The organism is Roseomonas sp. CAU 1739, from assembly GCF_039839775.1.
Lineage (GTDB): Bacteria > Pseudomonadota > Alphaproteobacteria > Acetobacterales > Acetobacteraceae > Neoroseomonas.
In genome coordinates this window covers 1-54,939 of record NZ_JBDOQQ010000015.1, presented here as the reverse complement: position 1 = coordinate 54,939, position 54,939 = coordinate 1, and the positions used below count along the sequence as shown (strand labels likewise).

At 69.3% G+C, this 54,939-nt stretch carries 57 protein-coding genes (1 of these 57 only partly in view); 32 read left to right on the top strand and 25 right to left on the bottom strand.

Annotated features, from left to right (window positions below; genetic code table 11):
• The 17 genes from AAFN86_RS21610 to AAFN86_RS21530 all read left to right on the top strand — a co-directional run.
• A protein-coding gene (locus AAFN86_RS21610) for a hypothetical protein (RefSeq protein ID WP_347545629.1) crosses the window boundary here: on the top strand, positions 1–732 show its 3' portion. The gene continues 363 nt to the left of window position 1, outside the view; the window shows 732 of its 1,095 coding nt (coding positions 364–1,095); its start codon lies beyond the left edge, outside the window; it ends in the stop codon at positions 730–732.
• 52 nt (positions 733–784) lie between these two features.
• Complete coding sequence (locus tag AAFN86_RS21605; RefSeq protein ID WP_347545628.1) at positions 785–1,312, top strand: hypothetical protein; 528 nt, start codon at positions 785–787, stop codon at positions 1,310–1,312.
• Complete coding sequence (locus tag AAFN86_RS21600) at positions 1,309–1,824, top strand: permease (RefSeq protein ID WP_347545627.1); 516 nt, start codon at positions 1,309–1,311, stop codon at positions 1,822–1,824. Before AAFN86_RS21605 ends, AAFN86_RS21600 begins: the two co-directional genes overlap by 4 nt.
• A 221-nt stretch (positions 1,825–2,045) precedes the next feature.
• On the top strand, positions 2,046–2,528 hold the full coding sequence (locus tag AAFN86_RS21595) for a GNAT family N-acetyltransferase (protein WP_347545626.1): 483 nt from the start codon (positions 2,046–2,048) through the stop codon (positions 2,526–2,528).
• Positions 2,529–2,574: 46 nt separating this feature from the next.
• Positions 2,575–3,351 (top strand): RibD family protein, encoded by a 777-nt coding sequence (locus tag AAFN86_RS21590; protein WP_347545625.1) that lies wholly within the window; start codon positions 2,575–2,577, stop codon positions 3,349–3,351.
• Positions 3,348–4,325: a zinc-binding alcohol dehydrogenase gene (locus AAFN86_RS21585; protein ID WP_347545624.1), complete on the top strand. Its 978-nt coding sequence runs from the start codon at positions 3,348–3,350 to the stop codon at positions 4,323–4,325. Before AAFN86_RS21590 ends, AAFN86_RS21585 begins: the two co-directional genes overlap by 4 nt.
• Before the next feature lie 70 nt (positions 4,326–4,395).
• Positions 4,396–4,554 (top strand): hypothetical protein, encoded by a 159-nt coding sequence (locus AAFN86_RS21580; protein WP_347545623.1) that lies wholly within the window; start codon positions 4,396–4,398, stop codon positions 4,552–4,554.
• A 45-nt stretch (positions 4,555–4,599) separates the two neighbouring features.
• Positions 4,600–5,004: a 6-carboxytetrahydropterin synthase gene (locus AAFN86_RS21575; protein ID WP_347545622.1), complete on the top strand. Its 405-nt coding sequence runs from the start codon at positions 4,600–4,602 to the stop codon at positions 5,002–5,004.
• The gene (locus AAFN86_RS21570; protein WP_347545621.1) at positions 5,001–6,047 is read left to right on the top strand and encodes a glycosyltransferase family 4 protein; all 1,047 of its coding nucleotides are present in this window, start codon (positions 5,001–5,003) and stop codon (positions 6,045–6,047) included. Before AAFN86_RS21575 ends, AAFN86_RS21570 begins: the two co-directional genes overlap by 4 nt.
• Positions 6,047–6,919: a class I SAM-dependent methyltransferase gene (locus AAFN86_RS21565; RefSeq protein ID WP_347545620.1), complete on the top strand. Its 873-nt coding sequence runs from the start codon at positions 6,047–6,049 to the stop codon at positions 6,917–6,919. Before AAFN86_RS21570 ends, AAFN86_RS21565 begins: the two co-directional genes overlap by 1 nt.
• 14 nt (positions 6,920–6,933) lie before the next feature.
• Positions 6,934–7,419, top strand: coding sequence for a cupin domain-containing protein (locus AAFN86_RS21560; RefSeq protein WP_347545619.1), 486 nt, complete (start codon positions 6,934–6,936; stop codon positions 7,417–7,419).
• 12 nt (positions 7,420–7,431) lie between these two features.
• A complete protein-coding gene (otnK, locus tag AAFN86_RS21555; RefSeq protein ID WP_347545618.1) occupies positions 7,432–8,691 on the top strand; it encodes a 3-oxo-tetronate kinase in 1,260 nt (419 codons plus the stop codon).
• Positions 8,684–9,316, top strand: a complete 633-nt coding sequence (locus tag AAFN86_RS21550; protein ID WP_347545617.1) for an aldolase — start codon at positions 8,684–8,686, stop codon at positions 9,314–9,316. The genes otnK and AAFN86_RS21550 overlap by 8 nt, the downstream gene beginning before the upstream one ends.
• A gap of 374 nt (positions 9,317–9,690) precedes the next feature.
• Positions 9,691–10,359 (top strand): glutathione S-transferase family protein, encoded by a 669-nt coding sequence (locus tag AAFN86_RS21545; RefSeq protein WP_347545616.1) that lies wholly within the window; start codon positions 9,691–9,693, stop codon positions 10,357–10,359.
• Positions 10,359–10,865: a VOC family protein gene (locus AAFN86_RS21540; RefSeq protein ID WP_347545615.1), complete on the top strand. Its 507-nt coding sequence runs from the start codon at positions 10,359–10,361 to the stop codon at positions 10,863–10,865. The genes AAFN86_RS21545 and AAFN86_RS21540 overlap by 1 nt, the downstream gene beginning before the upstream one ends.
• Before the next feature lie 73 nt (positions 10,866–10,938).
• On the top strand, positions 10,939–11,274 hold the full coding sequence (locus AAFN86_RS21535) for a DUF1937 family protein (RefSeq protein WP_347545614.1): 336 nt from the start codon (positions 10,939–10,941) through the stop codon (positions 11,272–11,274).
• 22 nt (positions 11,275–11,296) lie between these two features.
• On the top strand, positions 11,297–11,680 hold the full coding sequence (locus tag AAFN86_RS21530) for a methylglyoxal synthase (RefSeq protein WP_347545613.1): 384 nt from the start codon (positions 11,297–11,299) through the stop codon (positions 11,678–11,680).
• Positions 11,681–11,684: 4 nt separating this feature from the next.
• On the opposite strand, the gene AAFN86_RS21525 is transcribed toward AAFN86_RS21530, so the two are convergent.
• Positions 11,685–12,386, bottom strand: coding sequence for an MgtC/SapB family protein (locus tag AAFN86_RS21525; RefSeq protein ID WP_347545612.1), 702 nt, complete (start codon positions 12,384–12,386; stop codon positions 11,685–11,687).
• A gap of 12 nt (positions 12,387–12,398) precedes the next feature.
• Entirely contained in the window at positions 12,399–13,805 is a 1,407-nt protein-coding gene (locus AAFN86_RS21520; RefSeq protein WP_347545611.1) for an FAD-binding oxidoreductase, read from the bottom strand.
• A 228-nt stretch (positions 13,806–14,033) separates the two neighbouring features.
• On the opposite strand from AAFN86_RS21520, the gene AAFN86_RS21515 reads away from it, so the two are divergent.
• Positions 14,034–14,936, top strand: a complete 903-nt coding sequence (locus AAFN86_RS21515; RefSeq protein WP_347545610.1) for an ornithine cyclodeaminase family protein — start codon at positions 14,034–14,036, stop codon at positions 14,934–14,936.
• Positions 14,937–14,967: 31 nt separating this feature from the next.
• Here AAFN86_RS21515 and mtnA read toward each other — a convergent pair whose 3' ends face one another.
• Positions 14,968–16,068: an S-methyl-5-thioribose-1-phosphate isomerase gene (gene mtnA, locus AAFN86_RS21510; RefSeq protein WP_347545609.1), complete on the bottom strand. Its 1,101-nt coding sequence runs from the start codon at positions 16,066–16,068 to the stop codon at positions 14,968–14,970.
• 92 nt (positions 16,069–16,160) lie between these two features.
• Here mtnA and AAFN86_RS21505 point away from each other — a divergent pair, with 92 nt between their 5' ends.
• Positions 16,161–16,391 (top strand): hypothetical protein, encoded by a 231-nt coding sequence (locus AAFN86_RS21505; protein WP_347545608.1) that lies wholly within the window; start codon positions 16,161–16,163, stop codon positions 16,389–16,391.
• Positions 16,392–16,561: 170 nt separating this feature from the next.
• On the opposite strand, the gene AAFN86_RS21500 is transcribed toward AAFN86_RS21505, so the two are convergent.
• Both AAFN86_RS21500 and AAFN86_RS21495 read right to left on the bottom strand, forming a co-directional pair.
• Complete coding sequence (locus tag AAFN86_RS21500) at positions 16,562–17,032, bottom strand: UPF0262 family protein (protein WP_347545607.1); 471 nt, start codon at positions 17,030–17,032, stop codon at positions 16,562–16,564.
• Complete coding sequence (locus AAFN86_RS21495; RefSeq protein WP_347545606.1) at positions 17,025–17,474, bottom strand: DUF983 domain-containing protein; 450 nt, start codon at positions 17,472–17,474, stop codon at positions 17,025–17,027. The genes AAFN86_RS21500 and AAFN86_RS21495 overlap by 8 nt, the downstream gene beginning before the upstream one ends.
• Positions 17,475–17,608: 134 nt before the next feature.
• Between AAFN86_RS21495 and AAFN86_RS21490 the strand changes: the two genes are divergently transcribed.
• Both AAFN86_RS21490 and AAFN86_RS21485 read left to right on the top strand, forming a co-directional pair.
• Complete coding sequence (locus tag AAFN86_RS21490; protein WP_347545605.1) at positions 17,609–18,286, top strand: aspartate/glutamate racemase family protein; 678 nt, start codon at positions 17,609–17,611, stop codon at positions 18,284–18,286.
• A gap of 364 nt (positions 18,287–18,650) precedes the next feature.
• A complete protein-coding gene (locus AAFN86_RS21485) occupies positions 18,651–20,441 on the top strand; it encodes an ABC transporter ATP-binding protein (RefSeq protein ID WP_347545604.1) in 1,791 nt (596 codons plus the stop codon).
• A gap of 148 nt (positions 20,442–20,589) precedes the next feature.
• On the opposite strand, the gene AAFN86_RS21480 is transcribed toward AAFN86_RS21485, so the two are convergent.
• A complete protein-coding gene (locus tag AAFN86_RS21480; RefSeq protein ID WP_347545603.1) occupies positions 20,590–20,892 on the bottom strand; it encodes a hypothetical protein in 303 nt (100 codons plus the stop codon).
• Between the two features lie 65 nt (positions 20,893–20,957).
• Positions 20,958–21,920, bottom strand: a complete 963-nt coding sequence (locus AAFN86_RS21475; RefSeq protein WP_347545602.1) for an N-carbamoyl-D-amino-acid hydrolase — start codon at positions 21,918–21,920, stop codon at positions 20,958–20,960.
• A gap of 188 nt (positions 21,921–22,108) precedes the next feature.
• On the opposite strand from AAFN86_RS21475, the gene AAFN86_RS21470 reads away from it, so the two are divergent.
• Positions 22,109–22,564: a GFA family protein gene (locus AAFN86_RS21470; protein ID WP_347545601.1), complete on the top strand. Its 456-nt coding sequence runs from the start codon at positions 22,109–22,111 to the stop codon at positions 22,562–22,564.
• A gap of 31 nt (positions 22,565–22,595) precedes the next feature.
• Here the strand turns inward: AAFN86_RS21470 and AAFN86_RS21465 are convergent, their stop codons facing one another.
• The 5 genes from AAFN86_RS21465 to AAFN86_RS21445 form a co-directional block, all read right to left on the bottom strand.
• On the bottom strand, positions 22,596–22,796 hold the full coding sequence (locus AAFN86_RS21465; protein WP_347545600.1) for a hypothetical protein: 201 nt from the start codon (positions 22,794–22,796) through the stop codon (positions 22,596–22,598).
• On the bottom strand, positions 22,793–24,550 hold the full coding sequence (locus AAFN86_RS21460; protein ID WP_347545599.1) for an NAD(P)/FAD-dependent oxidoreductase: 1,758 nt from the start codon (positions 24,548–24,550) through the stop codon (positions 22,793–22,795). Before AAFN86_RS21460 ends, AAFN86_RS21465 begins: the two co-directional genes overlap by 4 nt.
• A 106-nt stretch (positions 24,551–24,656) precedes the next feature.
• Complete coding sequence (locus AAFN86_RS21455; protein ID WP_347545736.1) at positions 24,657–25,568, bottom strand: N-carbamoyl-D-amino-acid hydrolase; 912 nt, start codon at positions 25,566–25,568, stop codon at positions 24,657–24,659.
• Between the two features lie 320 nt (positions 25,569–25,888).
• Positions 25,889–26,173 (bottom strand): hypothetical protein, encoded by a 285-nt coding sequence (locus tag AAFN86_RS21450; RefSeq protein ID WP_347545598.1) that lies wholly within the window; start codon positions 26,171–26,173, stop codon positions 25,889–25,891.
• Positions 26,166–27,557, bottom strand: coding sequence for an amidohydrolase family protein (locus AAFN86_RS21445; RefSeq protein WP_347545597.1), 1,392 nt, complete (start codon positions 27,555–27,557; stop codon positions 26,166–26,168). The genes AAFN86_RS21450 and AAFN86_RS21445 overlap by 8 nt, the downstream gene beginning before the upstream one ends.
• A gap of 116 nt (positions 27,558–27,673) precedes the next feature.
• Here AAFN86_RS21445 and AAFN86_RS21440 point away from each other — a divergent pair, with 116 nt between their 5' ends.
• Positions 27,674–28,540, top strand: coding sequence for a phosphonopyruvate hydrolase (locus AAFN86_RS21440; RefSeq protein WP_347545596.1), 867 nt, complete (start codon positions 27,674–27,676; stop codon positions 28,538–28,540).
• Between the two features lie 16 nt (positions 28,541–28,556).
• Here the strand turns inward: AAFN86_RS21440 and AAFN86_RS21435 are convergent, their stop codons facing one another.
• Positions 28,557–28,925 (bottom strand): hypothetical protein, encoded by a 369-nt coding sequence (locus tag AAFN86_RS21435; RefSeq protein ID WP_347545595.1) that lies wholly within the window; start codon positions 28,923–28,925, stop codon positions 28,557–28,559.
• Positions 28,926–29,157: 232 nt separating this feature from the next.
• On the opposite strand from AAFN86_RS21435, the gene AAFN86_RS21430 reads away from it, so the two are divergent.
• From AAFN86_RS21430 to AAFN86_RS21405, 6 genes are all read left to right on the top strand, one after another.
• On the top strand, positions 29,158–30,684 hold the full coding sequence (locus tag AAFN86_RS21430) for an MmgE/PrpD family protein (RefSeq protein ID WP_347545594.1): 1,527 nt from the start codon (positions 29,158–29,160) through the stop codon (positions 30,682–30,684).
• 2 nt (positions 30,685–30,686) lie between these two features.
• Complete coding sequence (locus AAFN86_RS21425; protein ID WP_347545593.1) at positions 30,687–31,196, top strand: GNAT family N-acetyltransferase; 510 nt, start codon at positions 30,687–30,689, stop codon at positions 31,194–31,196.
• On the top strand, positions 31,193–32,326 hold the full coding sequence (locus AAFN86_RS21420) for a bifunctional 2-methylcitrate synthase/citrate synthase (protein ID WP_347545592.1): 1,134 nt from the start codon (positions 31,193–31,195) through the stop codon (positions 32,324–32,326). Before AAFN86_RS21425 ends, AAFN86_RS21420 begins: the two co-directional genes overlap by 4 nt.
• 640 nt (positions 32,327–32,966) lie before the next feature.
• Positions 32,967–33,554, top strand: a complete 588-nt coding sequence (locus AAFN86_RS21415; protein WP_347545591.1) for a histone H1-like repetitive region-containing protein — start codon at positions 32,967–32,969, stop codon at positions 33,552–33,554.
• 146 nt (positions 33,555–33,700) lie between these two features.
• On the top strand, positions 33,701–34,171 hold the full coding sequence (locus tag AAFN86_RS21410; protein ID WP_347545590.1) for a GNAT family N-acetyltransferase: 471 nt from the start codon (positions 33,701–33,703) through the stop codon (positions 34,169–34,171).
• A 162-nt stretch (positions 34,172–34,333) separates the two neighbouring features.
• Complete coding sequence (locus tag AAFN86_RS21405) at positions 34,334–36,004, top strand: DEAD/DEAH box helicase (RefSeq protein ID WP_347545589.1); 1,671 nt, start codon at positions 34,334–34,336, stop codon at positions 36,002–36,004.
• A 120-nt stretch (positions 36,005–36,124) separates the two neighbouring features.
• On the opposite strand, the gene AAFN86_RS21400 is transcribed toward AAFN86_RS21405, so the two are convergent.
• The 10 genes from AAFN86_RS21400 to AAFN86_RS21355 are packed head-to-tail and all read right to left on the bottom strand — an operon-like array spanning position 36,125 to position 49,781.
• Positions 36,125–37,771, bottom strand: a complete 1,647-nt coding sequence (locus tag AAFN86_RS21400) for a long-chain-fatty-acid--CoA ligase (protein ID WP_347545588.1) — start codon at positions 37,769–37,771, stop codon at positions 36,125–36,127.
• Positions 37,768–38,151 carry a nuclear transport factor 2 family protein gene (locus AAFN86_RS21395; RefSeq protein WP_347545587.1) on the bottom strand — a complete coding sequence of 128 codons (384 nt, stop codon included), beginning with the start codon at positions 38,149–38,151 and terminating at the stop codon, positions 37,768–37,770. The genes AAFN86_RS21400 and AAFN86_RS21395 overlap by 4 nt, the downstream gene beginning before the upstream one ends.
• Positions 38,148–39,461 (bottom strand): aminotransferase class III-fold pyridoxal phosphate-dependent enzyme, encoded by a 1,314-nt coding sequence (locus AAFN86_RS21390; RefSeq protein WP_347545586.1) that lies wholly within the window; start codon positions 39,459–39,461, stop codon positions 38,148–38,150. Before AAFN86_RS21390 ends, AAFN86_RS21395 begins: the two co-directional genes overlap by 4 nt.
• 27 nt (positions 39,462–39,488) lie before the next feature.
• Positions 39,489–40,979 (bottom strand): PLP-dependent aminotransferase family protein, encoded by a 1,491-nt coding sequence (locus AAFN86_RS21385; RefSeq protein WP_347545585.1) that lies wholly within the window; start codon positions 40,977–40,979, stop codon positions 39,489–39,491.
• Between the two features lie 37 nt (positions 40,980–41,016).
• A complete protein-coding gene (locus AAFN86_RS21380; RefSeq protein WP_347545584.1) occupies positions 41,017–42,600 on the bottom strand; it encodes a hydantoinase B/oxoprolinase family protein in 1,584 nt (527 codons plus the stop codon).
• Positions 42,597–44,600, bottom strand: coding sequence for a hydantoinase/oxoprolinase family protein (locus AAFN86_RS21375; RefSeq protein WP_347545583.1), 2,004 nt, complete (start codon positions 44,598–44,600; stop codon positions 42,597–42,599). The genes AAFN86_RS21380 and AAFN86_RS21375 overlap by 4 nt, the downstream gene beginning before the upstream one ends.
• Positions 44,601–44,645: 45 nt before the next feature.
• Positions 44,646–46,289, bottom strand: coding sequence for an ABC transporter ATP-binding protein (locus AAFN86_RS21370; protein WP_347545582.1), 1,644 nt, complete (start codon positions 46,287–46,289; stop codon positions 44,646–44,648).
• Positions 46,286–47,131 (bottom strand): ABC transporter permease, encoded by an 846-nt coding sequence (locus AAFN86_RS21365; RefSeq protein ID WP_347545581.1) that lies wholly within the window; start codon positions 47,129–47,131, stop codon positions 46,286–46,288. The genes AAFN86_RS21370 and AAFN86_RS21365 overlap by 4 nt, the downstream gene beginning before the upstream one ends.
• Positions 47,128–48,159 carry an ABC transporter permease gene (locus AAFN86_RS21360; RefSeq protein WP_347545580.1) on the bottom strand — a complete coding sequence of 344 codons (1,032 nt, stop codon included), beginning with the start codon at positions 48,157–48,159 and terminating at the stop codon, positions 47,128–47,130. The genes AAFN86_RS21365 and AAFN86_RS21360 overlap by 4 nt, the downstream gene beginning before the upstream one ends.
• Positions 48,160–48,161: 2 nt before the next feature.
• Complete coding sequence (locus AAFN86_RS21355; RefSeq protein WP_347545579.1) at positions 48,162–49,781, bottom strand: ABC transporter substrate-binding protein; 1,620 nt, start codon at positions 49,779–49,781, stop codon at positions 48,162–48,164.
• Positions 49,782–50,719: 938 nt separating this feature from the next.
• Here AAFN86_RS21355 and AAFN86_RS21350 point away from each other — a divergent pair.
• Positions 50,720–51,079 (top strand): hypothetical protein, encoded by a 360-nt coding sequence (locus AAFN86_RS21350; RefSeq protein WP_347545578.1) that lies wholly within the window; start codon positions 50,720–50,722, stop codon positions 51,077–51,079.
• A gap of 68 nt (positions 51,080–51,147) precedes the next feature.
• Here AAFN86_RS21350 and AAFN86_RS21345 read toward each other — a convergent pair whose 3' ends face one another.
• Together AAFN86_RS21345 and AAFN86_RS21340 are read right to left on the bottom strand one after the other, a co-directional pair.
• A complete protein-coding gene (locus AAFN86_RS21345) occupies positions 51,148–51,537 on the bottom strand; it encodes a cupin domain-containing protein (protein WP_347545577.1) in 390 nt (129 codons plus the stop codon).
• Between the two features lie 487 nt (positions 51,538–52,024).
• Positions 52,025–52,231, bottom strand: coding sequence for a hypothetical protein (locus AAFN86_RS21340; protein WP_347545576.1), 207 nt, complete (start codon positions 52,229–52,231; stop codon positions 52,025–52,027).
• A gap of 745 nt (positions 52,232–52,976) precedes the next feature.
• On the opposite strand from AAFN86_RS21340, the gene AAFN86_RS21335 reads away from it, so the two are divergent.
• On the top strand, positions 52,977–53,201 hold the full coding sequence (locus AAFN86_RS21335) for a hypothetical protein (RefSeq protein WP_347545575.1): 225 nt from the start codon (positions 52,977–52,979) through the stop codon (positions 53,199–53,201).
• A 34-nt stretch (positions 53,202–53,235) separates the two neighbouring features.
• Positions 53,236–53,610, top strand: coding sequence for a hypothetical protein (locus AAFN86_RS21330; protein WP_347545574.1), 375 nt, complete (start codon positions 53,236–53,238; stop codon positions 53,608–53,610).
• The last annotated feature ends 1,329 nt before the right edge of the window (positions 53,611–54,939 follow it).

The window sequence follows — 54,939 nt, the reverse complement described above, 5'->3', positions numbered from 1 at the left end:
CCGTCCTTCCTGGGGCTGACCGCGGCGCTGGCGGGACGCTCCGGAACGATCGGCAGCCCATGCTTCGTGGCGGTGTCGGATCCGGCGTGGCTCGATGCGTGGTGCGACGAGATTGCCGCCTTCGACCACGACCCCGGCGCCACCGAGGCACGGCTGCACCGGTCCGGTTCGGCCATCCCCGGGCGTATCGGCAGCGATCAGCAATTGCTCAGCGCCCTGCTGCGCGCGCGTGCCCTGACGCGCGGCGATCTCGGGTCGCTGCTCAACGACTACGCCGCCTTCGACAATCCGCTCAGGCCGCGCATCCGCGGCGGGGCGATGCCGATCGTCCCCGGCCGGGTCGATGGCATTGACCATTTCGGCGGCCGCCCCGTGCTGTTCTGGCACATGCAGAACAACTTCGCGCAGTTCGCGGGCCAGTACCTGATGGTCGAATCGCAGCTGCGCGATCGCCCGGACTGCCCCTTCCCGCGGCTGGAGAATTCGCTCGCCCGGCCATGGCCGACGGCGCAGGGCATCGCCTTCGCCGCCCTGCGCGGCGCCATCCGGCGTGAACACCGCCAGCAGATCACCGCCGGGGCGCTCACCCTCGATCGCATCCTGCGACTTGTCGCACGCACGCCGACCGACTTCATGTCGCGCGCCGTGGCGACGCGCCATTTCGTGCTGCGAGGCGAAGGGCGCGCGATGTTCAGCGCGGAGCGCTGGTGGGAGCCGGGGGTCTTCGCCTGATCGTGCCCGGGGCGGGCTTGCCGGTCTGGGCGGCCCGGCGCAGGTTGCGCGCGTGATCAATTTCCTGCGCCGACAAGCCAGCCTGATGGTGATCGCGACCATCGCAGTCCTGGCCGGGGCGGCGCTGTGGCGCCGCGACGGCGTTGGCGCGCTCGGCGGCGCGCTCCATCATGCCTGGGACCTGTTCCTGTTCATCGTGCCGTCGCTGCTCGCCGGGCTGCTGCTGGCCGCGGCACTTCGGCAACTGATGGCGCCTGGCACCCTGGCCCGCTGGATGGGGGCCGACAGCGGCTGGTTCGGCCTGCTGGTCGCAACCGCCGCCGGCACGTTGACGCCAGGCGGGCCGATGGCGGCCTTCCCGCTGGTGCTGGTGCTGGCGGGTGCCGGGGCCGATCGCGGCGCGCTGATCGCCTATATCCTCGGCTGGTCGCTGAACGGATTCCAGAAGCTGCTGGTCTATGAGGTGCCGCTGCTGGGACCCGAATTCGCGATCATGCGCACGCTCATCACCCTGCCGATGCCGATGGTCGCCGGCTGGATCGCGCGCAAGCTGCCCATCGCCTGGGAACCACCGAAGTGACCGGCGGTCAGGCCTTCCTGTGGGTGGTCGCGCTGGTCGCCCTTGGCTTCTGCCTGCGGCGCGGGCCGGGCACGCTGCGACGCGTGGGCGTCGAGACCGGGCAGAGCCTGGTGAAGATCCTGCCGCTGTTCGCCGTGGCGCTGCCGATGGCGGCCTTCCTGGCCGAGCTGATGCCCGCAGACGCCGCGGTCGCCTGGATCGGACCCGATTCCGGACCGATGGGAGTGGTGATCGCCTCGCTCGCCGGCGGATTCATGCCGGGCGGGCCTTTCGTGACCTTCCCGCTGGTGCTCGCCTTCGCCAAGGCCGGCGCGGGCGTGCCGCAGATGGCCGCGCTGATCACCGGCTGGTCGATCTTCGCGGTGCACCGGATCATTTCCTGGGAGTATCCGCTGCTCGGCTGGCGCTTCGTCGCGATGCGCATGGTCTCGGCACTGCCGCTGCCGATCATCGCCGGGCTGCTGGCTGAACTGGTCGTCGAGTGGTTGCCGATCTCCATCGGCGCGCCGTAGAGCGGATCGCGTTCAGATGGAATGATCCGGACGCGTGAGGATGCCCTCAAGACAATGAGGCAGGAGCATGTGGCGTAAGCGCATGCGAACGCAGTATGCGCCCGGGGCCGCTTGCATTCACCCGGCTGGCGCCAACGCCTCCGGGCGCGCTGCCGATCGAGCATCGTCACCCGGTCAGGTACATCCGCCGGACCGGATCCGTTCCAGCGACGAGGACCATCATGGCCGATGCCGTCATCCGCCTGGCCGTGCCGCGGGATCTCGATGGGATGCTGGACCTCTACGGCCATCTCAACCCCGATGATCCGCGCCCGTCCCGCAGCGCGGCCGACGCGGCCTGGGGCGCGCTGCTCGCCTCCGGGCTGACGAGCGTCTTCATCGCCGAGGTCGCCAGACGCCCGGTTTCCAGCTGCACCCTGGTCATCGTGCCGAATCTCACCCGCGACGCGCGACCCTACGGCCTGGTCGAGAACGTGGTGACGCATGCGGCGCATCGCCGGCGCGGTCTCGGCCAGGCGGTCCTGGCGGCGGCGCTGCAGGCGGCCTGGGCCGCCGATTGCTACAAGGTCATGCTGGCGACCGGTTCACGCCAGGAGGCGACACTGCGGTTCTACGAAAGCGCGGGCTTCGAGCGCGGCGGCAAGACCTTCTTCCAGGCCCGGCGGCTGGGCGCCGCATCGGCAGGGTCGGGCGCGGGTGGCTGACGGCGGCACTAGCCCTCACCGCCCTGCTTCGTGCATGACGCGACCGATGAACCCCGCCGCAGCCGACCCTGACTGGGATGCGATCCTTGCCGCGCGCGATGGCAGGCCACCGGCCGGTACGTTCGCGCCGCTGTTCGGACCGATCCTGGTTCCGTCCGCCGCGGCCGATGGCTGTCGCGTCGTCGGCCGACTGGCGCAGACGCTCGACGGGCGTATCGCCACCGCCTCGGGCTCCAGCCAATGGATCGGCGGCCCGGGCGACATCCTGCACACCCATCGGCTGCGCGCGTTGTGCCATGCGGTCGTCGTCGGCGCCGGCACGGTGCGCCATGACGATCCCCGCCTGACGACGCGGGAAGCCCGGGGCCCCGACCCGGTCCGCGTGGTGATCGACACCGACCGCCGCCTGACGGCCGAATACGGCCTGTTCCGCGACGGCCCGCCGACGCTGCTGGCCTGCGCCGATGACGCGCCGGGCGGCGAGCGCCACGGCACCGCCGAGGTGCTGCGCATTCCGCGCAGCGGTTCCGGCGGCATCGACCCGGCAGCGCTGCTGCGGCACCTGTCGGCACGTGGATTGTCGCGCATATTCGTCGAGGGTGGCGGCCTGACCGTCTCGCGCTTCCTCGCCGCCGGCTGCCTGGACCGACTGCACGTCACGATCGCGCCGGTGCTGCTGGGATCCGGCATTCCCGCCTTCACCCTGCCGGAGGTGCCGCGCATCGCCGATGGGCTGCGCTTCACCTGGCGGGTCTATCCGATCCCACCCGATATCCTGCTCGACATACCCATCGACCGCGCCAGGCCGGGGTGTCCGGCATGATGGCGCGCGCGCTGTGGACCGTCGCTGCCGGGCACTGCGAAATCCGCACGGAAAACCTGCCGCAGCGCGCGCCGGGCCAGGCGCTGGTACGCGCCCTAGCCAGCGGCGTCTCGCGCGGGACGGAGCGGCTGGTGCTGATGGGCCGCGTGCCGGACAGCCAGCGCGACGCCATGCGCTGCCCGTTCCAGGCCGGCGATTTCCCCTTCCCGGTGAAGTACGGATACAGCGCGGTCGGCGTGGTGGAAGAAGGGCCGGACGCGCTGCTCGGCCGCCGCGTCTTCGTGCTGCATCCGCATCAGGACATCTTCCTCGCGCCCGTCGGGATGTGCATCCCCGTCCCCGATGCGGTGCCGGATGCCCGCGCCGTGCTGGCCGCCAACATGGAAACGGCGGTGAACATCCTGTGGGATGCGCGGCCGCTGGCCGGCGAACGCGCCCTGGTGATCGGCGCCGGGGTGGTCGGTCTGCTGGTCGCCGCCCTGCTGGCGCGCATGCCGGGGATGGAGGTGGTGGTCTGCGACCTCGACCCGCGCCGCCGGCCGATGGTCGAAGCCCTCGGCGCACGGTTCGCCGCGCCGGAGGACGCGCCCGCCGACCGCGACCTGGTCATCCACGCCAGCGCCGACCCGGCCGGGCTGCGCCGGGCCCTGGAACTGTGCGCCTTCGAGGCACGGATCGTCGAAGCGTCCTGGTACGGCACGCGGGAAGCGACGCTGCCGCTGGGCGAGGCCTTCCATGCCAGGCGGCTGCAGATCATCTCGACCCAGGTCGGCGCGGTGGCGCCGGCGATGCGCGGGCGGCGCACGCATGGCGAGCGCATGGCCCTGGCGCTGTCGCTGCTGGCGGATGCGCGCTTCGACAGCCTGGTCGGACCGGCCACGCCCTTCGCCGACCTGGCCGGGGCGATGCCCCGCCTTCTCAACCCGCCGCCAGGCGACGCGCCGCCACTTTGCCCGCTGGTCACCTATGGCTGATCGGGCGTCGGCCGGGCAACCGCCCGGTCCACGCCACGTTTCCTTTCCAAATGACTGGAAAGGATGCGCCATGCCCGAACCCGACCCGCGATTGCCACCCGATGCCCTCAGCGACACCACCCGCGTCCGGCAGGGCGTGACGCTCGGCGTCATGCGATGGGTGCTGCTGATTTCGCTCGCCAGCGTGGTCGCGGCCCTCATCGTCGCCTTCGTTGTCATCATACCGTGACGCACGCCGCGTGACGCCGGGCGGTACGGCGGCTAAACAGGCGGAATGTTCAGCCTGACCGTCGTCGACCACGTCATGATCGCCCATTCCTTCCGCGGGGAGGAATTCGGGCCCGCCCAGCGCCTGCACGGCGCCACCATGGTGGTGGAGGCCGAATTCCGCGCGCCGAAGCTCGACCATCTGAACCTGCTGGTGGACATCGCCGCCGCCAAGGTCGAGTTGCGCCGCATCCTGGACGGCTTCGACTACCGCAACCTCGATGCCGAGCCGGCCTTCGCGGGGCAGAACACCACCACCGAATTCCTCTGCGCGCATATCCACCGGCTGTTGTCCGTGGCGCTGGCCGAAGGGCGGCTTGGCGATGGCGGACGGGCGGTGACAGGGCTGAAGGTGCTGCTGCGCGAAAGCCACGTCGCCTGGGCCGCCTATGAGGGGGCGCCCGCCTCGTGAACCTGCACCTGCTGGTGCCCGGGCCGTTCGACGCGATCTCGGGTGGCTACAATTATGACCGGCGCATGGTCGAGGGACTGCGCGCTCTGGGCGAGACGGTGACGGTGGTCGAACTCCCCGGCAGCCACCCCGCCCCCGACGATACCGCGACCGAAGGCGCGCGCGCCGCGCTGCATGCATTGCCGGCCGATGCGCGCATCATCATCGACGGGCTCGGACTGCCGGCTTTCCTGCCATTGGCGCAGGACCTCGCCGAACGGCGGGCAGTGGCGCTGATCCATCACCCGACGGCGCTGGAGCATGGCGTGCCCGATGCCTCGCGCACCGTGCTCAAGGCCAAGGAACGCGCGCTGTTCGGCGCGATGGCGCGGATCGTCTGCACCTCCGCGCTGACCGCGCGCCGCCTGCCGGAGGAATTCGGCGCCGATCCCGCCCGCATCGGCGTGGTCGAACCCGGCACCGAGGAAGCGCCGCGCGCCGCCGGGTCCGGCGGGCCGGGCTGCGCCATCCTGTCGGTCGGCACGCTGGTGCCGCGCAAGGGCCACGACGTGCTGATGCGCGCGCTGGCACGGCTGACCGACCTGGATTGGAGCCTGACCATCGTCGGCGACGACCGCCGCGACCAGACGCATGCGCATGGGCTGCGCGCGCTGGCCGAGGAACTCGGCATCGCCAGCCGCGTGACCTTCGCGGGCGAAGCCTCGGGGGAGGCGCTGGAGGCGCTGTATCACCACGCCGACCTGTTCGCGCTGGCCACCAAATGGGAGGGCTATGGCATGGCGGCGGCCGAGGCGATGGCTCGCGGCCTGCCGCTGGCGATCACCGCGGGCGGAGCGATCGCCGAGGTGGTGGTGCCGGGCTCGGCCATCGTCTCCCCGGTCGATGACCACAATTCGCTGTCCAAGGGCATGCGCCGGGCGATCTTCGACGCCGATCTGCGCGCCGTCATGGCCGAGGCCGCCTGGGCCGGCGGCCAGGCCCTGCCGCGCTGGCCCGACCGCGCCGCGGCCTTCCGCGCCGAGATCGAGAAGGCCTTCGCCTGATGGCAGAAGGTTTCGACGGCGACTGGCTGGACCTGCGCGAGGAGCAGGACGCGCTCGCGCGCGATCCGGAACTCGGCGCGCGGCTCGCGGCATGGCTGCCGGCACGGCCGCGGCTGCTCGACCTCGGGTCCGGCACCGGCAGCCTGATCCGCTGGCTCGGGCCGATCATCGACCGAGCCCAGGCCTGGACGATGGTGGATGCCGACGCGGAACTGATGTCGCGCGCCTTCGACACCATGGCCGACACGGCAGAGGCGCTGGGGCTGCCCGCCACCTTCCCCGGAAAGAAGACGCTGCTGGTCCACACGCCGGGTGGCGCGTGGCGGATCGAAGGCCTGCTCACCGACCTTGCCGATGCGCCGGACGGGCTGCCACTGGACCGCGTCGATGCGGTGGTGTGCTCGGCATTGTGCGACCTCGTCTCACGCGGCTGGGTGATGCGCATCGCCACGGCCTGCGCGGCGCGGTCCCTACCCTTCTACGCCGCGCTGAATGTCACCGGGCGTGACCGCTTCAACCCGCCGCGCCGTGGCGATGCGTTGGTGGCGCGCGGCTTCCGCCGTGACCAGCGCCGCGACAAGGGCTTCGGGGGGGCGGCGCTCGGCCCCGATGCAGTCGCGGCGTTGGCCGATGCCTTCGCGGCGCAGGGCTATACCGTGCTGCGCGCGGCATCCGATTGGCGCATCGACCGCCGGGACGGCGTGCTGGCGGCGGAGATGGTCACCGGCCACGCCAAGGCCGCGCTGCCTTGGGACCGCCGGCGGGCGAAGGCCATCCTCGGCTGGGCCGAGGCGCGCCGCGCCCAGGTGCTGGCCGGCCTCCTGTCCGTGACGATCGGCCACCAGGACCTGCTCGCCCTCCCACCCGACTGATACAGGAACCTGCCATGACCGATGCGAAGCCCCCGATCGCCGTGGCCGCCGCCGAGGTCCCGCCACGCGCGCGCGCATCCACCTACCCCGCCGATCTGGTGGCCAAGATCGGGGGGCGCCAGAAGACTGTGCTCGGCGACCTGTTCGGGCTGCAGAATTTCGGCGTGAACCTGACCCGCCTGCCGCCCGGCTCGGCATCCGCCCTGCGCCATGCGCATGAAAAGCAGGACGAATTCGTCTACATCCTCGAAGGCGCCTGCACCCTGGTGACCGATGCCGGGGAGACGCCGATGGCCGCCGGCATGTGCGCCGGCTTCCGCGCCGGCACCGGCGATGCCCATCACCTGGTCAATCGCGGCTCGGCCGACTGCCTCTACCTCGAAGTCGGCGACCGCACGCGCTTCGAGAAGGTGGAATACCCCGACGACGACCTGATGATCCTGCCGGGTCCCGACGGGAAAAGTGTCTACTACCGCAAGGACGGAACGCCGATTTTCTGAAGGAGGGCGACAATGCCCCTGCTGCTTGGCTGCATCGCCGACGACTTCACCGGCGCGACCGATCTCGCCAACACCCTGGTCAAGGCGGGCATGTCGGCCGTGCAGGTGATCGGCGTGCCCGATGGCCCGCTGCCGGAGGCCGATGCCGTCATCGTCGCGCTCAAGACGCGCACGGCGCCGGTCGCCGACGCGGTGGGGCAGTCGCTCGCCGCCTGCGACGCGCTGACCGCGGCCGGCGCGAAACAGGTCTTCTGGAAATACTGCTCGACCTTCGACAGCACGGACCAAGGCAATATCGGGCCGGTGGGCGATGCGCTGCTGAAGCGGCTGGGGTCGGGCTTCGCCATCGCCTGCCCGGCCTTCCCGACCAATGGGCGGACCATCTATCTCGGCCATCTGTTCGTCGGCGGCGCGCTGCTGAACGAGAGCGGCATGGAGAACCACCCGCTGACGCCGATGACCGACCCGAACCTGGTGCGCGTGCTGTCGCGCCAGGCGGAGGGTGGCGTCGGGCTGGTGCCCTTCGCCACGGTGGAACAGGGCACGGGCGCAATCCGCCAGGCGATGACGCGGCTGGTCGAATCCGGACGCCGCTGGGCGATCGTCGATGCCGTCACCGACGCGCATCTGATGGCGATCGGCGAGGCTGTCGCGCCGCATGCGCTGGTCACCGGCGGGTCGGGCGTGGCGATGGGCCTGCCGGAGAATTTCCGCCGCGCCGGGCTGCTGCCCGCACGTCCCGATGCCGATGCGTTGCCGCCGATGCAAGGTGCCGCGGCGGTGGTGGCCGGGTCCTGCTCGCGCGCCACGCTCGGGCAGATCGGCCTCGCGCGTGACCATGTCCCGGTGCTGGAACTCGATGCGCTCGCCACCCCCGACGCGGCGGCGATGGCCGCGCAGGCGCTGGCCTGGGTGGATGGCAAGCTGGAGGCCGCACGCCCCGTGGTAATCGCGGCATCCGCCACGCCGGAGAAGGTCGCCGCCCTGCAGGCGAAGCTCGGCCGCGATGCCGCCGGCGCGCTGGTGGAAGATGCGGTCGCGACCATCGCAGCCGGGCTGGTGCAGCGTGGCGTCGGGCGGCTGGTGGTCGCCGGCGGCGAGACCTCCGGCGCGGTCGTCACACGGCTTGGCGTGACGTCGCTGCGCATCGGGCCGGAAATCGATCCGGGCGTGCCCTGGACCTACGCCAATCCCACGGGGCTGCACCTGGCGCTGAAGTCGGGCAATTTCGGCGCGCGCGACTTCTTCCTCAAGGCGTTCGGCCATGGATGAGGCGGCTCTGCGCGACCAGCTCGCGATGCTCGGCGCCTCGCTGTTCCAGCGCGGCTATTCGGTTGGCACGGCGGGCAATATCAGCGTGCGCCTGCCCGACGGCTACCTGATGACGCCGACCAATTCGTGCCTCGGGCGGCTGGATCCGGCGCGGATCAGCAAGCTCGCGCCCGACTGGTCGCATATCGGCGGCGACAAGCCTTCCAAGGAAGTCTTCATGCATCGTGCAGTGCTGACGGCGCGGCGGGAGGCCGGTGCCGTGGTGCATCTGCATTCGACCTACGCGACCGCCATCGGCTGCCTCGCCGAACCGGGCGAGACAGCGCCGATCCCGCCGCTGACGCCCTATTTCGTCATGCGCGTCGGCCGGTCGCTGCCGGTGGTCCGGTACTACCGCCCCGGCGACGGCGCGATGGAATCCGAGATCCATGAGGCGGCGAAGGGAGCCAAGGCAGTACTGCTTGCCAACCATGGACCGGTGGTGAGCGGCAAGACGCTGGAAGACGCCGTGCATGCGGCGGAGGAGTTGGAGGAATCCGCCCGCCTCGCGCTGCTGCTGCGCGGTGCCGGCGCCCGGACGCTGACGCCCGCGCAGGTGGACGACCTGCTGGCGACCTTCGGCTGATGTGGACCATGATTGCCAATGCCCTGCCCCCGAACTTCGCAGCGCTGCCCCGCGGAGGAAGGGGATACGCAGGCCGCTGAAGACAAGGGCCGGTGGCGCGAAGATGACGCTCGCCACGCGGGGGCGAATATCAGTTTCGGGGGAGTAGGGCGGTTTGCGTTCGACTGCGCTCGCGCAAGCCTCTTTGACCCGTTGTTGGAGTGGGCATCTTCACGCACCTGACTGTTTCCAGTCGGGCGCGACCTGCTCCAGGCGCGATCGCCTGGGCTGTGGGGACGTATACGTTCCAGCCTGCCTCACATGTCACCCCGGGAGTGACATACCCGTGATAAGCTCCCTCCGCTTGGCAGAGTGCCATGGGGAGGATGAAATCCATGAAGCTCTACTATTTCGATGGTTCGACCACATGTCGCCCGATCGTGGCGCTGGCCGCGGAGGCCGGCGTGCCGCTCGACCTCCAGGTGGTGAACCTGTTCGCCGGTGAGCACATGACGCCGGACTACACGGCGATGAACCCCAACCAGCTCGTTCCCATGCTTGAAGACGGCGATTTCCGTCTGACCGAGGGCTCGGCCATCCTGAAATACCTTGCCGAGGTGTCCGGCTCCACCGCCTATCCTTCCGACCCGCGCGGCCGCGCCCGCGTCAACGAGGAGATGGATTGGTTCAATACCGGCTTCTACCGGGAATGGGGCTACGGCGTGATCTACCCGAAGGTCCTGGCCTACACGGCCTACCCCGACGCGCAGGTCCAAAAGGTCGTCAGCGATCGCTGCGCCGAGAAGGCCGAGCGGCTGATCGGCATCCTCAACGACCACATGCTGAAGGATCCCGGGCCCTACCTCGGCGGCGCACAGCCGAACCTGGCTGATTTCATGGGCGTCGCCTATGTCACGATCGGGGAGATGCTGGCCTTCGACTTCACCCGCTATCCGCGCGTGCAGCGCTGGATCGCGGCGATGCGCGGGCGCCCATCCTGGGCGAAGGCCAATGCCGGCTTCGAAGGCTGGCGAGATGCGGTCCTCGCGCAGAGCGCGGCGTGATGGCGGGCGGCAACCCGGTGCGGGCCTTCCACCACGTTGCGTATCGCTGTCGCGATACCGAGGCGACGCGGCATTTCTATGAGGACTTCATCGGCCTCGAACTCGCCGAGGCCTTCGTCATCGAGCGCACCAAGACGGGACGCGACACCTCCGTCCTGCATTCCTTCTATCGCCTCGGCGACGGCACGTTCCTCGCCTTCTTCGAGGTGCCTGGCTCCAGCTTCGACTTCAAGGAGCAGCACGATTTCGACCTCCATGTCGCGATGGAGGTCGCACCCGCGATGCTCGAGACCATGCTGGAGAAGGGCCGGAAGGTCGGGATCGACACGCGCGGACCGGCGGATCACGGCGTCATGCGCTCGATCTACTTCCGCGATCCGAACGGCTATGTCGTCGAGCTCGCCGCCAAGACCGAGAGCCACGACACGAAGATGGACCCGGCGACCAACGGGGCCCGCGCCACGCTGGATGCCTGGCAGGCGAGCAAGAGCCGGACGGCGGCCTGACCGGCATCCGCCGCATGCGGGGAAGAAGGCAGCGCGCCGTCGCGACGGATGACGGGTCGAGGGCAGATCGCTGATGTGGATCATGGTCTGCGGCCCCTACACCGCCGGCGGCGCGGATGAGGCGATGCGCGCAGCGCGGCTGGCCGTGATGAACCGCGCGGCGCTGACGCTGTTCCGCCTCGGCCATGTGCCGGTGATCGGCGTGAACATGGCGCTTCCCGTCATCGCCACGGCTGGCGGCGACGCCTATGAGGAAGTCATGATGCCGCTGTCCCTCGCCCTTGCCGAACGCTGCGACGCGGTGCTGCGCATCGGCGGGCCGAGCGCGGGGGCGGACGCCGAACTCGCCCGCTTCACCGCCGCCGGCAAGGCGGTATTCCGCCGCCTCGAGGATGTCCCGCCGGCCTGACCGGCAGCATGGAGCGACAGCGATGCCGATCACCCTCGCCCTCGTCGCGCATGACCGGATGAAGCCGGCGCTCGCCGCGTGGGTCACGCGCCATGCGGCGGAACTCGCCCCGCACGCCCTGGTCTGCACCGCGACGACCGGCGGGACCATCCGCGCGCAGTCGCCCGACCTGCCGATCCAGCTGGTGAAATCGGGCCCGCTCGGCGGCGACCAGCAGATCGGCGGCATGATCGCCGAGGGGCAGATCCGTGCGCTGATCTTCTTCCCCGACCCTCTCACGCCGCAGGCCCACGACGTGGACGTGAAGGCGCTGCTGCGCATCGCGCTGGTCTACGACATTCCGGCGGCTTTCAGCCCAGCGACGGCGGACCTGCTTGTGGCAGGCGGACTTCTCACGCCACGTTGAAGGGTCAGTCCGCTTCCTCGGACCAGCCGGCGCGGGTGATGGCGGGTTCGAGGCTCAGCCGCCCGACGATCGCCTCCAGCCGTTCCTCGGCATCGCCGCCGACGACCACGCGCGCGGTCAGCGACACGCGCGGGCTGTCGCCCTCGGGGCAGGGCAGGTCCTCGCTGTCCAGTCGCCGCAGCCGTGCCTCGCAGGTCGCGATCTGCTTGACCAGCAGCAGGCGCAGCGCGGCCTCGCTGGCCGCCGCGCCGGTGGCGGTGATGCGGAAGCCGCGCTCGAACTCCTCGCCCGACCGGGGCGCGCGGTCGATGGCGCCGACCAGCGGGCGGATCACGATGTTGACCAGCACGATCAGCGCCGCGGCGATCCCGGCCAGGCCGAACAAGCCCGCCCCGCAGCCGACGCCGACCGCGGCTGAACACCACAGCGTCGCCGCCGTGTTCAGCCCCTTCACGTTCAGCCCCTCTCGCATGATCGCGCCGGCGCCGAGGAAGCCGATGCCCGAGACGACCTGGGCGGCCATGCGCGACGGGCTCGCCTCATCGGTCGCGGAGAAGCCGATCAGCGCGAAGGCGGCGGCACCGAGCGCGACCAGCCCATTGGTGCGCAGCCCCGCGGCGCGCTGGCGGTACTGGCGTTCAACCCCGATCGCCGCCCCGAGCAGAAGGGCGACGACCAGGCGCAGCGCGATATCCCCGATGGGCATGGGCGGGCCGGCTCAGGGCAGCATCTTGCCTGGATTCATCAGGCCGCGCGGGTCGATCGCCGCCTTCACCGAGCGCATCAGGTCGAGCGCCACCGGATCCTTGTGCGTCGCCATGGCGTGGCGCTTCGACTGCCCGATCCCGTGCTCGGCCGAGAAGGACCCGCCGAGATCGACCGCGATGGCGTTGACGATGCCCTCGGCTTCGCCGGCGCGGGCGTTCCATGCGGCCCGTTCCACCCCCGGCGGCGCGCCGAGGCTGACATGGATGTTGCCGTCGCCCGCATGGCCCAGCGCGAACAGCCGCCCTTCCGGCCAGCGCGCCGCCAGGGCCGCTTCCACCCGCGCGCAGAATTCCGGCACGGCGGAAACCGGCACCGAGGTGTCGGTATTGATCGCCGGGCATTCGCGCCGCGCGCAATCGGGCCAGTCCTCGCGGATGCGCCAGATATTGGCGCGCTGGGCCTCGTTGTCGGCGATCGAGGCATCGAGCACTTCCTCGGCCTCCGCCGCCGCGGCCAGCGTGTCCTCCAGCATCTCGCGCAGCGGCACGGATGAATGGGCGGCGGCGAGTTCGACCATGACATACCAGGGGCTGCCCAGCGGCAGCGGGATGCGGATGCCGTTGCCGTTCTTCTGCACGATGTCCATGCAGACGCCGATCAGCAATTCGAAGGCGATGACCTCCGCCCCGCTGCCCATGACGCGGGAGAACAGCGACAGCGCCGCATCGGGCGACGGCACGGCGACGAAGGCGGTCTCGACGCGCTTGAGCGCGGGCACCATGCGAAGCGCCGCGGCGGTGATGACGCCGAGCGTGCCCTCCCCGCCCAGGAACAGATGGCGCAGCGCATAGCCGGAATTGTCCTTGCGCACCCGGCGCAGGTCGTTGAGCACGCGGCCATCGGGCAGCACGACTTCCAGGCCCATCACCAGGTCGCGCGCATTGCCCCAGCGCAGCGTGCGGATGCCGCCCGCATTGGTGGACAGCGCGCCGCCCACCATGGCCGAACCCTGCGCGCCCCAGGACAGCGGGAATAGCCGGTCCACCGCGGCGGCGGCCTGCTGGACGTTCTGGATGATGCAGCCGGCCTCGGCCACCAGGGAGAAATCCCGCGCATCGACGTCACGGATGCGGTTCATCCGTTCCAGGCTGAGCACGACGGAGGGCGGGCCGTTCGGCGCGACGATGGCACCGCCGCACAGGCCGGTGCGCCCGCCGGCCGGCACCACGGACAGACCCGCGGCAGCGCAGGCGCGCAGGGTGTTGGCGACCTCCTCGGTGCTGCCGGGCCGCAGCACGGCGGCGGGGGTGCCCTGCCAGGTGCCGCGCCAATCGACGGCATAGGGGGCGATGTCATCAGCCTGCGTCAGGCAGTTTCGCGGGCCGAGCGTTGCGGCCAGTTGGTCGAGCGTTTCCATGGCCGCGATCATGCGCATTGCCCCCGGTGCGTCACAAGGTGGTCAAGGCGATGGAACAGCCACCGCCCGGCATGCCCGTCTGACGAAGGCTCCCAACGCCGTGCCGCCATCGTCCGCCCGTGGCGGAATCCGATTCCGACGCCCAGGGCGCCGCGCTACGCTCCCCTGCGCCGGCCGCCTTCCCACGGCGCATCGCCCCGCCCCGCACGGCTTCGGGAGCACGCAGAGATGAGATTCTTCGAAGAGGCACAGATCCGCTCGGTGCTGACGTTCGAGGACCTGATCCCAGCCATGGAACGCGCGCTCATCGCCCTTTGCGCCGGCCGTGCCGCGCAGCCGGTGCGCGAGATGCTGAACGTCGAACCTCACGGCGGGTATTTCGGCGCCATGCCCGCGGTCGGTGCCGGGATCGGCGTCGGCGTCAAGCTGGTGACCTTCTTTCCGGGCAACGCCGCGCACGGGCTGCCGACGCATCTGGCGATGATCCTGCTGTTCCGGCCGGAAACCGGCGAGCCGCTCGCGATCATGGATGGCCGGTTGATTACCGAGATGCGGACCGCCGCGGTATCGGCCTGCGCCACGCGCGTCCTGGCGGCACCCGATGCTCAGGTGCTTGCCATCCTCGGCACCGGCTTGCAGGCGCACGCGCATATCGAGGCACTGCGCCTGGTCCGCGACTTCCGCGAGGTCCGCATCTGGGGCCGCACGCCGGCGCGGGCGCAGCACCTCGCCACGGAACTCGGCGCCATTCCCGTCGCCTCCGCCGAAGCCGCGGTGCGTGGCGCGCAGGTGGTCGTCACCGCGACTTCGGCGAGCGAGCCGATCCTGCGGGGCGCCTGGCTCGATCCGGGATCATTGGTGAACGCGGTCGGCTGGCGCGGCCCGACCGGTCGGGAGCTGGACGATGACGCGGTACTTGGCGCGTTCGTCGTTGCCGATTCCCGTGCGGCCGTGATGAAGGAATCCGGCGACCTGCTTCTCGCCGGTGCTTCCGTCGACGCGGAACTCGGCGAGGTTCTCGCGTCGCTTGTTCCAGTGCCGACCGGTGGCCGCCGTCTGTTCGAATCGGTCGGAATCGCCGTGGAGGACGTCGCCGCCGCCCAACTGGTCTATGAGCGGTTGATGGGCTGAGGAGCGTCGCCTCGCATCCGCGCGCCCCAACTCACGCCGTCGCGCCGAGCTTCTCCGGATAGGCGGCCGCAATCGCCTCGGCACTTGCCGCGATGCGCCCGCGCTCCGTGATCAGGCCCGTCACCAGCCGCGCCGGCGTCACGTCGAAGGCCGGGTTGGCGGCCGGGCTGTGGGCCGCGACGACGCGGATCGTCTCGATCCGGCCATCCGCCGTGCGGCCCGTCAGGTCGGTCACCTCGGCCTGGCTGCGTTCCTCGATGGGAATTTCCTTCACCCCGTCCGCCACCCGCATGTCCAGCGTGGAATGCGGCAGCGCCACCCAGAACGGCACGCCGTTGTCAGCCGCCGCCAAGGCCTTGAGGTAGGTGCCGATCTTGTTCGCCACATCGCCGTTGCGCGTGACGCGGTCGGTGCCGACGATGACGATGTCCACTTCCCCATGCTGCATGAGGTGTCCGCCGGCATTGTCGGCGATGACGGTGTGCGGCACGCCATGGGCGCCGAGTTCGAAGGCGGTGAGCGCCGCACCCTGGTTGCGCGGGCGGGTTTCGTCCACCCAGACATGGATCGGCAGCCCCGAATCATGCGCCATGTAGATGGGCGCGAGCGCGGTGCCCCAATCGACGGTCGCCAGCCAACCGGCATTGCAATGGGTCAGCACGTTGACCGGCTGGTTGGGCTTCTTCGCCGCTATCTCCTGCAACAGGGGCAGGCCGTGGCGGCCGATCGCCTCGCAGGTGGCGGCGTCGTCATCGGCGATGGCGGCGGCCTCGGCATAGGCGGCCGGAACACGGTCGCCGGCCGGCAGATTGCGCAACGCGGCCCGCATCCGCTCGATCGCCCAGCGCAGGTTGATCGCGGTCGGCCGCGTGCCGGCCAGGCGCTTGCAAACCTCCTCCAGCGCAGAAGGATCGCGCCGCATCGCCAGCGCCACGCCATAGGCCGCCACCGCGCCAATCAGCGGCGCGCCCCGCGTCTGCATCGACCGGATCGCGCGGGCGACCTGGTCCTCATCCGTCAGGCGCAGCCATTCGGCGTGCCAGGGCAGTTTCGTCTGGTCGAGGATGCGCACCGACCATCCGTCATCGGCATCCACGCGTACGGAGCGATACCAGGTGCCATCGATCTTCATGCCCGTGCTCTCCGCTGACCGCGCCGTGCGCGGCAATTCATCCAGGCCCCGGACATCCCCATCTCGACCCGCGGTCAACCGATGGAGCGACCATGGCGCGTGACATCGATCTCAGCCCGCAAGCCAATCCGCAATACTGCATCGCGCCCGAGGATCCGCGCCATGCCGGGATCCTGGCTGGCCGCACGCCCGGACCCGGGGAGGAACTCCGGCACTGCAGGACCGACCCGCAGAGCTGGGAACGCTTCGCCGGCCGGATGGGCTGCGTGATCCTGCGCAACGGCAAGGTCGTCGAAGGCGTCGGGCGGCGGGTGATGAGCTGATCACCCCGACAGGTCGCCGTCAGGGGGCTGGCGTTCGACTGCGAACAGGCAGGCGGCGCTGACCCCTCGTTTCACAGCGCAGCGCCACCCGTGCGGCCGGTTCCAGTGGGACATGACGGGCTCTGGATGCGCCGGCTTCCAGATACGTCGTCCTTCGGATGCGCCGTCTCTCAAATGCGCTGGTGCAACGCGCAGACCAGGGTGAACAGCCGCCGCGCCGTCTCGAAATCGACGTCGATGCGGCCAGCCAGCCGCTGCTGGAGCAGTTCGGCACCTTCGTTGTGCAGGCCGCGCCGGCCCATGTCGATGGCCTGCACGCGGCTTTCCGGGCCGCTTTCGGCGACCGCCTGCTCATGCGCCTCGACCACCATGTGGTAGTCCTTGATCAGCCTGCGGAACGGGCCAAGCGCCAGGGCGAGGACGTGCAGCGGCCGGTTGTCCACGTCGCGGATGTCGAGGACCAGCCGCCCCTCCCGCACCGACACCGCGAGCGCATAGGGCCCGGGCGGCAGGTTCGGCGGGTCGAAATGGTTGCCGGTCAGCAGGTCGGCGATCGCCTGCCGCCGGTCCGCCTCGGCGAAGGCGGATGGCGCCGGCGGCTCCTCCGGCAATTCGAGGCGGATGAGGCGTTGCTCAGGCATCGCCCGGCGCCTGTCGACGCGGGGCGACGACGATCTGCGCTCCCTGCTCGGTCCCGGTCAGGCCAAGCCGCAGCATCCAGGCCACCACCGCCCCCTTCACGGGGCGCAGCACCAGCGTGCTGAGAATGGCGAACAGCGGCAACCACACCGCCATGTGCAGCCACATCGGCGGATACCAGGCGCGCTCGACCACGAAGACGAATGGCACCAGCAGGTGCCCGACGATCAGGATAGTGAAATAGGGCGGCGCATCATCGGCGCGGATCCGCCCCAGCAGCGCATGGCAATGCGAACAGTCATCCACCAGCCGCAGACAGCCGTTGAACAGCTTGCCCTGCCCGCAGACCGGGCAACGGCCCATGGCACCACGCGCCAGCGCCGTACCGAAGGGCGGCTGGGCGGCAGGGACGGCAGGCACGGCGGGCTCCGTGTCCCAGGGCATTGGCGTTCCTTTCTCGGGCGCTTCGGTGGCGTCCATTGTGCAATGCAACATAAAGCACGATCTTCGCCGCCCGTTCAAGCATTGAGGACGAGCCGGGGCTTGTGGCAGCCATGCGGTTGGCGCGAGGATGACGCATGGTCGAACGCATCCTGGTGATCAACCCGAATGCGAGCCTGTCCTGCACGGACGGGATCGCCGCCGCCATCGCGCCCTTCGCCGCGCCGGGGCTACCGCGCCTCGACGTGACGCGCATCGCCGATGGCCCACCCGCCATCGTCACCTGGCGCGACTGGTATGCCATCGCCGAGCCGCTGTGCCGCATGGTCGAGTCCGAGCCGGCCGACGCCTATGTGATTGGCTGCGTCTCCGACCCCGGCCTGGAAGCGGTGCGCACGGTGACCGACAGGCCGGTGTTCGGCCCGCTGCGCTGCGCGGTCGCCGCCGCCATGATGCGCGGCGAACGCTTCGGCATCGTCGCCTTCACCGACAAGTCGAAGCCACGCCAGCGCCGCGCCTTGCAGGCGATGGGCGTGGAAGGCCGCCTTGCCGGCACCGTGCCGCTCAACCTCGATATGGAAGTGCTGACCGACCCAGTGGCGCCGCGCGCGCGCATCGCCGCGGCCGCGAAGGAGTTGGTCGCGGTGGGGGCCGAGGCGATCATCCTCGGCTGCGCGGGCATGGCCGGCCACCGAGCCTTCGCCGAGGAGGCCTGCGGCGTGCCGGTGATCGAACCCTGCCAGGCGGCGGTTTCGCAGGCGCTGCTGGCCGTGGTCGCGGCGCGCGGCGGACGGATGCGTCTGGCGGCGGAGTGACGACGGCGGTCGGAACCGGGCCGCATGCGGGTCGGTTTCACGGCACAGTCGACGGCCGGCGGGACGCCACGACGCGGGCGCGGTCCTTGTCGCGCGGCGGCCGCGGCACAATCTGATATTTGTGGCCGCTGGCAGCACGCCCGGCCATTCACGCGGTCGTGGCTTGGCCGGCTCGGTTCGATTGCGTAGCTTCCGGTCCGCACCTCGGTTCAACCCTGAAGGAAAGGAGTGCCGGATGACTGCCCATCGCCCGCCCGACACTCCGCGCGTCGGCTAAACCCGAACGACGCCCCCGCGCCGGCCCGATGCCGGCGCCCTCCCCTTCCCGATGCTGGAGACACGGCCGCCGGCCGTGCCCGATACCATGACCCAGTCTTTCAAGTCCGGACGCGCGGAGCCCTTCCGCGCTGCCTGTCTTTTCATTGTCTCCCGCTGGCGGCGGGAGGGGCGGGCGGCGCCGCTCAGCGTCGCGCTTATGCTCGCCGCCGTGCTGTGCGATGTCGCCATGCCGCTGCTGGCGGGCCGGCTGACCGACGTGGTCACTGGCGGCGCGCCCGGTGCCTTCGCCACGGCGCTGTGGCTGCTTGCGGCCATGGTCGCGCTGGGCGCGGCCATGGCGGCGCTGCGCTATGGCGCGATCCGCGCGGTGATCCGCCTGACGCTGGGCAACATGACCAGCCTGGCGCAGGACAGTTTCGCCCGGGTGCAGCGCCTGTCGGCGGACTGGCATGCCGAAACCTTCGCGGGGTCCACCGTGCGCAAGATCTCGCGCGGGATGTGGGCGCTCGACCTCCTCAACGACACGGTGCTGATCGCGCTGCTGCCCTCGCTCGCGGTGCTGGTCGCCTCGGCGGCAATGCTCGCCACCGTGTCGCCCTGGCTCGGGCTGGTCGTGCTGCTGGGCGCCGTCGGGCACATCGCGCTAACCGCGGTGCTGTCCATCCTGTGGGTGGCGCCGGCATCGCGGCTGTCCAACCACTGGGACAGCCGGCTGGGCGGCGCGTTGTCGGACACCATCGGCGCGAATCCCGTGGTGAAATCCTTCGCCGCCGAGGCCCGGGAGGATGCGCTGTTCGGCAGGCTACTGGCGCGCTGGCGGGGGCGCACCGCGCGCGCCTGGCTACGCGGCACCGCGGCCAATGCGGCGCAGGATGCCGCCCTGGTGATACTGCGCGGCGGGGTGATCAGCGCGTCGCTGCTGCTGTGGCACCTTGGCCGGGCGAGCGCCGGCGACGTGGTGGCGGCGCTGACCATGTACCTGGTCGTGCAGGGATATCTGCGCGATGTCGGCTACCACATCAGCAACCTGCAGCGCAGCGTGAACGAGTTGGAGGACGCCGTGGCGCTGGAAGCGACGCGCCCGGCGATCGCCGATGCCCCGGCCGCCGCGACGCTGCGCGTGCCCGAAGGACGCATCTATTTCGAAGCGCTCGGCTTCCGTTATGGCGGGCATGTCACGCCGCTGTATCGCGACCTCGATATCCGTATCGCGGGTGGCGAGCGCATCGGGCTGGTCGGGCATTCGGGGTCTGGCAAATCCACGCTGGTGAAGCTGCTGCAGCGGCTGCACGACCCGACGGCCGGGCGCATCACCATCGATGGCCAGGACATACGGCATGTCACCCAGGCCAGCCTGCGCCGCGCCGTTGCCCTGGTGGCGCAGGAACCGGTGCTGTTTCATCGGTCGATCGCGGAGAACATCGCCTATGCGCGCCCTGGCGCCAGCGAGGCGGAGATCCTGCGCGCCGCGACGCTCGCCCATGCCGATGGCTTCATCGCGCGGCTGCCGCGTGGGCTGAACACGCTGGTGGGCGAGCGCGGCGTGAAGCTGTCGGGTGGCGAGCGCCAACGCATCGCGTTGGCCCGCGCCTTCCTGGCCGATGCGCCGATCCTGGTGCTGGACGAAGCCACCGCCGCGCTCGATTCCGAAAGCGAGGCGATGATCCAGGACGCGATGGAACGGCTGCTGAAGGGCCGCACGGCGCTGGTGATCGCACACCGGCTGTCCACGGTGCGGGCGATGGACCGGATCCTGGTCTTCGACCGCGGCCGCGTCGCGGAAGAAGGCAGCCATGCCGCGCTGCTGGCCCGGGATGGCGGCATCTATGCCGGGCTGTTCCGCCGCCAGGCGATGGGGTTGGCCGAGATGGTGTGATCCCAACGGCACGAGTCATTGACTAGTGCCGAGGCCGCGAAAGCCAGGCAAAGGTTGGCGGGTCACGCCAAAGGCCTGCCCCCCCGCACGACGCCTCCGAGGGCATGGAGACGTCGATGCCGGAGGTCGCAGCCTTCGACCGCCGGTATCAGAAGTCCCGGAAGGGAATGCCGATCTGGGGCGCCGCCTGGCCGACGTCGTTGCCGCCCACATCGAGGTCGGTCCCCGGCGTCGGCGTCCCGGCCATAGAAGCCGCATAGGGATCGGCGTCGGCGGCGCGGTCCTGGCGCGTTTCCTGGCCCATGGCGCGGTTCACGCGGCGGGAATCCTGCTGCGCCGCGGTGCCGGCCGAGGCCGGGGTCGGCGCCTGCGGCACATAGGTGATCGGGATCGGCGGCCGCTGTTCGCAGGCGCCGGCGACAAGGAGAGCCGTGATCAGGAGGCGACGCATGGCGGGTTCGTCCTGGTGGTCATTGCCGGAGATACTAGAAGCACAGACGCGCCGCGCGAAGCCATTCAGCCTGGAGGTGTCCACACCGCCGGCGCCATGCTGCCGACCTGGTCGGTGATGCGGCCATAGGCTTCGGGGCGGCGATGCTTCTCGAAGTTGAAGATCGTCGTGCGGCCCAGTTCGCACATGCCGAGATCGGCCTCGGCGACGATCAGCTCATCGCCCCAGGAGGTCGCCTGGGCCATGATCTCCCCCTGCGGATTCACGATGATGGAATGGCCAAACAACTCGTGCCCGTCCTCGGTGCCCGCCTTGGCGGTGGCGACCGCGAAGCAGGCGTTCTGATAACACCCTGCCTGGATGGTCAGGTGGGAATGGAAGACGCGCAGATGGTGCGCCTCGAACCCCCGGTTGTCCATGTTCAGCGACGGCGTGTTGTAGCCGAGCATGACGAGTTCGACCTGCTGCAACCCCATCACGCGCCAGGATTCCGGCCAGCGGCGGTCGTTGCAGATCATCATGCCGACATTCACGTCATGGCCGGCGACCGGCGCGCGCACCACGGGGAAGCCGAGGTCGCCGACCTCGAAATACCGCTTCTCCAGGTGCTGCACCTTGCGGATCGGGTCGTAGTCCTTGTGACCCGGCAGATGAACCTTGCGGTACTTCAGCATGATCTCGCCATTCGGACTGACGAAGACCGCGGTGTTGTAGCGATGGCCGTCCGGCGTTTTCTCGGCAAAGCCGAGATGGAAGGCGATGCCGTATTTGCGCGCGGCCTCGAAGATCGGCGCCGTTTCGTTCGACGGCAGGGCCGATTCATACCAGTGGTCGGCGGTCGCGATGTCTTCCTCGTACCAACGCGGGAAGAAGGTGGTCAGGGCGAGTTCGGGGAAGACCACGACCTCCGCGCCCATGCGATGCGCCTTTTCCATCAAGCGCACGATACGCCCCACGGCAACGTCGCGGCCCTCGGCCTTCTGGATGGGGCCGAGCTGGGCGGCGGCGAGGATGAGGCTGCGGGTCATCGGCGAGGACTCCAAAACGGCGTTCCGCCGCACATTATCTCATGCGTCGGCGGCCGGCGACGCGGCGCAGCCGATGCGCCATCCCGCCGCGCCTCCCCGACGCAAGATGCCGCCAGCCGGAGCCGGTCTCGTTGACTGCCGGAAGGATCGACCGTAGCAGGACCATCGCGTGCGAGACGGAGGTTGCGGTGACCTTTCCGCGTGAAGGCGGATGCCAATGCGGCGCCATCCGGTACGCCGTGGCGCGCCCACCGACGGTCATTTTCGCCTGCCACTGCACAGCGTGCCAGCGGCGCAGCGGCAGTGCCTTCGTCGTGTCGCTGATCGTTCCCGATCGCGACTTCCGCCTGACCCGGGGCCGGCTGAAGCCGCAGACCAGGACGGCCGACAGCGGGGCAACGCTGACACATTGGTTCTGCGCGGATTGCGGAACCGCGATCCTGGGCATGGAACGAGGGACCGCGCCGCAGCTCTACCAGACCGTCCGCGTCGGCACGCTTGACGACTCAACTGGCCTGCGCCCGGCCGTCCATGTCTGGACGCGGAGTGCCCAGGACTGGGTCGCCATTCCACAAGGCAGTCACGCATTTCCCGAGAACCCACCGCGGCCACTGCTCAATTATGGCCAGGCACCGGCCTCATAGGCGGCGATCCCCGCCCCGCCGCCAACCGGCGTCAGCGCGGCTCGATGACAGCCGCCCCATGCTTCATGCGCGCCCGGGCGGCGGCGGCGGACATCGCCTCCTCCCAGGCTTCGAGCATCAATTCCGCGAGGTCGTTCGCCGCCGCGCGCGTGGTGGTGAGACCCAGCGTCTCGCCGCGGAAGGTCACGATCCTGAAGTGACCGGTCTCGTCGTCCTGCACCACCTCGATCACGCGACCATCCCCAATTCCCGCGCCTTGATCTGCAGCGCCAGCACTTTCGAATAGATGCGGCATTGCGCCAGCCCGCCAGCGTGGAACCACATGCCCTGCTGGCCGGTCGGCCGCCACATGCCGTGCAACTCCCCTTCGGCGTCGAAGCCCCAGACCTGGCCGATCCGATCGCCCACGGCATCGCCGAATAGCCGGCGCGCCGCCGCCGCCTGACCCTCATAGCCGGTCGCCAGCACGATCAAATCGGCGGGTTTCACCGAGCCATCCTTCATCACGGCACCATCCGGGCCGAAGCGCTCGATATCGGCGTATTGCATCAGCCCGACGCGGCCATCGATGATCAGCTGCGAGCAGCCGGCATCGAAGTAATACCCGCCGCCGCGGTTCTGATAGAGGAACTGCCACCCCGACCCCTCATCGCCGAAGGACAGTCGGAAACCGCGCTTCTCCAGACCGTCGAGCAGCACGCGGTCGGCATGGCGGTTCATCTCCGTCATGCGCTGATGCGATCGGCGATAGACCGGATAGGGGAAGGAGGTGGCGAGGAGGTCCTTGTCCTCGAAGGGGATTTCCTCGTCATACAGGGCGTAGGGCGCCTGGGCTTCCTTCAGGCTGACCACCAGGGAGGGGCGGCGCTGGATGATCGTCACCTCACCTACGCCCGACACCGCCAGGTCCTGCGCCACGTCATGCCCGGATGTGCCGGTGCCGAGCACCAGGGCCCGCTTGCCCGCCCAGTCGAGTCCGCTGCCATAGCCGCCGGAATGCCGCACCGCGCCCTTGAAGTCCTTCAGGCCCGGCAGGTCCGGCATGATCGGCGTGGTGGACACGCCATTGGCCATGACGATGTGGCGCGGGCGCATCCGCCGCGTGCTGCCGTCGGCGCGCATCAGCGTCACGTCCCAGCACTGCGCCGCGTCATCCCACGACCCGCCTTCCAGCGACGTGCCGGTCCAGACATTCAGCTCCATCGCCTCGGCGTAGAGCTCGAACCAATTGGCCAGCATGTCCTTCGGAATGAAGACCGGGAAGGATTTGGGAAACGGCATGTAGGGCAGGTGGTTGACGCGCGTTTCATTGTGTAGCGTCAGCGCGTGATACCGGTTGCGCCAGGAATCGCCGATCCGCTTTTCCCGGTCCACCACCAGCGTATCGACGCCGAGCATCCCCAGCCGCGCCGCGACCGAAAGCCCCGCCTGCGCCGCGCCCACCACCAGCACCGCCGGGTCGTGCTCGGCATAGGCGACCGCCTTCTTCCGCCGGTCGAGCCAATTCTCGCCGCCGAAATTCCGCTTCCAATCGACATCCTGCCAGCGCCGGCCATTGGCCGGGTCTTCATGGCCACGGATTTCGTCCAGCGCGGTCATCAGCGTCCAGGCGCGCGGGGCGCCATCGTCATTCACCAGGCGAACGACGCCGTTGCAGGGTCCTATGGCGGTCTCGAAGGTGAAGATGGCCTCGATCGCCTCGGTTCCCGCCCGGGTGACGCGGCGCGGCGGCGTGCGGTCGGCGGCCAGCGCGAAGTGGCGCGGCGCGACCTGCCCGAGCCCCCCGGCCAGCCGCTCGGCGATAGCGGGCGCCCCCGAGACGGTGTGCAGGTCCCAATCGAAGGCGAGGATGTCGCGCCAATGGCATTCCGGCGCGAACAGCGCGGCGAGGCGCGTGGCGTCGGCGGCTTCGATCGCCGCCGCGAAATCCGCAAGCCAAGCCCGCACGGGTGCCTCGGTCGCGGTGACTGTGAGGATACCGTCCATGGCGATGTTTCCTTCGTCCCTGGATTGTTGGGGCGGAGTTTGGGCGCCGGCCGGGGCAGGAGCAAGCGGCGCGGGGGAAGCCCGCGCCGGCATCATGCGGCCCGCGTCAGGCGGGCGGGACGGCGCCCACCTGGTCGACGATGGCGCGGTACCATTGCGGGCGGCGATGGGCGGCGAAGTTGAACATCTTCTCCTTGCCCTGCCGGCAGGCGTCGAGGTCGGCCTCGGCGAGGATCACCTCGTCACCCAGTGTCTTCGCCTCGGCGACGACGATGCCGTTGGGGCTGACGATGACCGACCCGCCGATCAGCCCCGACCCATCCTCATTGCCCGCCTTCGCGACCGAGACCGCCCAGGTCGCATTCATATAGGCGTTGGACTGCGCGGCGAGCGTCGAGTGGAAGGTGCGCAGTGAAGCGTCCTCGGTGGTACCGCCCATCGGGTCATAGGCGGCGGAGTTATAGCCGATCAGCATCAGCTCCACGCCCTGCAGCCCATAGACGCGCCAGCCTTCCGGCCAGCGGCGGTCGTTGCAGATCAGCATGCCCATGATGGCGCGCCCCCAGGCTTCCGGGCCACGGAAGGCGGGGAAGCCCATGTCGCCATATTCGAAGTACCGCTTCTCCAGCTGCTGGAAGCGGTCGCCGACGCGCGGTTCCACCGTGCCGGGCAAATGGATCTTGCGGTACTTGCCGAGGATTGCCCCATCCGGCCCGACCGTGATCGACGTGTTGAAGTGCTGCCCCTGCGGCGTGAGTTCCGCATAGCCGACATACATGCCGACGCCGAGCGCCTTGGCCCGGTCGAACAGCGGCTGGGTGTTCGGCCCCGGCATCTCGGTTTCGAACCAGGCATCGACCTCGGCCTGGGTGGCGAACAGCCAGCGCGGGAAGAAGGTGGTGAAGGGCAGTTCCGGGAAGACGACGAGTTGCGCGCCCTGCCCCGCCGCGTCCTCCAGCAGCGCGATCATGCGGTCGAGGATCTGCCTGCGGCTATCGGCCTTCTGGTTGGCGCCCATCTGGGCGCCGGCGAGGCGAAGGATGCGACTGTTCAACTCATTTTCTCCCTGCGCCGTGGCGCAATCCGAGTAAAGCTGCAACGCCCGCAATGATCCCGACAACTGTTGGTCCGATCAGCTGGCCGAAGTCCACTATCGGCCAGGAACCGCGGAGATAGAAATTCAGTCCGAACGCGAGCACGGCGGCCGTCAGGGGCACCCAGACCAGCTTCGATCTCATCCGGCCCTCACCACTCGCCCTGCAAGCGGCAGCTTCGCACCGCGCCCGGCACCGAGCGGCAGGTCCAGCGCCAGGTGCTCCACGCAGTAGTCGCCAGTGCTCATCGGAACAAATCCCTGAAATCCTGAAGCGTGCCACCGAAAGCGCGCCACACCAGCGCGGCGCCCAGGCAGAAGCCGCCGCCAAGCAGCAGCCCGGGGACGCCTTCGCGCATCCCCGCCTGGGCCGCTAGGCTCGCCCCCAGCAGGCCGAGCACCAGCCCGACCGCGACCGCGATCATCGACTGCGCGAAGCCCGGCTTCTGGCGCGGCGGCGGCGCGTCGCCGGCGCGCGAGGGCCGCGGCGGGCGCTTGACCCAATGGCCCGGCGGGCGCTTGTCACTCATCGCCGACATACGACCCATTGTGTTGCCGCGGCACGAACTGCCCCGTCCCCGGCCTGGCCAGCACCGCCTTGCCGTCCCAGATGCAGGCGCCGCGCAGCCAGGTGGAGGCGACACGCGCCGACATGCGCCGCCCGTCATAGGGCGACCAGCGGGCATCCGCGTCGTCCTGGATCTCGGCCGCATCGAAGGTGAAGTCGCCGGTTTCCATCACCACGAAATCGGCGTCGGCGCCGATGCGGATGGCACCCTTCTTCGGGAACAGGCCGTGGAACTTCGCCGGCCGCTCGGCGCAGTATTTCGCCATCAGCGTCACCGGCAGGGAGCGTTCCGTCAGCAGGGTGAACATCAGCGGCGCGAAGGACTGCATCCCCGTCAGCCCCGCCCCCACCGTGAAGATGTCGCCGGTGTACGTCTTGCGATCCTTCGGCCAAGGCGCGTGGTCGGTCGAGACATAGGCGATCTTGCCGGCCGCGAAGGCCTCCCACATGCGCGACACCTCATCGGCTGTGCGGAAGGGCGGGTTGCACTTGCCGAAGCCTTCGAGGCGGATGATGTCCTCCTCGGTCATGCACAGATACTGGATGCAGGCCTCGCCCGAAGCCTTGGCGCCCATGCGGCGGAACACCTCGGCGATGTCGAAGCCGCGCGCGAGGGACGAATGGGCGATGTGGACATGCGCGCCCGTCTCCAGCCCGATCTCGAAGATTTCCAGATCCGCCATGGTCTCGCACAGCGGCGGGCGGGTGCGGCAATGCCAGATCGGCTGGGTATGGCCGGCGGCCTTCGCCTCCGCCGTCATGCGGACCACGATCTCCTGGTCCTCATTGTGGATGCCGACCATCAGGTTGGTCTTGGCGATCTCGCGGAAGGCGGCGACCATGGTCGGGTGGTCGATGCGCGGGAAGCGCACCGGGTCATACTCATATGTAGAGAGCTTGAAGGAGCAGACGCCGGCTTCCGCCAACCCGGCGATGGCGTCCACCCCGCCTTCCTTCTTGATGGTCCCGTACAGCGCCATGTCCACATGGGACAGGCTGTTCACCACCTCGATCTTCTCGGCCAGGATCGAGGCATCCGTCACCGGCCGCGGCACGTCATAGGGCATGTCGACGCAGGTGGTGACGCCACCGGCGGCAGCGCTCATCGACGCGCCCTTGATGCCGGGCCAGCCGCGCGAGGACGATGTATGCATGTGCCCATCCACCAGGCCGGGCAGCACATACTTGCCGGAGAAATCCGTCACCGCCTTAGCCGGCGGGCTCACCCCCTCCCCGATCGCGGCGATCGTCTCGCCGCGGATGGCGACGTAGCCGTCACGCAGCACGCGGTCTGACAGGACGATATCGCCGCGGATGACACGGTCGAAGGGGGCGGCGTCGGACATGGGCGGGGACTCCCGGCAGAAGGATGGCCGGAGGCTAGCCCCGGGCGCGCGACCTGCCCACCCCGGGCAGGGTTGTCCGGCTTGATGCGCTGGCCGCACCGGTGGACCATCGCGTCATGGAAACGCCCGCCGCGCGGCTACGCGCCCGCCTCACCCCCGACCATCCGGCCATCGCCATGTCGGCACATAATCCATTGTCGGCGAAGCTCGCCGCCGAGGCCGGCTTCGACGCGATCTGGGGCAGCGGCTTCGAACTCTCCGCCGCCCACGCGGTGCCGGATGCCTCGATCCTGTCCTGGGACACGCATCTCGCCGCCATGCGCGCCATGGTCGAGGTGCAGGACGCCCCGGTCGTTGCCGACATCGACACCGGCAGCGGCAATGCCGTCTCGGTCGCCTACCTGGTGCCGCGCTATGCTGCCGCCGGCGTCGCCGCGGTGGTGATGGAGGACAAGACCTTCCCCAAGGATTCCTCGCTCCGCGTCGGCGGCCGGCAGGAGCTGGTCCCGATCGAGGAGTTCCAGGGCAAGATCGAAGCCGCCCGCATCGAAGGCGGCCCGCTGGTCATCGCGCGCACCGAGGCGCTGATCGCCGGCCTGGGGCAGGACGAAGCGCTGCGCCGCGGCGCGGCCTATGCCGAGGCGGGCGCGGATGCCGTGCTGATCCATTCCAAGCAGAAGACGCCGGACGAGATCGTCGCCTTCTGCCGCGCCTGGCCCGGCCAGGTGCCGCTGGTGCTGGTGCCGACCGCCTATCCGCAATTGTCCTTCGCAGAGGTCGCGGCGCTGAACAAGGTCGGGCTGATCATCTGCGGCAACCACGCGATCCGTGCGGCGGTCGCGGCGATGCGCGACACCTTCGCCCGCATCCTGGCCGAAGGCGGCATCGCCGGGGTCGAATCCCGCATCGCCAGCGTGCAGGAGGTCTTCGCCCTGCAGGGCGATGATCACATGCGGCAGGTCGAAAAGCGCTTCCTGCGCTGACCGGGCGTCGCGGCGCCTACCGCCCGCGCAGGAACACCCCGATGCCGACCCCGGGCAGCACCGCCACCAGCCCGACGAGGATCGCCATCACGACCTCGAATGGCCAGAGATTATGCGATGTCGGATCCCGCCAGGTCTCGGCGACCACGCGCAGAATGATCGCGCAGGGCAGGCAGGACATCATGACCACCAGCGCGCGCCGCGGCGCAGCCACCCTCGCGGCGACCAGCGCCGCGGCGATCACCGGCAGGGCCAGCAGCCCCGGCCCCATCACCGCCACCGGCAGTTCCGCCTGCCGGTAGGAGAGCAGCCAATATTGCATGCCCGACAGGAACACGCCGACGATGAAGGCTGCGGTGAGCCAGAACGGAGCGGTAGGGCGCATCGCGCATCACCATAGGCAGCGCTGGCGCTGAAGGCTCGGCCTTTTCGCGCCGTCCTGGCCGGGGATCGGTTCATCGCCACCCGCATCGGCTGCGCGACCGGTCCCCACATCGGACCGCACGGACGGACATCGCGGTGCGGAAACACCATCCCACTCGGCTGTCGATCGGATTGGACGATCACGCCGGACGGGGGCACAAAGCCGCCAACTCTGCTGTGAAGGGAGAACGCTCGTGAAGCTCCACCCCGTGAAGGTCCATCCGTCGAAGGCGCTGCTGAAGCGCGAGGATCAGCTTGCCTGGAAGATGGCTGCGGTCGCCACCGACAAGGTGCCGGTCGAGAAGGACGTGCAGGAGATGATCATCAACCGGGTCATCGACAACGCCTCGGTCGCCATCGCCTCGGTCAACCGCCGCGCCGTCGTCTCCGCGCGCGGCATGGCGCTGGGCCATGCGAAGAAGGCAGGCGGGGCGCCGGTGATGGGCATGAAGGCGGGCACCACCGTCTCGCCGGAATGGGCGGCCTGGGCGAACGGCACGGCGGTGCGCGAACTGGACATGCACGACACCTTCCTCGCCGCCGACTACTCCCATCCTGGCGACAACATCCCGCCGGTCCTCGCCGTCGCGCAGGCGATGGGCAAGTCGGGGCGCGACCTGATCCGCGGCATCGCCACCGGCTACGAGATCCAGATTGACCTGGTGCGCTCCATCTCCCTGCATCAGCACAAGGTGGATCACATCGCCCATCTCGGGCCTTCGGCGGCGGCCGGCATCGGCACGCTGCTGGGGCTGAAGCAGGAGGTGGTGTTCCAGGCCATCCAGCAGGCGCTGCACACCACCGTGACCTTCCGCCAGTCGCGCAAGGGCGGGATCAGCAGCTGGAAGGCCTATGCCCCCGCCCATGCCGGCAAGCTCGCGATCGAGGCGGTGGACCGCTGCATGCGCGGCGAGGGCGCGCCCTCCCCCATCTATGAAGGCGAGGATTCCATCATCGCCTGGGTGCTGTCCGGCCGGTCGAACCGCGACGACGTCTATGGCCCGGCCTACTACCAGGTGCCGCTGCCCGAACCCGGGGAGCCCAAGCGCGCGATCCTGTCGAGCTACACCAAGGAGCACTCGGCCGAGTACCAGTCCCAGGCGCTGATCGACCTCGCCTTCCGCATGCGCGAACAGATCAGCGACTTCGACGCCATCGAAAAGGTGGTCATCCACACCTCCCACCACACCCACCACGTGATCGGGACCGGCGCGAACGACCCGCAAAAGATGGACCCGAAGGCGTCGCGCGAGACGCTCGACCACTCTATGATGTACATCTTCGCCGTCGCCCTGCAGGACGGGCGCTGGCACCATGTGGACAGCTACGCGCCCCGGCGCGCCGGCCGCGCCGACACGGTGCGCCTGTGGCAGAAGGTCACCACCACCGAGGATCCGGAGTGGACCCGCAAGTACCACTCGAAGGACCCAGACGAGCTGGCCTTCGGCGGCCGCGTCGAGATCCTGTTCAAGGACGGCTCGAAGCTGGTCGATGAGCTTGGCGTCGCCAACGCCCACCCGAACGGCGCGCGGCCCTTCGCCCGGGCGGACTACATCGCCAAGTTCCGCACCCTGGCCGATGGCATCATCACCGCCCGCGAGGCCAACCGCTTCATCGAGCTGGTGCAGGACCTGCCGAAGCTGAAGGCGGGCGACCTCGGCGCGCTGAACGTCGCACTCCCGGCCGGCGCGCTGGCGGAAAGCAAGCCGGGCATCTTCTGAACGTGACGGCGGCGGTGAGCGTGCGGGCGGGGGTGGCGGCGGATGCGCCGCTCCTCGCCCGGCTGTTCCTCGCCGCGCGCGCCGCAGCCATGCCCGGCCTGCGGGAGGCGCATGATGCCGCGCAGGTCGCCGGCTGGCTCGCCACCCACCTCATGACGCAGCACACGGTCCGCGTCGCGATGCTGGCCGACCGCCCGGTCGGCTACATCGGCTTCGGCCGGGACGGCGTCCATGGGCCGATGATCCTGCACCTGTATCTCGATCCGGCGGCGCATCGGCGCGGCATCGGCAGCCGTCTGCTGGCGGAGGCGACTGCCGCGCTTGGCCCACGCCTTTCCCTGTTCTGCATCGCGCGCAACACTGGCGCCCGAGCCTTCTACGAACACCATGGCTTCCGCGCCGCCGCCATCAGCGACGGCGCGACTACGGAGGAAGGGGAGCCCGACATCCTGTACGTGAGGGATGCCGGCGCCCCGGATACGGACACCACGACAAGCGGGAGCACCCCATGAGCGAAGCGGCTGACATCAAGAAAGGCCTGGTCGGCGTCCTGGCCGACGTCTCCTCCATCTCGAAGGTGATGCCGGAGACCAACAGCCTGACCTATCGCGGCTATGCCGTGCAGGACCTCTGCGAACTCGCCTCCTTCGACGAGACCGCCTTCCTGCTGTGGAACGGGGAGCTGCCGTCCAAGGCCGAACTCGCCGCCTTCCAGGCGGAGGAGAAGGCGAACCGCGCCCTGTCCCCCGCCCTGCTGCGGGTGATCGCCGACTTCCCGAAGGACGCGCATCCGATGGATGCGATCCGCACCGCCGTCTCCTTCATGGGGATGGAGGACCCGGAATGGGCCGACATCGGCGACGCCGCCCAGCGCCGCAAGGCGGTGCGGCTGCTGGCGAAGATCCCGACCGCGGTCGCCGCCGCCCACCGGGCGGGCAAGGGGCAGGCGCCGATCGCGCCCGACGCGTCCCTGTCCTTCGGCGCCAACTTCTTCAACATGGTGTTCGGCAAGGTGCCGCAGCCGGAGGTGCTCCGCGCCTTCGACGTCAGCATGATCCTGTACGCCGAGCACACCTTCAACGCCTCCACCTTCACCGCGCGCACGGTCACCTCGACCCAGGCGGACATGCATGGCGCCATCACCGCGGCGATCGCCGCGCTGAAGGGCCCGCTGCATGGCGGCGCGAACGAGGCCGTCATGCATATGTTGAAGGAGATCCCATCCCCCGAGGCGGCGGAGGGCTGGCTGGAAGGCAAGTTCGACCACAAGGCGCTGGTGATGGGCTTCGGCCACCGGGTCTACAAGACCGGCGACAGCCGCGTGCCCACCATGAAGAAGTACGCCGAGATCATGGCCGAGGTGGTGGGCGACAAGCGCTGGATGAACACCTCCAACGTGCTCGCCAAGATCATGCTGGAACGCAGGAACATCCACCCGAACCTCGATTTCCCGGCGGGGCCCGCCTACTACCTGATGGGCTTCGACATCCCGCTGTTCACGCCGATCTTCGTGTGCTCGCGCATCACCGGCTGGGCGGCGCACGTGCTGGAACAGGCCGCCGACAACCGGCTGATCCGTCCGCTGTCCGTCTACACCGGCGTCGAACAGCGCCCCGTCGTGCCGCTGCCGCAGCGCGGCTGACCGACGCATCCTCCCGCCGCGCGAACGCGACGCGGCGGGAGGTGAACGCGCATCGCGGCGATGCGTTGCGCACCACGATGTCGCCGCGAATGCGACACGCGCACCACACAATGCGCATCGTGACGACGACAACGCGCGAATTGCGCGCGCGTGCGCACGGATTTTGTTGACATGCAATATGCGCGTGCAGATAGCGTGCTCGGCGCGCGAATCATCTTGCGCGATTCGTCGGACTCGCTCTCTCGCACAACGCTCCGCACGACAGAGTCGGATCGCCTTGCAGCAGAGACCAACGACGCGTCGGGAAGGGTGACCGCCGCAGCAGGGAAGGACGGTCGATGGACCGCAGGCTCTTGGGACGGAAAGCGACGAACGCCATCCGTCCCGCATCGCAGGGTCATGCAGCGCAGCTGCTGCAGCCCGGCGACAGAGAAACCGGAAGCGACCCGCGGCGGGGATATGCCGCGTTCGCGCCGCACTGCGCCGCCCACGATCGGACGACCATCCAACAGCCGATGGAGCGCGCCACGGGATCCGCGCGCCTGACGCCGGCCGGTTCCCACCTGCTGTCCCCCACGGAGCCGCCGCATCTGCACGCGTCGCGCCCCACTCACCGGAACGCACGGAGACACCACACACCATGACGGACATCATCGAGACCACCGAGGCCGAGGAAGGCCTGCGCGCCCAGCCGATGGCCATGGCCGCCGCGAAGAAGAAGGCGCCGGCCAAGAAGAAGCCGGCTGCCAAGAAGCCGGCCGCGAAGAAGGCCGCTGCCAAGAAGCCGGCTGCCAAGAAGGCCGCTCCGAAGAAGGCCGCTGCCAAGAAGGCTGCTCCGAAGAAGGCCGCTGCCAAGAAGGCCGCGCCGAAGAAGGCCGCCGCCAAAAAGGCCGCTCCGAAGAAGGCCGCTGCCAAGAAGCCGGCTGCCAGGAAGGCCGCGCCGAAGAAGGCCGTCGCCAAGAAGGCTGCTCCGAAGAAGGCTGCCGCCAAGAAGGCCGCTCCGAAGAAGGCCGCTGCCAAGAAGCCGGCTGCCAAGAAGGCCGTCGCCAAGAAGGCCGCCCCGAAGAAGGCCGTCGCCAAGAAGGCCGCTCCGAAGAAGGCCGTCGTGAAGTCCGCCGCCCGCGTCGAAGCAGCGAAGAAGGCCGCCGCCACGCGCGCCGCGAACAAGGCCGCCAAGGCCGCCGCTGCCGCCGCCCCGGCGCCGGCCGCGGAAACCCCGATGGACTGACGTCGTCGCCGATCCCGGCGAGGGGGCGTCGTCCGCAGCGCGGGCGGCGCCCTTTTCGCATCGGGCATCCTGTCGCCACGGCATCGCGCAAGCCGTCTCGTGCAAAAGCGCGCATCGTTACCTGCCGGGACCGGCTCCGAGACCGCATGGCCATGACCACGATCCAGCCCTTGCCGCCAGCCGAGCGTCACCGTCTCGCCCCGCTGCTCGAGACCTATGCGGCGGAGATGCGCGCGACGCTCGCCGGCAGCCGGCCCGCGCGCGGCGTCGATGCCGCCGCCCTGCTCGCCGCCGACCCGCGCACCGAGATCCTCGCCGCCATCGAAGGCGACGAGTTGCTCGCTTTCGCGATCTTCTTCGACCTACCCGAGGTGGTCTTCGCCCGGCGCTGCGGGGCGCTGGACGACTTGTTCGTCCGCCCCGACCGGCGCGGCCGCGGCCTCGCCCGCGGGTTGATCGGCGCGCTGTGCGACCTCGGCCGCGCGCGCCATTGGTCGCATCTGCGCTGGATCGTACCCGAGGCCGACCAGGGCGCCATCGCCCTGTATGAACGCATCGCCGAACGCAGCGACTGGCGCTCCTACGTGATTCGGCTCGACCCCGAGGCCTCGCTGTGACAAACAGGCGCCGATCGCGCGATCGACGCGCGTTCGGCCCCATCCACGCGGTTGCCGCGCACCCAGTCTCCGCGCGTGTTCGAAGCGCGCTGCCCCTCATCACGCGCTTGACGCGCGGCCCGCGCAGGCACACGAACCGCCGCGCCCTCCGGAACCTGCCTCATGTCCTTTGACACTTTGCCCGCGCCCCTGCGCGACGCGCTCACCGCCCGCGGCTATGCCGAACCGACCGCGGTGCAATCCGCCGTGCTGACGCCGGAGGCGGCGGGGCGCGACCTGCTCGTCTCGGCCCAGACCGGATCGGGCAAGACGGTCGCCTATGGCCTCGCGCTCGCCCCCGAACTGATCGGCGACGCGCCGCGCCTGCCGCCCGCCGGACCGCCGCTCGCCCTGGTCGTGGCGCCCACGCGCGAACTGGCGCTCCAGGTGAAGGCGGAACTGGCCTGGCTCTACGCGCCGGCCGGCGGGCGCATCGTCTCCTGCGTCGGCGGCATGGACCCGGTCGCCGAGCGACGCCAATTGTCGCATGGCGCGCATATCGTCGTCGGTACGCCCGGCCGCCTGCGCGACCACCTCGAACGCGGCAACCTCGCCCCGGCCGCGCTGCGCGCCGTGGTGCTGGACGAGGCCGACGAGATGCTCGACCTCGGCTTCAAGGAGGAGCTCGAGGCGATCCTCGACGAGACGCCGGCCGAACGGCGCACGCTGCTGTTCTCGGCCACCGTGCCGCGCGGGATCGCCGCGCTCGCCAAGGGCTACCAGCGCGACGCCCTGCGCATCGAGGCCACCAGCCAGGCCGAACCCCATGGCGACATCGAATACCGCGCCGCCGTGGTCGCCCCGCATGAGATCGAACGCGCCGTGGTGAACATCCTGCGGTTGGAGGATGCGCGCATCGCCATGGTGTTCTGCGCGACCCGCGCCACGGTGGCCCGCCTGCACGGCAACCTATCCGAACGCGGCTTTTCGACCGTGGCGCTGTCGGGCGAATTGTCCCAGGCCGAGCGGAACCGCGCCCTGCAGAACCTGCGCGACGGGCGCGCCCGCGTCTGCGTCGCCACCGACGTCGCGGCGCGCGGCATCGACCTGCCGGATCTCGGTCTGGTGATCCATGCCGAATTGCCGCGCGACCCGGATACGCTGCTGCACCGTTCGGGGCGCACCGGGCGCGCCGGGCGCAAGGGTGTGTCGGTGCTGCTGGTCCCCCATACCCGCCGCAGCCTGGCGCAACGCCTGATCGCCGCCGCGCGGGTGAAGGCAAGCTGGGCGCCCGCACCCTCGGTCGAGTTGGTGCGCGCGCGCGACGATGAACGGCTGGGCGAACAGGCCCTCGCCCTGGTGGCCGAGGAACCGGGCGAGGAGGATATCGCCCTCGCGCGGCGCCTGCTTGGCGACAGCGCCTTCACCGCACATGGGCCGGAGGCGGTGGCGGCCGCGCTGCTGCGCGTGCTGCGCGCGCCGCTGCCCGCGCCCGAGGAACTGATGGAGATCGCCGACCGCCCGGCCCCACGCGAAGCCACACCCAGGCGCGACGCCCCGCCCGAGGGCGGCGGTCAGGAAGGCATCTGGTTCCGCGTGGATGTCGGCCGGGACGGGCGTGCCGATCCGAAATGGCTGCTGCCCTTCCTGTGCCGGCGCGGCCACGTCACCCGGCAGGAGATCGGACGCATCCGCATCCTGTCGCGGGAGACGCAGTTCGAGGTCGCACCCTATGCCGCAGCGCGCTTCGCGGCGGCGGCGCGCAAGGCGGATGGCGAGGATGCACATATCCGCATTGCCCCGATGCAGCCGGTGAAGGCGCCGGCACGGCGGCCGCGCGCGCCGGCCCGCTGAGACGGGCGCCGCGCCTGCGGCCCTCGGCGCTGTCCGTCCTGAACCGCGAGCCGGCGGGGGCTGTCGCACCGCCCGGAACGCGGCTGGCACGGCCATCGACCGCAGGCCGCTCCGGCAGGGCTATCCGGTGCCGCCTTCGGCATCCCGCAGGCGGCGCCAATCGACCTTGTTGCTCGCGCTGCGCGGCAGGCTGGCTGCGAACACCACATCCCGTGGCACCTTGTAGGCCGCCATTTCACCCCGCGCCCATGCGGTGATCGCCGCGGCGTCGGCGGCATGGCCGTCCCTCAGCACGATGAAGGCGCGCACCGCCTCGCCGCGCTGGGAATCGCGGTAGGCGACGACGCAGCATTCCTGCACGGCCGGGTGGCGATACAGCGTGCTCTCGCATTCCGCCGGCCAAACCTTGAAGCCGTTGACGTTGATCATCCGCTTCAGGCGATCGACCAGGAAGAAGTAGCCCTCCGCATCCACGCGCCCGAGGTCGCCGGTCCGCAGAAAGCGCATCCCGTCGCGGACGATGATCGCCTCGGCCGTGGCTTCCGGCCGGTTCCAGTAGCCGAGCATGACCTGCGGGCCGGCGATGATGATCTCGCCGACCTCTCCGGTGGCGACGTCCTCCAGCGTGTCGGGGTCGATCACCCGGGCCACCGTCTGCTGGATCGGGATGCCGAGGCATTGCGCCTTCGGCCGGTCCATCGGGTTGAGATGCGTGGCGCAGACCGCCTCGCTGAGGCCATAGCCCTCGATGAAGCGCAGGCCCCAGCGGGCTTCCAGCCGTTCCGCCACCGCCGCGGGCATCGGCGCGCCGCCGCCGGTCAGCACGCGCAGCCGGGCGAAGGCACGCTCGTCGAATTGGGGCGAGGCGAGCACATCCACCACCATGGTGGGCGCCGCGCTCCAGACCGTCACGCCATGGCGGATGAACAGCGGCGCCACCAGGTCACGGTCCCAGCGTGTCATCAGCACGATGGTCGCGCCGGCATAGAGGCCGCCATTCATCGAGACCTGCATGCCCGCGACATGGAACATCGGCATGAAGGCGGTGATCACCGTGTCTTCGCCATAGCCGTACCATTGCTGCTGGGCGAAGACGTTGAACAGGGTGCCGGCATGGGTGTGCATGCAGGCCTTGGGCTTGCCCGTGGTGCCGGAGGTGTAGGGCAGCACGCACAGATCGTCCGGCGCCGCATCGTCGGGGCGCGGCGGGCGGGTTTCGGCGAGCGCCTCCGCCCAGCCGACGACGCCAGGCGGCAGCGCAGCCGGCAGGATGCTGTCCGCGATCACCGGCGGCAGGCGGAAGTGCGGATCGGCGGCGATATCATCGCCATAGGACGCGGCGACCACCGTGCCGAATGCCCCGGGCATCAGCGGCAGGAAGCGGTCCAGCAATTCGGCACCGACCAACGCCACCCGCGCGCCGCTGTCGGCGGCCAGGTAGTCCAGTTCCGCCGTGGTGTTCATCGGGTTGACCGGCACCACCACAGCGCCGGCGCGCACCACCGCCTGGAAGGCGATGATGAAATGCGGTGAATTTTGCATCGCGACGATGACGCGATCGCCCTTCGCGACACCCGCGCCGTGCTGAAGGAAGCCGGCGAGCCGTTCCACCCGGCCGAGCAGGTCGCCATAGGTGATCGCCGTGCCGTAATAGGCGAGCGCGACATGGCCCGGGCGGCGCAGCGCGGCTCGTCGCAGCGCCTCCCCCAGGCTGCGCGGCAGCGGCCCGACGTCGCGCGGGACGCCGGCGGGCCAGGGCGACGTCACGCCCGCGGCACGGCCGGGTCGTAGGCCCAGGACTTGCTCACGATGCGCCAGCCATCGGCGTATTTCACCAGCAGCAACTCATCGACGAAGCGGTTGGGCAGCAGCGCGTCGCGCACACGCACATGGGCGGTGGTCGGGCTCGGCTGGGTCAGCGCCACGACCTCGTCATGCCGCGCATCGCCGCGCGAAGCAGGTGCGGCGCGGCCGGCCACGCGCGTCATGTAGGATTCGAAATCCAGCGCGTCGGTCACGCCGCCCTCGGCGCTGAACAACTGCGCCTGCGGGTGGAACACCGCGCGGAAGCGGGCGACGGACCCTTCATACAGCGCGTCGAAATAGCCCTGGACGACGGCCAGGATTGCATCGCTATCGGCGCTCATGCGCGCATCTCCATCATGGCATTGTGCTCGCGATCGGCGATGGCGAGGCTTTCGTCGAGGATGGCGAGCAGGGTTTCCGACTCGTCCCGCGAGATCACCAGCGGTGGGGCGAGGAACAGCGAGGTCTGCTCGCCGCTGGTGCCGATCACCGCGCCGAGGCCGAGCGCATGGCCGGCGACCCGCGAGGCGATCGGCGCGTCGGGCGTATCGGCGAGCCAGTGGCGCCAGTCCGGGCCGTGCAATTCGATCGTCCAATGCAGGCCCTGGCCGGCGACGCGGCAGACGCTGGGGTGGCGCCTTGCGATCTCGGTCAGGCGCTGCGCGTAGAAGGGTTCGAGGGCGGCGACGCGGTCGAGCAGCGCCTCCTCGCGCAGGATGCCGAGATAGGCGCTGACGGCGGCCATGGTCAGCGGATGGCCGCGCAGCGTGCCGTAGTTCTGCCAGGCGCTGCCCTGCATCTCCCGCAGCACGTCATGCGACAGGATCACCGCCGCCACCGCCATCGACCCGCCGCCTAGGCCCTTGCCGAGCGTGACGATGTCGGGGCGCGACGCGCCGCCCTGGAAGGCGAAGGGTCGGCCGGCGCGGCCGAGGCCCGTCACCACCTCATCGGCGATCCACAATGCGCCCTGGTCGCGCGCGATGGCGGCCACCGCATCCTGGTAGGCACCGTCGTGGTAGAAGCCGCCCTGGGTGTAGTCGAGAATCACCGCGGCGGATTGCGCGAGCATCGCCGGCGCATTGTCGAAGTGCAGCGACGAGGGCCGCGCGCCACCCGTGGCGCTGTCATAGGTAAGGCCATCGGGCGGCGGCAGCACATGCACGGGCGCGCCGGGGAACGGCAGGCGGGTGCGGTGCTCCGCCGCCAACCCTCCGTGCCAGTGCGGCTGCACCGTCGCGTCGCGCGCCAGCCCGACCAGGCCGTGATAGGCGCGTTCGCGCGTGGCGATGGCGTGCCGCCCGGTCAGCGCCTGGGACAGCGACAGGGCGATGTCGTTCGCCTCGCTGCCGCTGAGGCAGAAGCGCACCGCGCCGGCCCAGGATTCCTCGCCGGCGAGTCCGATCTCGAACAGGTCCTCGGCCGCCTGGTCGCGGCCGGTCCAGGACCAGCCCTCGCTGACCATCGGCAGGCCGGCGGCGTCGCGCAGCGCCTGGGCCATGCGCGGATGAGCGTGGCCGAGCGGACCGCCGGTATTGCTGCCATCGAGCACGCGGCGCCCGTCATCGAGGTGGAAATGCACCCCCTGCCCGCCGACGACGCGGGGCGCCGCGGTGCCGGCGTTCAGCCCTGTCCGCAACAGTCTCTGCATGCCGTCTCTCGCCTTCATGCCATGAGCCTATCGCCCGCGCCGGGCTGCGCCAGCGCCAGGGCCGCCGCTTTGTCCTGAGCCAGTCGCGCGCAGGGCGTCGGCGACGGCGGCAAGGCGCGGATGCGCGTCCTCGACCGGCAAGCGGCCAAAGCCGATCACCAGCCCCTGGCGGTCCGGGGTGCCGAGGAAGCATTGCGACAGCGGCTGGATGAAATTGCTGACAGCGCGGCTGCGGGCCGATGCCTCCGTATCGGTCAGCCGCGCGGCGAGGCGGGGCGTGAACAACCCGGTCACATGCAGCCCGGCCTCGCTCGGCACGATGTCGAGTTCCCCCGGCAGCAGCGCCTGCACGGCATCCAGCACCGCCTGCTTGCGCGCCGCATAGACCAGGCGCATGCGGCGCAGATAGCGCAGCAGGTGGCCCTCGCGCAGGAATTCGGCGAGCGCGGGCTGCGCGGTGCCGGCGGTGTGCACGTCGATACGTGCCCGCCCACGACCAAAGACATCGATGAAGGCCGGGCTGGCCACCAGGTAACCGATGCGCAGGCTGGGCAGCATCACCTTCGAGAAGGTGCCGAGATAGACGACATGCCCCGCGCGATCGAGCGACTTCAGCGAGGCCGCCATGCTGTCGCGCTGGCGGAATTCGGAGTTGTAGTCGTCCTCGATGACCGTGCTGCCCTGGCGCTGCGCCCAGTCGAGCAGTTCGAGGCGGCGGTCGAGGCTCATCGCCACGCCGAGCGGGAATTGGTGCGACGGCGTGACCACGGCGAGCTTCGCACGCGGGGCGCGGCGTATGCCTTCCGCGACGACCAGGCCCTTGCCGTCCACCGGCACCGGGACCAGCCGTGCGCCGGCGGCCTGCAAGGCCCAGCGCGCCTCGATGAAGCCGGGTTCCTCGACCCAGACCTCGTCGCCCGGGTCGATCAGCATGCGGCAGCACAGGTCGAGCGCACCGGAACTGGCCGGGGTGATCACCACCTCCTCCGGCCGGCACAGCAGGCCGCGGACGGTGCCGAGGAATTCGGCCGTCGCTTCCCGCAGCGGCTGCCAGCCGAGCGGCGACATGTCGGTGCAGGCGGAACGCGGCGCATTGCGCCAGGCCTGGCGCAACAGCCGCGCCCAGGTGTCGAAGGGAAAATCGGCAATGTCCGGCGTGCCGGTGCTGAAGGGCGAGGCGAGGTCGAAGGCGTAGTCGATGGCGAGGACCGATCGCCAGCGATGCGACAGCCGCGCCGGTTCGATGCCCGGTGCCGGCGATGGCGCATCCGGGGCCGCCTTGCGCGCCAGTGCGGCGACCTTCACCCCGCCGCGCGGCACCGAGACGAGGTAGCCCTCGGCATAGAGCAATTCGAGCGCGGTCAGCACGATGGCACGGGAACAGCCGAGTTCCCGCGCGATCTCCCGCGACCCCAGCAGGCGCGAGCCGGCCGGCAGCGCGCCATCGAGGATGCGCGCGCGCAGATGCGCCGCCACCTGCTGGTACAGCGGCATGTCCGCCGCCCGGTCCAGGTGCATTCCCGCGACCGAGAGACGCCGCATGCCGGCGCCGCGATCAGGGCGCGGCGGGCGGTCCGTAGCCGCCGCCACCGCAGCTCTCCATCGTCACCAGGTCGCCCTGTTGCAGCACCATGTTGGTCTTGCCCGGCACGACGGATTCCACGCCGCCGCGGTCGAGGGTGATGCGGAACGGCAGTCCCGGCTCGCCGCCGGCGAGGCCGTAGGGTGCGACCACCGTGCGCTCGACGCAGGAGGTCAGCCACATGGTCGGCGACAGGATGCGGTAGCGCCGCACCACGCCGTCGCCGCCCCGATGCTGGCCGGCGCCGCCGGAACCGCGCCGGATTGACTGTTCCTCGATGCGCACGGCGTAGTTGGCCTCGATCACCTCGACCGGCGTGTTGGAGGTGTTGGTCAGGTGCACGCGCGTCGCCGGCGATCCGGGGCGATCATGCCGCGCGCCCTCCCCGCCACCATGGACTTCGTAAAGCATCCGCCAGGCATCGCCGGGGCGCGGCTCGGCGAAGGCGAGCAGGCCAGAGGTGGCCGGGCCGCCGGCCGACAGGCGTTCGGGGATCACCTGTTCCATGGCGCGGAAGACGGCGTCCACGATGCGCATCGACGTCTCGTGATTGCCTGCCGCGACCGAGGCATTCCAGCCCGGCTCGAACACCGAGCCCGGCCGCGTGGTGATGGTGAAGGGCCTGAGCGCGCCGGCATTCTGCTGCATGTCGCGCCCGCTGAGGATCCGCGCGGCGTAGCAGACCGCGGAACGCGCGATGAACGGCGTGGTGTTGCAGAAATTGGTGACGCGGTCGGTGCTGCCCGACAGGTCGAAATGCGCTTCCTCGCCGCGGATCTCGATGCGGACATGGATGCGCGCGGGTGCGCCGCCGGGTCCGCCATCGTCGAGGAAATCCTCGCCTTCATAGACGCCATCGGGCAGGTCGCCGAGGGCGGCGCGCATCTCCGCCTCCGAAAGATCATGCAGGCGCGCGAGGCTGGCGAGGAACACGTCCAACCCGTGCTGCGCGCAAAGCTCGTGGATGCGCCGTTCCGCCGCCTGGGTGGCGGCGATCTGCGCCATCAGATCGCCCTCGCAGGACACCGGGTCACGCACATTGGCCAGGATGAAGTCGAGCACCGGGCGGTTCACGCCCTCGGCCGAGGCGATCGGCATGGGCGGGATGCGCATCGCCTCCTGGAAGGTATCGACCGCCTGCGCGAGATACGAACCCGGCCAGGTCCCGCCGACATCGGGCCAATGCGCGAGGCTGATCGCGAAGGCGACGATGCGCCCTTCCACGAAGACCGGCCGCACCACCTTCACGTCGTTGAGGTGGTTCCCGCCCAGCGCGCCAAGATTGTAGATGACGGCGTCACCTTCGCGGAACCGTTCCGCCGGCCAGACCTTCAGCAGTTCCGGCACGGTGTAGGCCATGGCACCCAGATGGATCGGGATGTCCCGCCCCTGCCCGACCAGCCCGCCGGCGGCGTCCGTCAGCGCGGAGGAGAGGTCGCCCGCCTCGCGCAGCAGCGGCGACCGCGCGGAGCGCGTCATCACCAGGCTCATTTCCTCCGCGGCGGCCGACAGGCCGTGGCGGATGACCTCGACGACGAAGGGATCGAGCGAGGTCATGCAGCACTCCGGGTCAGGAACAGGTTGCCGGCCTCGTCGCCACGTGCCTGCCAGCCGGGCGGGACGATGACGGTGGACCAGGCATCCTCGATGATGGCGGGGCCGGTGACGGTGCCGGTGAGCGTCTCGCGCGGCAGGATGGCGGTGGCGACGCGGCCGACATCGGGGAAGACGCAGTCGCGGCTGCGCGGCGGCCGCGCGGGGCGCCCCACATCGGGCCGCGCCATCGGCGTGGTGGAGGCGCGCCGCGCCTGCACGCGCAGGGATTCGATCACGCAGGGTTCGCCGGTGGCGTAGCCATACAGGGTGCGATGGCGCGCGTGGAAATCGGCTTCCAGCACCGCCGGGTCGAAGGGCAGCGCGAAGGCGATGGGGGTGGAATCGCTCTGCGCGGCGTATCGCATCAGGGCGACGTGCTCGATGGTGATCTCGGCGGCCGGCACGTCATTGGCAATGAGCGGCGTCGTCGCATCCTCGGTGAGCTGGGCAAGGCGCTCGGCGAAGGTGACCGGTGCGAAATCCGTCAGCGGCAACCGCACGGTGCGCTGCTGAAGGAAGGAGAAATCCGCCGTGAGGCAGCCCAGCGCGGAGAAGGCGCTGGAGGCCGCCGGCACGATGATCTCGCGCAGGCCGTACAGTTCCGCGAGCCCTGCCGCGTGCATCGGCCCGCCGCCGCCGAAGGCGAGCAGCGTGCAGTCGCGCCCATCAACGCCCCGCTCGACGGTGACGCGACGCAGCGCGCGCCCCATCGCCGCATTGGCGACGCGCAGGATGCCGAGCGCCGTCTCCGTGATGCCGAGGCCAAGCTGCTGCGCCATGGGTGCGACCGCCGCTTCCGCCGCCGCCATGTCGAGCGCGATGGTGTCACCCAGCTTCACCTCGGGATCGAGATAGCCGAGGATCGCATTCGCATCGGTGATGGTCGGCCGCGTGCCGCCGCGGCCGTAGCAGGCCGGGCCGGGTTCGGACCCGGCGCTTTCTGGCCCCACGGTCAGCCCGCCGGGGCCAAGCTTCACCACCGACCCGCCACCCGCGCCGATGGAATGCACCGCCAGCATCGGCTGGCGCAGCGGGCGGCCGCCGATCATACGCGTATCGGTCATCTCCGCCTGGCCATCGACGATCAGGCAAACATCGGTGGTGGTGCCGCCCATATCGAAGGTCAGCACGCGCGACCGGCCCAATTCGCGCGCCATGCGCGCCGAGGCCGAGACGCCCGCCGCCGGGCCCGAGGCCGCCATCACCAGCGGGCGGCGCTTGGCCGCCGGCACCGGCACCATCGCACCGGCCGAATGGAACACCTGCAGGCCGGGGCCGAGCGGCAGTTTCTGTTCAAGCTCGCTCAGATACTCGACCGCGATGGGCATCGCCGCCGCGTTGAAGGCGGTGGAGGAGGCGCGCTCGTATTCGCGCGCCTCGGGGTTGATGTCGTGCGACACGCAGAGATGCGGGACATGCGGCGCCAGGGCCTCGGCCAGCATGCGTTCATGCACGGGATTCGCGTAGGCGTGCAGCAGGCAGATCGCGACGGATTGCGCGCCCGACGCCTTCAGCCAGGCGATGGCACGGGCGATCTCCGCCTCGGCCAGTGGTTCCAGCACGGCGCCGGTGTGGTCCAGGCGTTCGCGCAGGCCGAAGCACAATTCATGCGGCACCAGAGGCTTCGGCTTGGGCGGGATATCGAGGCGATACAGATCCTCCCGCCGGTAGCGGGCAACCTCCAGCACATCCTCGAAGCCGGCCGTGGCGATCAGCGCGACCTTGGGCAGGCGTTCCTCGACCAGCGCGTTGGTCACGCGGGTGGTGCCGTGGATGAAGCGGCGTACATCGGTCTGCGCCACGCCGACGGCCGCGATCGCTTCCAGCATCGCGCGCACCGGTGCGGCGGGGCGCGATGGCACCTTGGCGATCCGCGTTTCCTGCGTGCCGACATGCACGGCCAGGATGTCGGTGAAGGTGCCGCCGATATCGGTGCCGATATCCCAGGACGCGTCGGACAAGACGAAGGAACTCCTCTGTAGTCAGCCGCCCGGCGGCGGGGGTGATCAGCCGGCCATCGCCGGGGCAGGATCGAAATGCGGAATGGCGGCGAGCAGGTCGCGCGTGTAGTCGGCACGCGGGGCGGCGAACAACGCGCGGCTGTCGCCTTCCTCAACGATGCGGCCCTGCTGGAGGACGATGGTGCGCCCGCACATCATGCGCACGACGTTGAGGTCGTGGCTGACGAACAGGAAGGCGAGCCCCTCCTGACGCCGCAGGTCATCGAGCAGCTTCAGGATCACCGCCTGCACCGAGACGTCGAGTGCCGCGGTCGGTTCATCCAGCACCAGCAGCTTCGGCTTCGCGGCGATGGCCCGTGCGATGCCGATGCGCGCCTTCTGCCCGCCCGAAAGCTGGTGCGGGAAACGCGTCAGCAGGTCACGCGGCAGACCGGCCCGCTCGGCGCATTCCCCGACCCGCGCGGTCAGCGCCGCACCATCCTTCATGCCGAGCATCCGCCGCAGCGGATGGGCGATGCAGTCGAAGGCGTTGAACCGCGGGTTCAGGCTGTCATGCGGGTCCTGGAACACGATCTGGATTTCGCGCCGCAGGGCATTCGCATGGAAGTCGCGCGCGGGGATGCCGCCGATATCCTCGCCATCGAACAGTACGGTGCCCTCCGTCCGGTCGATCAGCCGGCAGATCAGGCGCGAGATGGTCGACTTGCCGGAACCGGATTCACCGACCAACCCGAGGCTTTCGCCCGGACGTATCGCGAAGGACACGCCATCCACCGCGGCGAAATCGTCATACCGCTTCACGAGGTCGCGCACTTCCAGCAGCAGCGGCGTGCCGGGCGACTGCGCGCGCAAAGGTTCGGCCGGGCGCGGCGGCTCGCCGACCAGTTCCTCCACCGTCGAACGCGGCGTGGGGGATGCCGCGACCAGGCGCTGCGTATAGGGATGATGCGGCGCGCGGAACAGCGTGGCGGCATCGGCGCGTTCGACCACCTCGCCATCCTGCATCACCGCGACCTCGCCGCAATATTGCGCGGCGAGACCGAGGTCATGAGTGATCAGAATGAGACCCATATGGCGCTCGGCGGTCAGCCGCGCGAGCAGGTCCATCACCGTCTTCTGCGTGGTGACGTCCAACCCGGTCGTCGGCTCATCGGCGATCAGCAGGGCCGGGTCGCAGGCGATCGCCATGGCGATCATCACCCGCTGGCACATGCCGCCGGAGAGTTCGTGCGGAAAGGCGTCGAAGCGGCGTTCCGGATCGCGGATCAGCACGTCCCGCAGCAGGCTGAGCGCGCGTTCGCGCCGTTCCCACCCCGACAGGTCCACATGCGCGCCGAGCGCATCCATCAGTTGCTTGCCGACGCTGCGGATCGGGTTCAGCGCCGCGCGCGGGTTCTGGAACACCATGGAGATGGCGCCGCCGCGCAGCGCACGCATGTCGCCCTCGCTGGCGCGCGTCAGGTCCTGGCCGCGGAACAGGATGCGGCCCCTCGCGATCCGACCCGCGCGGTCGAGCAACCGGGTCACCGCATAGGCCGTGACCGACTTGCCCGACCCGCTTTCGCCGACCACGCCGAGCGTCGCCCCCGGCAGCAGGTCGAGCGACACGCCGCGCACCGCCTTGACCACGCCGCGCCGCGTGGAGAAATCGACGTGCAGGTCCTCGACGTGCAGCAGCGGCGGGATCATGTCCGCATCCTCGGGTCGAGGATATCGCGCAGCCCATCGCCGAGCAGGTTGAAGCACAGCACCGTCAGCATCAGGATCAGGCCCGGAAAGGCCACCAGCCACCATTGGCCGGACGTGATGAAGCGTGCGCCCTCGGCGACCATGATCCCCCATTCCGGCGTCGGCGCGGTCACACCAAGACCCAGGAAGGACAACCCCGCCGCATTCAGGATCGCCCAGCCGAGGTTGAGCGAGATCTGCACCGCCATGGCCGGCAGGATGTTGGGCAGCAGGAAGCGCAGCACCACCGACAAATGGCTGTCGCCGCAGGCCCGCGCGGCTTCGACCCAGCCGGCGTCGCGGCGGACGTTCACCTCGGCGCGGGCGAAGCGGATGTAGAAGGGCAGGTTGATGAAGGCGGTGGCGATGATGATGTTCTCGACGCGGTTGCCGAGCGCCGCAACCATCGCCATGGCCAGCACGAACAGCGGGAAGGCCATCAGCACATCGACGAAGCGACCGACCACACGATCCAACCGCCCCCCGGCATAGCCGCACAGGCTGCCGATCACCGCGCCGATCGCGAAGGAGACCGACACCGCCGACACCGCGATGGCGAGGTCGAGCCGCGTTGCTGCGATCAGCCGGCTGAAGATGTCGCGCCCGAGCTGGTCCGTGCCCGCCCAATGCGCGGCGGATGGCGGCTGCAGCGCGTTCTGCACATTCGATGCGATCGGATCGTAGGGCGCGATCCACGGTGCGAAGGCCGCGACCAGCACCAGCAGCAGCGCGCCCGTCGCCGCGACCGCGGTGACCGGGTTGCCGCGCAGCACCCAACCGGCATGGCGAAGGGTGGCGCTCATTCGATCGACACCCGCGGATCGGCGATGCCGTAGAGCGTGTCGATGACGAGGTTCACCATGACGAAGGCGCTCGCCATCAGCAGCACGAAGCCCTGCACCGGTGCGTAGTCCGACCCGAGCAGCGCATCGAGCGCATAGGAGCCGACGCCGGGCCAGGAGAACACCTTCTCCACCAGCACATTCGCCCCCAGCATGGTCGAGAAGACGATGCCGGTGATGGTGATGACCGGCAGCAGCGCATTGCGCAGCGCATAGACCAGGATGACGCGCCCGCGACCCAACCCGACCGAGCGTGCCGTGCGCACGAAGTCGCTGCCCAGCACCGCGAGCATCGAGGCCCGCGTCATGCGCGCGAGCGGCGCCAGGGTGAACAGCGCCATGGTCGCCGCCGGCAGGATCAGCTGCGAGGCCGCCGCGCGAAAGCCCTCCCAATCACGGGTCAGCGCGAAGTCGACCAACAGGAAGCCGGTGATGTCGGGCGGCGATGCCGCGAAGATGTCGATCCGCCCCGTCGGGTCGGGCGCGATGCCCAGCACGACGTAGAAGACATAGATCAGCAGCAGCCCCGACACGAAGGTCGGCACGCAGACGCCGAGCGAACAGACCAGCCGCACGCCATGGTCGAGCAGCGAGCCCGGCCGCAGCGCCGCCAGGATGCCAAGCGGCAGCGCGAGCGACAGCGCCAGGATCAGCGCCGTCACCGTCAGTTCCAGCGAGGCCGGCAGCCGTTCCGCGAGGTCCCGCAACACCGGCTGCCCGGTGGTCAGCGACCGCCCGAGATTGCCGGTGCCGACATCGTACAGATAGTGCGCGAGCTGCACAGGGATGGGCTTGTCCAGCCCCAGCACCCGGCGCAGCTCATCGATTTCCGCCTGCCCCGCATTGGGGCCGGACGCGAAGAACACCGCGGGGTCGCCGGGCAGCACCCGCATCAACAGGAAGGTGAACACCACCACGCCGAGCAACGCCGGCGCGGAGGCGACCAGCCGACGCCCGACGCGCCAGCCGACAGGCCGCAAGGCGCGCATGGTCAGCCGCGCTTCAGGTCCCGGAAATCCGCCTGGCGATGGAACCAGTAGGTGTAGCCCTGGACATCCTTGGCCATCACCGCATCCTGGTTGGCCTGCCAGACCATCGCCAGCGGCACCTGCTCGGCGGCGATGTTGATCATGCGCTTCACGGCGGTATCGTACTTTGCCGAGTCTGTCTCGAAGCGCGCGGCCTGCACCAGGTCGTTCAGCTCGGGATTGTTGAAGCCGCTGTAGTTCCAGCGATGCGCGCCGGTGAAGTAGGTGCGGAAGAAGTAATCCGGGGAGGGCAGCCAGGCGGAGCCGATATCGGTGAAGAAGGGCAGCCGCCGTTCGACCACCATGGTCGAGATCTGCGCATCCGGCATCTTCTGCACCGTCACGTCGACGCCGATGCGCGCGAGGGATTCCTTGATCAGCGCGGCCATGGGCTCGGCGAAGGCGGCCATCGAATTGGCGAAGGTGAAGGTGGTCGCGAAGCCGTTCGGATGGCCGGCCTCGGCCAGTAGCGCCTTTGCCCGGTCGATGTTGAGGTTGAGCGGCATGGTGCGCGGAAAGTTCGCATCCGGCGTTTCGGTCCAGTTGGCTCCGAACAGGATGCGGCCGCGGCCGAACTGCGCCGCCTGGAACATCGCCTCGTAGGGAAGGGCGGCGGCAAAGGCCTGGCGCACCTTCACATTGTCGAAGGGTGCGGCCTGGGTATTGAAGACGATCGCCTGGAACGCATTGGTCTGCGGGATCGACATGATCTTCACGCGACCGCGGCTTTCGATCGCCGGGATGTCGCTGGCCGCGAGGTCGATCGACAGATCGGCATCGCCGCGCTCCACGAGCGATGCACGCGTCGAGGCTTCCGGCACGGTCTGCAGGATGATGCGACGGAAGAAGGGCAGCGCGCCATCCTTGCCGTTCTTCCAGTTGTCATTGCGGCGCAGCACCACCTGCTGGCCGGGGCGATTGGATTCCACCGTGAAGGCGCCACCGCCGGCGGTGTTCTCCTTGAGCCAGTTCATCGCCCAGGGATCGTCCGCCGTGGCGTTGCGCTTCGCCAGCGTGCTGTTGATCATCATCGCATAGGGAATGCAGAGATTGGCCAGCGCGAGCCGGTCCGGCCGCGGCAGCTTCACCTCGACCTGGCGCGGGCCGACCACCTTGAACTGGTCGGGCGAGGTCAGCGAGCCGCTCGCCACCTGCGGCGGGGCAAGGCTGCGCGCGGAGACCATGCGGTCGAGCGACCACTTCACGTCCTCGACCGTCACCGGCGAGCCGTCATGCCAGGTGGTGCCCTCACGCAGATGGAAGGTGAAGGTCAGCCCGTCCGGGCTGCGGTCGATGCGGCTGGCGAGCTCGCCATGGACATTCTCCATGTCGAAAACTGGCCCGCCTTCGCCCGCCTTGACGCCCATGGAGGCGAGGCGGTCATAGGTGCTCATCGCCAGGCCGAAATTCTCACGCGTGCCGCCGGGCGTGGTGGGGTCGAGCGAGTTGATGATGCCGCCCATGACCTGGCGCAGCGTCTCCGCGCGCGTCTGCGCCGAGGCCTCCTGCGAGGTCGCGCCAAGCGCACCGACAGCCGCGACGCCGAGAAGGCCCTGGAGCCCCTGCCTGCGATTGAACTCCATCAGCTCATCCCCGTTGCTCGCGTGGTACCGCGGCGGCGTCCCTGGATCGGTCTTTTTGATCTGGCACGATGAAACCGCGAAAAATGCCCTGTGTGAAGGGCCAGACTGAAACCGAAGCGCTGGGCCAGATGGACCCCGCGACCGAATCCCACCCTATGCACTGGCATGGTCGATCCGCGCTCTTGGCAAGCAAGGCTGAGGCCAATGCGGGGCAGAGCAGCCTTCAGGGGCAAGGCATGCAGCGCGCGCCGGCCCCACCCTGTGCGTCCCGGCCGCCGCCCGATTGCGCCATCACGGCATCCGCGTGCGCGACCAGGATGCTGGCCGGTAATCGCGGCGAATTCGCTCAGCCGCGATCGCCACGGCCGGCATCCTCAATCATGTGGTGCAGGAGGGCTGCCGCCCCTGTCACGCCGTCCGGATCAAGGGGCCCGCTTCGGCTTCGGCGATCGCGCACTGCACCGTGGCGAGGCAGGGCCTGCCGGCGGCGAGGCTATGCGCCATGCTGATCCCGCGAGATGGAGACGCGAATGGCTCGCGGTGGGGCATGCAGGGCCGCTTATCGTCGGTGCGGGCAAGCTTGTTTAGGTGCAGCCAGGCTTGGCCCGCCGCCCGGTCAGCTGGGCGCCTGATGCCCGCCCGCATCCCCTTCGCGACCCTCGTGGACGGGCAGATCAAGGGGACGGCTGAGCGCGGCCTGAGCGATTAGGCGCGCCTCCGGATGCGGGAGCAGTTCGACCAACTTAGCCCGCGCGCACAGGCGGCAGTGGCGCGGTTTGTCGAGGCGCTGGCGAAGGATGAGGAGCAGATTCGCTTGGAGTCCGGGCACAATATCGAGTCCGCGAACCCGGCATTTCCCTATTCTAACGGCCCCTCGCAACTATGCCGCACCCGCGGCGTATCTCCTTGTTCATGGTGCTGAAGCAGGAGGCGAACCCATGCCTGAACCCGCAAGCCCGAAGACAAAGGTCGAAAAGCCGGCGACCTACTTCCAATCGCCCAGCGATGTTGTGTCCGATGCTCGTTTATCCGCGACGCAGAAGCGAAAGGCCCTCGACACTCTGGAACAGGACGCGCGCCAATTGGCCGACGCCTCCGCAGAAGGTATGGCGGGCGGTGAGCCGACCAACTTGCACGATGTGCTGCAAGCCAAAGCGGAATTTTGCGGAGAGACGGATGCAGGCGTGCCGACGACGCTTGGCGCGGAACTAGCGCAAACGGTGCGCGAGCAGCCGTTCTGGTCCATGGGCTTCGCCATGCTCGTCGGCATCGGCATAGGCGTGGCAATGCGGCGGTAGGCTCCGCTATCCCACCCTACTTGACGATTCCGCCACCACCGATCGGCCGACAGCGCCGGCTTTGGAAGTCACTTCCGGCCTAGCGGCGCCACCGTAGGCGCTGGCCCGCGGGGCGCCTCGTGCCCGCCCCGGGATTCGTCCTCCGGGCCAACTGAGTGGAGGGTAGAAGCAGTCTTTTCCACCCCAGCACTGTACCGGCGGCCGACGACATAGCGCACACCTGCCGCATCAACGGCTTCCGTGTGTTCCTGGCCGCTTTTCATGACAAACACGTCTCCAGCGCGATACGTCCGGCTTCCGCCATCAGTAGTTAGAGTGATCGCGCCTTCGAGAACCAGCGCCCGCACATCGAACACGTGCGCATGGTCGCTGTTGGGTGGCGAATGCGGCAAGGATTTGGTGGTGATCTCACTGAACCCGTCGCGCTGCAGCGACGCCTCGAATTCAGCCACGTCCATCGTCGCCTCCTGTTTGTTGCCGACAGACTATGCGGCACGAGCCAGGTGCCGATAGGGACATCCAGAAATCGTGATACTGCCAAATTGAAGCATGTAAGCGCCCTGTAAGGCCGACCCGCCATACGGCGATCGTCAGTCGCCTTGCCGCCTGTCGCCCTGATGCCAGTCGAGGTGCGCCGTGTATGACGCCACAAATCTTTATCGGACTACGCGGCTCTTGGCGTTTCGCACGATGCTCAAAGACGACCACGGCCTCCCCGACTTTTGGTTGGAGGCGGTGCTCATCTTATTGGCGATCGCCCTGGGCTGCGCACTCTGGATACCGGGCCTGCTGTTCTAGCGCTGCCCACGGCACGTCACCCGCGAGCCAACGCCGCCAAATGCGCTGGATCAGGTAACGGTCCGCCGCAAACGCAATGCCGAACATCATCCCCGCAAGTCCAGGCCTTCTGCGGGTTGAGGATGAATGGTCGGTGTAGGGCGCGGCTTAGCGCCGTGCGCAGAACCCAATGATGGCGCCAGCGAGCAACGCGGCGAGAATCGCTTGAACTGGGCGCTGCTGGATCCGCTCTACGGTCCTAGTCGCGCAGTCGGCGGCTCTTTCCACCGCCGCCTTGGCGGTATCCGCTGCTGCATTCGCGGCGGCCTGCATGCTTTCAGCCGCCCGGTCGATCTGCTCGATGTTGCCGCTCATGGTGGATTCCCTCTCGTCTTAAGATCCAGAACGCTTCCAGCCGCTCGCGGTTGACTGCCGCGAAAAGAAAACCCGCCGGAAGGACCGACGGGTGAGTTTGGGGAGAGTGATGCAAGTCTTCCCGGAACGCAGGATTCGATTGTTGGTTGCAAGATCGGTGCAGAGCGGCGGCGGTGGCTTTAGCGTGCCAAAAAGCATTGCCCGGACCGCGGGGTGCTCGCCCATCGGTTGCGCGCATGAAACGGTTAGGTGTGGGGATAACTCCGGCTGGCGGCCGACCGGTGCCCTAGTGCGTAGGCCGCGCCGTGTTCAGGAGTGCGACGACCGCATGGAGCACTCGCACCGCCGCGGAGTTCCCTTCCTCGTACCTCTCCCGCATCAATCACTTTGCGAGCGCCAGCGCCCGGCGCAAGCCAGCCCTTTTCAATCTGAGTGAGGCGGATCGGGTCTGGCTCCAGGAAGGTCAGGCCATCACCAGCGACCTGCGCGAGGCCGCGGGCGGCGATGTGTCGGTTCGGGACTTGCAGAGAATGCTGAGCCGCCAGCCAGCCCGCTACTTCGCGAATGTTCCGCCAAAGGCGCGCCATCTCGTGGAGTGCGTTCGGTGAGTGCACGAAAGCCTGATTTCGAATGTGAGACGCGCCCTGCGACCGCGCGCGTTTCGCTGGGCAGGCGGTGGTCTATGGGATGGGCACCGCCGGCTCGCCCCGTTGCTCAGCAAGATCCCGCACGCGAGGGCGGTGTTGTGACGGTCACCACGTACGGAGCCACAGCTTATCCCGGTATCGGCGCCGTTGCAGTTCTCGGCGACACGCCGGTTGCCCTGGAAGACGATGTGATCGCGGCCACAGTCACGCTTGATCTGATCGCCGACCTCGCGGCGACGCTCGATGGCGACACCGTCGCCGCATACGTTATCGCCGGCAGCAACGGGCCGTTCACCCGGCGGCGTATGCTGCGGTTGAGTTAGGTGTCGGTCACTGAGGGCGGTGGATGATACAGCGATGAACGAGCAATTCATTTGCCCCATGCAGCACCGGGACCTGCAAAGCGATCCTTTGTCCGTCGAGCAGATCCGTGGCGGAGTGAAGGCGAGCGATGGTGACCGCGCGTGGTTCGCGGCCCATCCTGGGCGGAACTACCGCGTGCGCCGCGCGGGCTTCCACCAGGTGGCCCTCCATCCCGACCTACTCACCTTCGTGGTCGTGAAGCAGGTGCGCCCAGGCGCACGCGTGAGGGCCTACTTCCGTGGACGCCTCGCACAGATCGACGAGGCGTCCGAGGCGCAAGCGCAATGCCTGTTTGACGACGTCATGGCCCACAACCCGGAGCAGTCCGCGGCGGTCGCGCAGTTTGAGTCCGAGAAGGCGGTGCGGTGAAGGCCCGCGGACGCGAGATGGTGCGACGCGCGGGCGCACCGGAGATGGCCAAACGCCGGGGACGAATTGGCCGACTGCCGGCGCCGCGACGCGGCACGCGCAAGGGCTGGCAGCAGGTCGCTTCGCTGGAAGCGCTCCTCCCCCGCTACAGGAGATCGGAGGTCAACGGCTGCGCATCTCGTGCCGGCAGCGCCGCGGTATGGATCGGGGCGAGAGACGGATCGCCACCGTAGGCGCGCCAGACCTTCGCGATAGCGTCGCGGAAGTCATCCCGCACGGCATCCACCGCCTTCGCGCTGCGCGTATCGCCGGTGGGATCGATCCCATCGAGGGCGGTGAGGAGTTGGTCCGCAAGGCGCCTGAGAGCGACCCGCGGCTGATCCGTGAGGGCAAGGTGGTCTCGTATTGCCCCTTCCAAGGCAACGGCAATTGCATGCCTATCCATGAGATCCTTTCCAGCCGCAGGAGGTCCGGCGTTTGCCGGTGTCACGCGAAATCCAATCGACCGCTGCCGCTACATAGACTGACCTACCTCCGAACCCTCTCAAAAAGGCGCGAAATCCGCGTTGTCGGCTCGCCGTGAGCGAGGCGCTCCGTGAATTGCTCGTTAATGGATTCGCGCCGCGCTTCCGTAAAATTAACAATATCAGATAGTTGGTTATCTCCGATCTGAGTCCACAACCATTACGCGACACAATTCTCGTTGAAGCACGCGTCCGTGAGAATCTAACTCGTCAAGCACTGGATCCTTTTTGGCAACGATAGGACGCCTGCCATGAACATGGTTTCAACTGCCCGCGTACCTACATCGCCACTTCAAAGCGGTCTGCGTGAACAACCTGCACATTACCTGGCCGACGCGGTCTCTGCGCTTGAGGGCGCGCTCGCCCGCGCTCACGAGGCGGGACAGGAAGACGCGGTCCGCATTCTTTGCGCCGTCATTGCCATCCTGGACGCCCCTTCGCCGCGCTAACTCCACGGGAGCGCTTCGTTGGCGGTCGCAGGGAATTGGATGACCCGATGGACGCAGTCACGACGCACCAATGGTGGCACGGAAATGCCGCGCACTTGGTAGCGGGCGTGTTGCGACGGGGATTTTCTGGCGGCGATGCTCGAAATGCACGCTAACTGATCGCTGAGCGCAGGCAGCCCGACGAGTGCAGGACACGCGGAATATTGGGACTGCTGTTACCGGGCCGCAGCCTGAGAGCCCATCCGGAAAGGAATTGAATCGGCTGAATCGGATGTGATTCGCTGATCCTGCGGACGATTCGTGGGGCGGATGATGGTGTGGACGGTAGAGCATCGGCGTGCGGCGGATCGACGTGG

Bases quoted from the DNA above. Each gene is read 5' to 3' on its own strand.
- AAFN86_RS21445 (WP_347545597.1), bottom strand. From the start codon at position 27,557: ATGTCCGACGCCGCCCCCTTCGACCGTGTCATCCGCGGCGATATCGTC.
- AAFN86_RS21530 (WP_347545613.1), top strand. From the start codon at position 11,297: ATGCCGATCACCCTCGCCCTCGTCGCGCATGACCGGATGAAGCCGGCG.
- AAFN86_RS21535 (WP_347545614.1), top strand. From the start codon at position 10,939: ATGTGGATCATGGTCTGCGGCCCCTACACCGCCGGCGGCGCGGATGAG.
- AAFN86_RS21500 (WP_347545607.1), bottom strand. From the start codon at position 17,032: ATGCCTGAGCAACGCCTCATCCGCCTCGAATTGCCGGAGGAGCCGCCG.
- AAFN86_RS21550 (WP_347545617.1), top strand. From the start codon at position 8,684: ATGGATGAGGCGGCTCTGCGCGACCAGCTCGCGATGCTCGGCGCCTCG.
- AAFN86_RS21420 (WP_347545592.1), top strand. From the start codon at position 31,193: ATGAGCGAAGCGGCTGACATCAAGAAAGGCCTGGTCGGCGTCCTGGCC.
- AAFN86_RS21595 (WP_347545626.1), top strand. From the start codon at position 2,046: ATGGCCGATGCCGTCATCCGCCTGGCCGTGCCGCGGGATCTCGATGGG.
- AAFN86_RS21590 (WP_347545625.1), top strand. From the start codon at position 2,575: ATGAACCCCGCCGCAGCCGACCCTGACTGGGATGCGATCCTTGCCGCG.
- AAFN86_RS21450 (WP_347545598.1), bottom strand. From the start codon at position 26,173: ATGAGTGACAAGCGCCCGCCGGGCCATTGGGTCAAGCGCCCGCCGCGG.
- AAFN86_RS21395 (WP_347545587.1), bottom strand. From the start codon at position 38,151: ATGAGCGCCGATAGCGATGCAATCCTGGCCGTCGTCCAGGGCTATTTC.
- AAFN86_RS21455 (WP_347545736.1), bottom strand. From the start codon at position 25,568: ATGGGCGCCAACCAGAAGGCCGATAGCCGCAGGCAGATCCTCGACCGC.
- AAFN86_RS21480 (WP_347545603.1), bottom strand. From the start codon at position 20,892: ATGCGTCGCCTCCTGATCACGGCTCTCCTTGTCGCCGGCGCCTGCGAA.
- AAFN86_RS21515 (WP_347545610.1), top strand. From the start codon at position 14,034: ATGAGATTCTTCGAAGAGGCACAGATCCGCTCGGTGCTGACGTTCGAG.
- AAFN86_RS21460 (WP_347545599.1), bottom strand. From the start codon at position 24,550: ATGGACGGTATCCTCACAGTCACCGCGACCGAGGCACCCGTGCGGGCT.
- AAFN86_RS21440 (WP_347545596.1), top strand. From the start codon at position 27,674: ATGGAAACGCCCGCCGCGCGGCTACGCGCCCGCCTCACCCCCGACCAT.
- AAFN86_RS21380 (WP_347545584.1), bottom strand. From the start codon at position 42,600: ATGACCTCGCTCGATCCCTTCGTCGTCGAGGTCATCCGCCACGGCCTG.
- AAFN86_RS21385 (WP_347545585.1), bottom strand. From the start codon at position 40,979: ATGCACCTGGACCGGGCGGCGGACATGCCGCTGTACCAGCAGGTGGCG.
- AAFN86_RS21505 (WP_347545608.1), top strand. From the start codon at position 16,161: ATGGCGCGTGACATCGATCTCAGCCCGCAAGCCAATCCGCAATACTGC.
- AAFN86_RS21350 (WP_347545578.1), top strand. From the start codon at position 50,720: ATGCCTGAACCCGCAAGCCCGAAGACAAAGGTCGAAAAGCCGGCGACC.
- AAFN86_RS21575 (WP_347545622.1), top strand. From the start codon at position 4,600: ATGTTCAGCCTGACCGTCGTCGACCACGTCATGATCGCCCATTCCTTC.
- AAFN86_RS21545 (WP_347545616.1), top strand. From the start codon at position 9,691: ATGAAGCTCTACTATTTCGATGGTTCGACCACATGTCGCCCGATCGTG.
- AAFN86_RS21415 (WP_347545591.1), top strand. From the start codon at position 32,967: ATGACGGACATCATCGAGACCACCGAGGCCGAGGAAGGCCTGCGCGCC.
- AAFN86_RS21540 (WP_347545615.1), top strand. From the start codon at position 10,359: ATGGCGGGCGGCAACCCGGTGCGGGCCTTCCACCACGTTGCGTATCGC.
- AAFN86_RS21490 (WP_347545605.1), top strand. From the start codon at position 17,609: ATGGTCGAACGCATCCTGGTGATCAACCCGAATGCGAGCCTGTCCTGC.
- AAFN86_RS21370 (WP_347545582.1), bottom strand. From the start codon at position 46,289: ATGATCCCGCCGCTGCTGCACGTCGAGGACCTGCACGTCGATTTCTCC.
- AAFN86_RS21435 (WP_347545595.1), bottom strand. From the start codon at position 28,925: ATGCGCCCTACCGCTCCGTTCTGGCTCACCGCAGCCTTCATCGTCGGC.
- AAFN86_RS21355 (WP_347545579.1), bottom strand. From the start codon at position 49,781: ATGGAGTTCAATCGCAGGCAGGGGCTCCAGGGCCTTCTCGGCGTCGCG.
- AAFN86_RS21585 (WP_347545624.1), top strand. From the start codon at position 3,348: ATGATGGCGCGCGCGCTGTGGACCGTCGCTGCCGGGCACTGCGAAATC.
- AAFN86_RS21565 (WP_347545620.1), top strand. From the start codon at position 6,047: ATGGCAGAAGGTTTCGACGGCGACTGGCTGGACCTGCGCGAGGAGCAG.
- AAFN86_RS21580 (WP_347545623.1), top strand. From the start codon at position 4,396: ATGCCCGAACCCGACCCGCGATTGCCACCCGATGCCCTCAGCGACACC.
- AAFN86_RS21405 (WP_347545589.1), top strand. From the start codon at position 34,334: ATGTCCTTTGACACTTTGCCCGCGCCCCTGCGCGACGCGCTCACCGCC.
- AAFN86_RS21485 (WP_347545604.1), top strand. From the start codon at position 18,651: ATGACCCAGTCTTTCAAGTCCGGACGCGCGGAGCCCTTCCGCGCTGCC.
- AAFN86_RS21360 (WP_347545580.1), bottom strand. From the start codon at position 48,159: ATGCGCGCCTTGCGGCCTGTCGGCTGGCGCGTCGGGCGTCGGCTGGTC.
- AAFN86_RS21410 (WP_347545590.1), top strand. From the start codon at position 33,701: ATGGCCATGACCACGATCCAGCCCTTGCCGCCAGCCGAGCGTCACCGT.
- AAFN86_RS21340 (WP_347545576.1), bottom strand. From the start codon at position 52,231: ATGAGCGGCAACATCGAGCAGATCGACCGGGCGGCTGAAAGCATGCAG.
- AAFN86_RS21525 (WP_347545612.1), bottom strand. From the start codon at position 12,386: ATGCCCATCGGGGATATCGCGCTGCGCCTGGTCGTCGCCCTTCTGCTC.
- AAFN86_RS21475 (WP_347545602.1), bottom strand. From the start codon at position 21,920: ATGACCCGCAGCCTCATCCTCGCCGCCGCCCAGCTCGGCCCCATCCAG.
- mtnA (WP_347545609.1), bottom strand. From the start codon at position 16,068: ATGAAGATCGATGGCACCTGGTATCGCTCCGTACGCGTGGATGCCGAT.
- AAFN86_RS21495 (WP_347545606.1), bottom strand. From the start codon at position 17,474: ATGCCCTGGGACACGGAGCCCGCCGTGCCTGCCGTCCCTGCCGCCCAG.
- AAFN86_RS21345 (WP_347545577.1), bottom strand. From the start codon at position 51,537: ATGGACGTGGCTGAATTCGAGGCGTCGCTGCAGCGCGACGGGTTCAGT.
- AAFN86_RS21520 (WP_347545611.1), bottom strand. From the start codon at position 13,805: ATGGAAACGCTCGACCAACTGGCCGCAACGCTCGGCCCGCGAAACTGC.
- AAFN86_RS21390 (WP_347545586.1), bottom strand. From the start codon at position 39,461: ATGCAGAGACTGTTGCGGACAGGGCTGAACGCCGGCACCGCGGCGCCC.
- otnK (WP_347545618.1), top strand. From the start codon at position 7,432: ATGCCCCTGCTGCTTGGCTGCATCGCCGACGACTTCACCGGCGCGACC.
- AAFN86_RS21330 (WP_347545574.1), top strand. From the start codon at position 53,236: ATGAACGAGCAATTCATTTGCCCCATGCAGCACCGGGACCTGCAAAGC.
- AAFN86_RS21365 (WP_347545581.1), bottom strand. From the start codon at position 47,131: ATGAGCGCCACCCTTCGCCATGCCGGTTGGGTGCTGCGCGGCAACCCG.
- AAFN86_RS21560 (WP_347545619.1), top strand. From the start codon at position 6,934: ATGACCGATGCGAAGCCCCCGATCGCCGTGGCCGCCGCCGAGGTCCCG.